Annotated in this window: 49 protein-coding genes and 1 riboswitch (1 of these 50 only partly in view); of the genes, 38 read left to right on the top strand and 11 right to left on the bottom strand. The window is 63.5% G+C overall.

Annotation, left to right across the window (positions count from 1 at the left end; genetic code table 11):
• Positions 1 to 867: 867 nt before the first annotated feature.
• Complete coding sequence (gene glpK / locus QOL82_RS17700) at positions 868 to 2,364, bottom strand: glycerol kinase GlpK (RefSeq protein WP_283443618.1); 1,497 nt, start codon at positions 2,362 to 2,364, stop codon at positions 868 to 870.
• 25 nt (positions 2,365 to 2,389) lie between these two features.
• Complete coding sequence (locus tag QOL82_RS17695; protein ID WP_283443617.1) at positions 2,390 to 3,280, bottom strand: SMP-30/gluconolactonase/LRE family protein; 891 nt, start codon at positions 3,278 to 3,280, stop codon at positions 2,390 to 2,392.
• Positions 3,281 to 3,457: 177 nt separating this feature from the next.
• Between QOL82_RS17695 and QOL82_RS17690 the strand changes: the two genes are divergently transcribed.
• Together QOL82_RS17690 and QOL82_RS17685 are read left to right on the top strand one after the other, a co-directional pair.
• Positions 3,458 to 4,450: a tripartite tricarboxylate transporter substrate binding protein gene (locus QOL82_RS17690; RefSeq protein WP_430438503.1), complete on the top strand. Its 993-nt coding sequence runs from the start codon at positions 3,458 to 3,460 to the stop codon at positions 4,448 to 4,450.
• Between the two features lie 38 nt (positions 4,451 to 4,488).
• The gene (locus tag QOL82_RS17685; protein ID WP_283443616.1) at positions 4,489 to 6,294 is read left to right on the top strand and encodes an ABC transporter ATP-binding protein/permease; all 1,806 of its coding nucleotides are present in this window, start codon (positions 4,489 to 4,491) and stop codon (positions 6,292 to 6,294) included.
• Here the strand turns inward: QOL82_RS17685 and QOL82_RS17680 are convergent.
• Positions 6,252 to 7,445, bottom strand: coding sequence for a M20 aminoacylase family protein (locus QOL82_RS17680; protein WP_283443615.1), 1,194 nt, complete (start codon positions 7,443 to 7,445; stop codon positions 6,252 to 6,254). The two genes, QOL82_RS17685 and QOL82_RS17680, sit on opposite strands and share 43 nt — an antisense overlap.
• A gap of 203 nt (positions 7,446 to 7,648) precedes the next feature.
• Between QOL82_RS17680 and QOL82_RS17675 the strand changes: the two genes are divergently transcribed.
• From QOL82_RS17675 to QOL82_RS17665, 3 genes are all read left to right on the top strand, one after another.
• Positions 7,649 to 9,736 (top strand): molybdopterin-containing oxidoreductase family protein, encoded by a 2,088-nt coding sequence (locus QOL82_RS17675; RefSeq protein ID WP_283443614.1) that lies wholly within the window; start codon positions 7,649 to 7,651, stop codon positions 9,734 to 9,736.
• Complete coding sequence (locus tag QOL82_RS17670) at positions 9,733 to 10,836, top strand: aminopeptidase (RefSeq protein WP_283443613.1); 1,104 nt, start codon at positions 9,733 to 9,735, stop codon at positions 10,834 to 10,836. Before QOL82_RS17675 ends, QOL82_RS17670 begins: the two co-directional genes overlap by 4 nt.
• Positions 10,837 to 11,010: 174 nt before the next feature.
• Positions 11,011 to 12,693 (top strand): long-chain fatty acid--CoA ligase, encoded by a 1,683-nt coding sequence (locus QOL82_RS17665; protein ID WP_283443612.1) that lies wholly within the window; start codon positions 11,011 to 11,013, stop codon positions 12,691 to 12,693.
• Positions 12,694 to 12,740: 47 nt separating this feature from the next.
• Here the strand turns inward: QOL82_RS17665 and QOL82_RS17660 are convergent, their stop codons facing one another.
• Positions 12,741 to 14,333: an alkaline phosphatase D family protein gene (locus tag QOL82_RS17660; RefSeq protein ID WP_283443611.1), complete on the bottom strand. Its 1,593-nt coding sequence runs from the start codon at positions 14,331 to 14,333 to the stop codon at positions 12,741 to 12,743.
• A gap of 11 nt (positions 14,334 to 14,344) precedes the next feature.
• Complete coding sequence (locus QOL82_RS17655; RefSeq protein ID WP_283443610.1) at positions 14,345 to 14,758, bottom strand: acyl-CoA thioesterase; 414 nt, start codon at positions 14,756 to 14,758, stop codon at positions 14,345 to 14,347.
• A gap of 76 nt (positions 14,759 to 14,834) precedes the next feature.
• Between QOL82_RS17655 and QOL82_RS17650 the strand changes: the two genes are divergently transcribed.
• From QOL82_RS17650 to QOL82_RS17605, 10 genes are all read left to right on the top strand, one after another.
• Positions 14,835 to 16,682, top strand: coding sequence for an ABCB family ABC transporter ATP-binding protein/permease (locus QOL82_RS17650; RefSeq protein WP_283443609.1), 1,848 nt, complete (start codon positions 14,835 to 14,837; stop codon positions 16,680 to 16,682).
• Positions 16,683 to 16,736: 54 nt separating this feature from the next.
• Positions 16,737 to 17,690 carry a LysR family transcriptional regulator gene (locus tag QOL82_RS17645; RefSeq protein ID WP_283443608.1) on the top strand — a complete coding sequence of 318 codons (954 nt, stop codon included), beginning with the start codon at positions 16,737 to 16,739 and terminating at the stop codon, positions 17,688 to 17,690.
• A gap of 160 nt (positions 17,691 to 17,850) precedes the next feature.
• On the top strand, positions 17,851 to 19,137 hold the full coding sequence (locus QOL82_RS17640; protein ID WP_283443607.1) for a Glu/Leu/Phe/Val family dehydrogenase: 1,287 nt from the start codon (positions 17,851 to 17,853) through the stop codon (positions 19,135 to 19,137).
• Between the two features lie 183 nt (positions 19,138 to 19,320).
• Positions 19,321 to 20,268, top strand: coding sequence for a transporter substrate-binding domain-containing protein (locus QOL82_RS17635; protein ID WP_283443606.1), 948 nt, complete (start codon positions 19,321 to 19,323; stop codon positions 20,266 to 20,268).
• 178 nt (positions 20,269 to 20,446) lie between these two features.
• Entirely contained in the window at positions 20,447 to 21,196 is a 750-nt protein-coding gene (locus tag QOL82_RS17630; RefSeq protein WP_283443605.1) for an amino acid ABC transporter permease, read from the top strand.
• Position 21,197: 1 nt separating this feature from the next.
• The gene (locus QOL82_RS17625) at positions 21,198 to 21,890 is read left to right on the top strand and encodes an amino acid ABC transporter permease (protein WP_283443604.1); all 693 of its coding nucleotides are present in this window, start codon (positions 21,198 to 21,200) and stop codon (positions 21,888 to 21,890) included.
• Between the two features lie 29 nt (positions 21,891 to 21,919).
• Positions 21,920 to 22,645 carry an amino acid ABC transporter ATP-binding protein gene (locus QOL82_RS17620; RefSeq protein ID WP_283443603.1) on the top strand — a complete coding sequence of 242 codons (726 nt, stop codon included), beginning with the start codon at positions 21,920 to 21,922 and terminating at the stop codon, positions 22,643 to 22,645.
• A 96-nt stretch (positions 22,646 to 22,741) separates the two neighbouring features.
• Entirely contained in the window at positions 22,742 to 24,013 is a 1,272-nt protein-coding gene (locus tag QOL82_RS17615; protein ID WP_283443602.1) for a glycerate kinase type-2 family protein, read from the top strand.
• A gap of 29 nt (positions 24,014 to 24,042) precedes the next feature.
• Positions 24,043 to 25,086 (top strand): dihydroorotase, encoded by a 1,044-nt coding sequence (gene pyrC, locus QOL82_RS17610; protein WP_283443629.1) that lies wholly within the window; start codon positions 24,043 to 24,045, stop codon positions 25,084 to 25,086.
• A gap of 22 nt (positions 25,087 to 25,108) precedes the next feature.
• Positions 25,109 to 25,894, top strand: a complete 786-nt coding sequence (locus QOL82_RS17605; RefSeq protein ID WP_283443601.1) for a DUF3025 domain-containing protein — start codon at positions 25,109 to 25,111, stop codon at positions 25,892 to 25,894.
• Positions 25,895 to 26,115: 221 nt separating this feature from the next.
• On the opposite strand, the gene QOL82_RS17600 is transcribed toward QOL82_RS17605, so the two are convergent.
• Positions 26,116 to 27,243 carry a porin gene (locus tag QOL82_RS17600; protein WP_283443600.1) on the bottom strand — a complete coding sequence of 376 codons (1,128 nt, stop codon included), beginning with the start codon at positions 27,241 to 27,243 and terminating at the stop codon, positions 26,116 to 26,118.
• A 247-nt stretch (positions 27,244 to 27,490) separates the two neighbouring features.
• Between QOL82_RS17600 and coq7 the strand changes: the two genes are divergently transcribed.
• Positions 27,491 to 28,108 (top strand): 2-polyprenyl-3-methyl-6-methoxy-1,4-benzoquinone monooxygenase, encoded by a 618-nt coding sequence (coq7, locus tag QOL82_RS17595; RefSeq protein WP_283443599.1) that lies wholly within the window; start codon positions 27,491 to 27,493, stop codon positions 28,106 to 28,108.
• A gap of 18 nt (positions 28,109 to 28,126) precedes the next feature.
• On the opposite strand, the gene QOL82_RS17590 is transcribed toward coq7, so the two are convergent.
• Positions 28,127 to 28,570, bottom strand: a complete 444-nt coding sequence (locus QOL82_RS17590) for an OsmC family protein (protein WP_283443598.1) — start codon at positions 28,568 to 28,570, stop codon at positions 28,127 to 28,129.
• 204 nt (positions 28,571 to 28,774) lie between these two features.
• On the opposite strand from QOL82_RS17590, the gene rplM reads away from it, so the two are divergent.
• From rplM to erpA, 6 genes are all read left to right on the top strand, one after another.
• The gene (gene rplM / locus QOL82_RS17585; RefSeq protein ID WP_283443597.1) at positions 28,775 to 29,203 is read left to right on the top strand and encodes a 50S ribosomal protein L13; all 429 of its coding nucleotides are present in this window, start codon (positions 28,775 to 28,777) and stop codon (positions 29,201 to 29,203) included.
• Positions 29,204 to 29,212: 9 nt separating this feature from the next.
• The gene (rpsI, locus tag QOL82_RS17580; protein WP_194715047.1) at positions 29,213 to 29,605 is read left to right on the top strand and encodes a 30S ribosomal protein S9; all 393 of its coding nucleotides are present in this window, start codon (positions 29,213 to 29,215) and stop codon (positions 29,603 to 29,605) included.
• Between the two features lie 143 nt (positions 29,606 to 29,748).
• Entirely contained in the window at positions 29,749 to 30,792 is a 1,044-nt protein-coding gene (gene argC, locus QOL82_RS17575) for an N-acetyl-gamma-glutamyl-phosphate reductase (protein ID WP_283443596.1), read from the top strand.
• Between the two features lie 13 nt (positions 30,793 to 30,805).
• The gene (locus tag QOL82_RS17570; RefSeq protein WP_283443595.1) at positions 30,806 to 31,537 is read left to right on the top strand and encodes a DUF6776 family protein; all 732 of its coding nucleotides are present in this window, start codon (positions 30,806 to 30,808) and stop codon (positions 31,535 to 31,537) included.
• 11 nt (positions 31,538 to 31,548) lie between these two features.
• Complete coding sequence (locus QOL82_RS17565; protein WP_283443594.1) at positions 31,549 to 31,947, top strand: bactofilin family protein; 399 nt, start codon at positions 31,549 to 31,551, stop codon at positions 31,945 to 31,947.
• 74 nt (positions 31,948 to 32,021) lie between these two features.
• Positions 32,022 to 32,372: an iron-sulfur cluster insertion protein ErpA gene (gene erpA / locus QOL82_RS17560; RefSeq protein WP_283443593.1), complete on the top strand. Its 351-nt coding sequence runs from the start codon at positions 32,022 to 32,024 to the stop codon at positions 32,370 to 32,372.
• A 96-nt stretch (positions 32,373 to 32,468) separates the two neighbouring features.
• On the opposite strand, the gene QOL82_RS17555 is transcribed toward erpA, so the two are convergent.
• Positions 32,469 to 33,614, bottom strand: coding sequence for an anhydro-N-acetylmuramic acid kinase (locus QOL82_RS17555; protein ID WP_283443592.1), 1,146 nt, complete (start codon positions 33,612 to 33,614; stop codon positions 32,469 to 32,471).
• Positions 33,615 to 33,706: 92 nt separating this feature from the next.
• Entirely contained in the window at positions 33,707 to 35,071 is a 1,365-nt protein-coding gene (locus QOL82_RS17550) for a M23 family metallopeptidase (protein ID WP_283443591.1), read from the bottom strand.
• Between the two features lie 139 nt (positions 35,072 to 35,210).
• On the opposite strand from QOL82_RS17550, the gene tyrS reads away from it, so the two are divergent.
• The 7 genes from tyrS (at position 35,211) to ruvC (ending at position 41,142) form a co-directional block, all read left to right on the top strand.
• Positions 35,211 to 36,473 carry a tyrosine--tRNA ligase gene (gene tyrS / locus QOL82_RS17545; protein WP_283443590.1) on the top strand — a complete coding sequence of 421 codons (1,263 nt, stop codon included), beginning with the start codon at positions 35,211 to 35,213 and terminating at the stop codon, positions 36,471 to 36,473.
• On the top strand, positions 36,470 to 36,937 hold the full coding sequence (gene dtd / locus QOL82_RS17540) for a D-aminoacyl-tRNA deacylase (RefSeq protein WP_430438502.1): 468 nt from the start codon (positions 36,470 to 36,472) through the stop codon (positions 36,935 to 36,937). Before tyrS ends, dtd begins: the two co-directional genes overlap by 4 nt.
• Before the next feature lie 10 nt (positions 36,938 to 36,947).
• On the top strand, positions 36,948 to 37,589 hold the full coding sequence (locus QOL82_RS17535) for a histidine phosphatase family protein (RefSeq protein ID WP_283443589.1): 642 nt from the start codon (positions 36,948 to 36,950) through the stop codon (positions 37,587 to 37,589).
• 114 nt (positions 37,590 to 37,703) lie between these two features.
• Positions 37,704 to 38,720, top strand: coding sequence for a tRNA dihydrouridine synthase DusB (dusB, locus tag QOL82_RS17530; protein ID WP_283443588.1), 1,017 nt, complete (start codon positions 37,704 to 37,706; stop codon positions 38,718 to 38,720).
• 31 nt (positions 38,721 to 38,751) lie between these two features.
• Complete coding sequence (locus QOL82_RS17525; RefSeq protein ID WP_283443587.1) at positions 38,752 to 38,985, top strand: Fis family transcriptional regulator; 234 nt, start codon at positions 38,752 to 38,754, stop codon at positions 38,983 to 38,985.
• Positions 38,986 to 39,012: 27 nt separating this feature from the next.
• The gene (gene purH / locus QOL82_RS17520; RefSeq protein ID WP_283443586.1) at positions 39,013 to 40,578 is read left to right on the top strand and encodes a bifunctional phosphoribosylaminoimidazolecarboxamide formyltransferase/IMP cyclohydrolase; all 1,566 of its coding nucleotides are present in this window, start codon (positions 39,013 to 39,015) and stop codon (positions 40,576 to 40,578) included.
• A gap of 21 nt (positions 40,579 to 40,599) precedes the next feature.
• Positions 40,600 to 41,142: a crossover junction endodeoxyribonuclease RuvC gene (ruvC, locus tag QOL82_RS17515; protein ID WP_283443585.1), complete on the top strand. Its 543-nt coding sequence runs from the start codon at positions 40,600 to 40,602 to the stop codon at positions 41,140 to 41,142.
• An 18-nt stretch (positions 41,143 to 41,160) separates the two neighbouring features.
• Here ruvC and QOL82_RS17510 read toward each other — a convergent pair whose 3' ends face one another.
• Positions 41,161 to 41,637: a hypothetical protein gene (locus QOL82_RS17510; protein WP_283443584.1), complete on the bottom strand. Its 477-nt coding sequence runs from the start codon at positions 41,635 to 41,637 to the stop codon at positions 41,161 to 41,163.
• 56 nt (positions 41,638 to 41,693) lie between these two features.
• On the opposite strand from QOL82_RS17510, the gene ruvA reads away from it, so the two are divergent.
• The 3 genes from ruvA to QOL82_RS17495 all read left to right on the top strand — a co-directional run bounded on the left by ruvA (position 41,694) and on the right by QOL82_RS17495 (position 44,387).
• A complete protein-coding gene (gene ruvA / locus QOL82_RS17505) occupies positions 41,694 to 42,272 on the top strand; it encodes a Holliday junction branch migration protein RuvA (protein WP_283443583.1) in 579 nt (192 codons plus the stop codon).
• 22 nt (positions 42,273 to 42,294) lie between these two features.
• On the top strand, positions 42,295 to 43,362 hold the full coding sequence (gene ruvB / locus QOL82_RS17500) for a Holliday junction branch migration DNA helicase RuvB (protein WP_283443582.1): 1,068 nt from the start codon (positions 42,295 to 42,297) through the stop codon (positions 43,360 to 43,362).
• A gap of 194 nt (positions 43,363 to 43,556) precedes the next feature.
• Entirely contained in the window at positions 43,557 to 44,387 is an 831-nt protein-coding gene (locus QOL82_RS17495) for a 2-keto-4-pentenoate hydratase (RefSeq protein ID WP_283443581.1), read from the top strand.
• A gap of 144 nt (positions 44,388 to 44,531) precedes the next feature.
• On the opposite strand, the gene QOL82_RS17490 is transcribed toward QOL82_RS17495, so the two are convergent.
• Positions 44,532 to 47,321, bottom strand: coding sequence for a valine--tRNA ligase (locus QOL82_RS17490; protein ID WP_283443580.1), 2,790 nt, complete (start codon positions 47,319 to 47,321; stop codon positions 44,532 to 44,534).
• A gap of 110 nt (positions 47,322 to 47,431) precedes the next feature.
• Between QOL82_RS17490 and ybiA the strand changes: the two genes are divergently transcribed.
• The 6 genes from ybiA to QOL82_RS17460 all read left to right on the top strand — a co-directional run.
• Entirely contained in the window at positions 47,432 to 48,799 is a 1,368-nt protein-coding gene (gene ybiA, locus QOL82_RS17485; RefSeq protein ID WP_283443579.1) for a riboflavin biosynthesis intermediates N-glycosidase, read from the top strand.
• Positions 48,800 to 48,894: 95 nt separating this feature from the next.
• A riboswitch (TPP riboswitch) is annotated at positions 48,895 to 49,000 on the top strand.
• 39 nt (positions 49,001 to 49,039) lie between these two features.
• The gene (gene thiC, locus QOL82_RS17480) at positions 49,040 to 50,953 is read left to right on the top strand and encodes a phosphomethylpyrimidine synthase ThiC (RefSeq protein WP_283443578.1); all 1,914 of its coding nucleotides are present in this window, start codon (positions 49,040 to 49,042) and stop codon (positions 50,951 to 50,953) included.
• 3 nt (positions 50,954 to 50,956) lie between these two features.
• Positions 50,957 to 51,160, top strand: coding sequence for a sulfur carrier protein ThiS (gene thiS, locus QOL82_RS17475; RefSeq protein ID WP_283443577.1), 204 nt, complete (start codon positions 50,957 to 50,959; stop codon positions 51,158 to 51,160).
• Between the two features lie 27 nt (positions 51,161 to 51,187).
• Positions 51,188 to 51,970, top strand: a complete 783-nt coding sequence (locus QOL82_RS17470; RefSeq protein WP_430438506.1) for a thiazole synthase — start codon at positions 51,188 to 51,190, stop codon at positions 51,968 to 51,970.
• Complete coding sequence (gene thiE, locus QOL82_RS17465; RefSeq protein ID WP_430438505.1) at positions 51,970 to 52,599, top strand: thiamine phosphate synthase; 630 nt, start codon at positions 51,970 to 51,972, stop codon at positions 52,597 to 52,599. The genes QOL82_RS17470 and thiE overlap by 1 nt, the downstream gene beginning before the upstream one ends.
• A 119-nt stretch (positions 52,600 to 52,718) precedes the next feature.
• Positions 52,719 to 54,499: the 5' portion of a UvrD-helicase domain-containing protein gene (locus QOL82_RS17460; protein ID WP_283443574.1), read on the top strand. Its footprint extends 487 nt past the window's final position; 1,781 of the gene's 2,268 nt are visible here — the first part of the coding sequence; its start codon is at positions 52,719 to 52,721; the stop codon falls past the right edge of the window.

Raw genomic sequence — 54,499 nt, 5'->3', positions numbered from 1 at the left:
CTTAGCGCCGATGATAGTGCTGCAACCAGTGTGAAAGTAGGTCATCGTCAGGCTGTTACACCAGAAGACCCCCGTCGCCATCAGGCGCCGGGGGTTTTCGCTTTGGGGCGGCGGTTTGTGGTGCTTGAGGGATCCTGACTGCAAAGTTGGATGAAGTTTGGCTTAGCCTCGGGGCTGCAAAGCTCGAAGCCCAATGGCAAAAGCTCGAAGCCCGAAGCTCAAGCTCGAAGCTCGAAGCTCGAAGCTCGAAGCTCGAAGCACCTAAGTCCCAAGTCCCAAGTCCCAAGTCCCAAGTCCCAAGTCCCAAGTCCCAAGTCCCAAGTCCCAAGTCCCAAGTCCCAAGTCCCAAGTCCCAAGTCCCAAGTCCCAAGTCCCAAGTCCCAAGTCCCGAGCCCAAAGCCCAGAGCCCAGAGCCCAGAGCCCAGAGCCCAGAGCCCAGAGCCCAGAGCCCAGAGCCCAGAGCCCAGAGCCCAGAGCCCAGAGTCCGAAGCCCAGAGCCCAAAACTCGAAGCTCGAAGCTCGAAGTCGGAAAGCCCAATTCGGCACTCCCAATTCCGAAGCACCGAAGCACCGAAGCACCGAAGCACCGAAGCACCGAAGCACCGAAGCACCGAAACACCGAAACACCGAAACACCGAAACACCGAAACACCGAAACACCGAAACACCGAAACACCGAAACACCGAAACACCGAAACACTAAAGAATTAAAGTGCCAAATCGCTGAAGTTCCGCGACTCCGCAACTTGCACCATCTTGGAAAAACCGATCGCGAGCGTCAGGCAAGCATCAGGTCCCTGTAAGCGCCCCGATGCCTGGTAATGATGTCTTTTGGCTTATGCCCATGCCAAGGGTTTGCACGCCCGATTTACTCAACCCAGGCGCGTGACCGTTCCACTGCGCGGTGCCATTGCCTCAGTCGTTGTGCGCGTTCGTCGTTGCCCATATTGGGTTCGAAGCGGCGTTCCATCCGCCACTGGGCGGCGACTTCCTGCTGGGAACGCCAGAATCCGACGGCGATTCCCGCCAGGTAGGCGGCGCCCAGCGCAGTCGTTTCGGTGACGACTGGCCGTATCACCGGCACGCCCAGCACATCCGCCTGGAATTGCATCAGCAGATCGTTTCGCGATGCGCCGCCGTCCACGCGTAATTCCTCCAGCTGGATCGCGGAATCGTTCTGCATCGCCGAGAGGATGTCCACCGTCTGGTAGGCGATGCTGGCAAGGGCTGCGCGGGCTATGTGCGCCTTGGTCGTGCCGCGCGTCATGCCGACAATCGTGCCGCGGGCGTAGGCATCCCAGTGCGGCGCGCCCAGGCCGGCGAATGCGGGAACGAACACCACGCCGTCCGTGTCGGGCACGCTGGCTGCCAGCGCCTCCACCTCGGCGGAACTCTGGATGATGCCCAGCCCGTCACGCAGCCACTGCACGATGGCGCCCGCCATGAACACGCTGCCTTCGAGCATGTAGGTCGTGTCGGCTCGGCCGCCATTGCCAGATGTCCACCCGACGGTGGTCACAAGGTTGTTATGCGACGTGATTGCGTCGGCGCCGGTGTTCATCAGCATGAAGCAGCCGGTGCCGTAGGTGTTTTTCGCCATGCCGGAACGCATGCAGGCCTGCCCGAACGTGGCCGCCTGCTGGTCGCCGGCGATGCCGGCAATCGGCAGCGGCTGGCCGAACAGTGCGGCATGAGTATGCCCGACCACCTCGCTGCTGGCCACGACCCGCGGCAGCATCGAACGCGGGATATCGAGCAGCGCGAGCAGTTCATCGTCCCAGGCCAGCGTGTGGATGTTGAACATCAGGGTGCGCGACGCATTGCTGGTGTCGGTCACGTGCTCGCCGCACAGCTTGCTGATCAGCCAGCTGTCCACGGTGCCGAAGGCCAGTTCGCCGCGCTCGGCGCGCGCACGGGCGCCGGGGACGTTGTCCAGCAGCCATTTGACCTTGGTCCCGGAAAAATAGGCGTCGAGCACAAGGCCGGTCTTGCGCTGGAAGAGTTCGGCATGGCCGGCTTCGCGCAGCGCGTCGCAGATGCCGGCGGTGCGCCGGTCCTGCCAGACGATCGCGTTGCCGATCGCGGCGCCGGTGGCGCGGTCCCAGACCACGGTGGTCTCGCGCTGGTTCGTGATCCCGATGGCGGCGACATCGCTCGCGGCGGCGCCGCATTCCTGCATGACCTGCCGGGCGACGTCGATCTGCGATTGCCAGATGTCGTCCGGATCGTGCTCCACCCAGCCCGGGTGGGAAAAAATTTGCCGGAATTCCTGTTGTGCGCAGCCGTGCACGTGTCCTTCGTGATTGAACAGGATCGCACGCGAACTGGTTGTCCCCTGGTCGAGTGCAAGTATGTATTTGCTCATTTGCCTGTTGTCGCTATTCTGATTGTTATGGGATATACGGATGTTCAGCCTGTCCGGGCACGTCGACCCGCAGCGACAGCAGGCAGCCGGAGAGCGGGCACGCAGCCAGTTCCTCCGGGCTGCGCTTGCCGCTGACCGTGGTGATGTACAGGGTGCGCAGATCGCTTCCACCGAATGCCATCATGGTGGGGCAGCGCACCGGCAAAAGTATCTCACGCAGGATTGCGCCCGTGGGGGCCAGTTGCAGCAGGCGTCCGCCTTCATACATCGCGCACCAGTAGTTGCCCTGGCTGTCGACCGCGGCGCCATCGGGGCGGCCGCCATAGTCCGGGCCGCGTTCGCTCGAAAACTTGTGCAGCAGACGGCCGTCTCCTGTCGCGCCGGTGGCCACGTCGTAGTCGTAGGTGTGGATCGCGTGGCTGGTCGTGTCGCTGTGATACAGCGTGCGCCCATCCGGGCTGAAGGCGACGCCGTTGGAAACGGTTGCGCGTTTTCCGCTATCGCGCAGCACGCCGCGTTCCAGTGCATACAGCACGGCGTCGGGCCGGTCACGCGGTTCATAGATCGTGCCGACCCAGAAGCGGCCGGCCGCATCGCAGCGGCCGTCGTTGAAGCGCTCGCGGGCCGGGTCGTAAGGCGGATCGGCGAACATGCTCAGTGCGCCGTTATTGGTGTCGAGCGTGGCCAGGCCGGAGCGCATCGCCACCACCAGTCCGCCGGCCGCCGACCAGGCGATGGCGCCGGGTTCCGATGGCATCGGCCAGGCCAGGTGCATATTGTTTTGCGGATCAAGCCGGTGGACTGCGCGGCCATCGATGTCGATCCAGTACAGCCGGTTTTCCTCCGGATGCCATAATGGGCATTCCCCGAGTTGCATGGGCATGTTGAAGGCAAGCTGGACGCCAGGCGTTTGCATGGATGGATTCCTGTTGGCAGAAAGACCTTATTATGCAGCCAAGGCCGGCAGGGCTTCTGTAGCGCGCGCAAGCCGGGCCAGCCGCAATCATCGTACTATTCGGGACCGGCCGGCGGTCAGCGGCCGTAAACCAGGCGATGACCCTGGTATTTTTTGTTCAAAAAAGGGGAAGAGACAATGAAACTGAATTATTTGTTTGCCGCAATCGGCATGACCGCACTGGCGCTGGCCGCGTCTCCCGCAAGCGCGGAAACCTATCCGACCAAGCCGATCAGGATCGTGGTCCCGTTTGCGGCCGGCGGCACGACCGATCTGCTGGCGCGCGCGGTTGGCGCGGAACTGCAGAAATCGCTGGGACAGTCGGTGATCGTGGACAACCGGCCCGGCGCCGGCGGCAATATCGGCGCGGACCTGGTGGCCAAGTCGGCGCCGGACGGCTACACGCTGCTGATGGGAACCGTCGGCACGCATGCGATCAACCAGTCGCTTTATCCGAAGATGCCATTCGACCCGATCAAGGACTTTGCGCCGATCACGCTGGTGGCCGCAGTGCCCAATGTGCTGGTGCTGAACAAGGATTTTGCCGCCAATAACAAGATCACCGACGTCAAGAGCTTCACCGCCTACGTGAAATCGCATCCGGGCAAGCTGAACATGGCGTCATCCGGGAACGGCACGTCGATCCACCTGGCCGGCGAGCTGTACAAGACCACCACCAAGACCTTCATGGTGCACGTGCCTTACCGCGGTTCGGGTCCGGCGCTGACCGACCTGATCGCCGGCCAGGCGGACCTGATGTTCGACAACCTGCCGTCCGCGCTGCCCTTCATCAAGTCGGGCCGGCTGATGGCGCTTGCCGTGACCAGCAGCAAACCGTCGCCGGCCCTGCCTGGCGTGATGCCGCTGGCGAATGCGGGCGGCGAGCTTGCCGGCTTTGAGGCAAGTTCATGGTTCGGCATGCTGGCCCCGGCCGGGACGCCGAAGGAAATCGTCACCAAGCTCCAGCAGGAAATCTCCCAATCGCTGTCCAGCCCGGCGGTGAAGGAAAAGCTGATCGGCCAGGGCGCGGACCCGGTTGGCAATACGCCCGAGCAGTTTGCCGCACACATCCAGGCTGAAACGAAGAAGTGGGAAAAAGTCGTGAAAGCCTCGGGCGCCAAGGTCGACTGACCGTTCTTCATTTTCCAACCGCAGGAAACCCCCAGTCCATGACAGCAGCGCGCCAGTCCGATCGAACCACCAACTGGCGCGCAGTCTGGCGCCTGATCAAACCGTACTGGGTATCCGAGGAAAAATGGAAGGCGCGCGGGCTGCTGGCCACCGTCGTGGTGCTGGCGCTGGGGATGGTTTATCTCAACGTGCTGTTCAACGAGTGGAACCGGGTTTTCTACAACGCGCTGGAGAGCAAGGATTTCGTCACCTTCAAGGCGCAGCTGTGGCGGTTTTCCTACCTCGCCTTCATCTATATTGCGGTGGCGATCTACAAGGTCTACCTGACGCAGGCGCTCGAAATACGCTGGCGCGGCTGGATGACGCGGCAATATATGGACGGGTGGCTGTCGCGCCAGGTGTACTACCGGATCGAACAGGCCTCCGCGGCCGATAATCCCGACCAGCGGATTGCCGAAGACCTCAAGTTCCTGACCAGCGGTTCGCTGACGCTGTCGCTGGGCCTGCTGTCGAGCGTGGTCACGCTGGTGTCGTTCGTCGGCATCCTGTGGTCGGTCAGCGGTCCGCTGGCGTTCATGCTGGGCGGGCGCGACTGGGTCATTCCCGGCTACATGGTCTGGTTTGCGCTGGCTTACGCCGGCATCGGCTCGTTCCTGGTCGCGCGTATCGGCAAGCCGCTGGTGCAGCAAAATTTCCTGCAGCAGCGCTTCGAGGCGGATTTCCGTTTCGGCCTGATCCGGATCCGGGAAAACGCCGAATCGGTGGCGCTGTACCGCGGCGAAGCGCAGGAGCATGCGCAGCTCGACAGCCGGTTCGAGCGCATCCGCGAAAACTGGTGGCAGATCATGCGCACGACCAAGCGCCTGAACGTTGCGTCGACCTTCTATGCGCAGTTCGCGATCATCTTTCCTTTCCTGGTCGGCGCGCCGCGCTACTTCAGCGGCGCAATCACGCTGGGCGGCCTGATGCAGATATCGTCCGCGTTCGGGCAGGTGCAGTCGGCGCTCTCCTGGTTCATCGATGCATTTACCTCGCTGGCCGAGTGGAAGGCCAGCGTCAACCGCCTGGCCGGATTCAACCTGGCCATCGACACCGCCTCCCATGCATCGTCCGGCATTGCCGTTGCGCGCAATGGCGTGCAGGACCTGACGCTGTCCGACGTGGCGCTGCAGCTGCCTTCCGGCGTGCCGCTGACCGGGCCGCTGTCGGCTGCGATCGGCGCGGGCCAGCGGATACTGGTGGCCGGTCCTTCGGGCTGCGGCAAGTCGACGCTGTTCCGGGCCATTGCCGGCATCTGGCCTTACGGCAGCGGCGACATCGCGATACCGGCCGCCGCCACCATGCTGTTCCTGCCGCAACGCGGCTACCTGCCGATCGGCAGCTTGCGGGCCGCGGTCAGCTATCCGCTGGCGGCCGGCAGTTATGGGGACGAGGACATCGTGCGCTACTTCGGCCTGTGCCGCCTCGACCATCTGGCCACGCGGCTGGACGATGCAGACAACTGGAGCCAGCGGCTGTCGCCCGGCGAGCAGCAGCGGCTGGCGTTCGTGCGGGTGCTGCTGATCCGGCCGGACATCGTGTTCCTGGACGAAGCCACCAGCGCGATGGATGGCGACACCGAAGCGGCGCTGTATTCGCTACTGGCCAATCAGCTGGCCGGTTCGACCATCGTCAGCATCGCGCACCGCGAAACGGTCGTCCAGTATCACGACCTGCGCTGGCAATTCGTCGCGGACGGCGTCCAGGCGTCGGACGGCGGCTGGCTCTACCGCATCGACGCATCCGTGCTGCCCGCGCGGCGTCAGGATTTCGCCAGCCACGCCTCGGCCAGCCGCACCCAGTAAGTGCCGCCGATGGGCAGCAGCGCGTCGTTGAAATCGTAGCTCGGGTTGTGCAGGTTGCACGGACCCAGCCCGTGGCCGCCGCTGCGATGGTCGCCGTCGCCATTGCCGATGAAGACATAGCAGCCCGGTTTTTTCAGCAGGAAAAACGCGAAGTCTTCCGCGCCCATGGTCGGCTCCACCTTGTCGTCGACCTTGTCGGCGCCGACCATGGACTTCAGCACGTCGGCCGCAAACGCGGTTTCCTTTTCATGATTGATCAGCGGCGGGTAATTGCGCTTGAACTCGAATTTCACGGTCGCGTCGAATGCGGCCGCCGTGTGTTCGGCGATGCTGCGCATGCGGCTTTCGATCAGGTCCAGCACCGGCAGGTCGAAGGTGCGCACGGTGCCGATCAGCGTGGCCTGGTCGGGAATCACGTTGGTCGCGCTGCCGGCATGGATCTGGGTGATCGACAGCACGGCCGCGTCGATCGGGCTCTTGTTGCGGGTGACGACGGTCTGCCAGCTCTGCGCGATCTGGATCGCGACCATGATCGGGTCGATGCCCTTGTGCGGCTGCGCCGCATGTGCGCCCTTGCCGGTGACCGTGACTTCAAACTCGTTGGATGAGGCCATCATCGGGCCGGGCGTCACGCCGAAGGTGCCGGTCGCAACGCCGGGCCAGTTGTGCATGCCGAAGATGGCGTCCATCGGGCACTGCTCGAACAGGCCGTCGTCCATCATCCGGCTGGCGCCGCCGCCGCCTTCCTCGGCCGGCTGGAAGATCACATACACGGTGCCGTCGAAATTGCGGTGCCGCGACAGGTAGTGGGCTGCGCCAAGCAGCATCGCGACGTGGCCGTCATGGCCGCAGGCATGCATTTTCCCCGGGTGGCGCGACGCATGGGGGAAGGTGTTGACCTCCTGCACCGGCAGCGCGTCCATGTCGGCGCGCAGGCCGATGGCCCGCTGGCTGTCGCCGTTGCGGATGACGCCGACCACGCCGGTCTCGCCCAGGCCGCGTATGACCGGGATGCCCCATTCGGTCAGCTTCTGCGCAATCACGTCGGCTGTGCGCTGCTCTTCATAGCAAAGTTCGGGATGGGCATGGATGTCGCGCCGGATCTGCGCCAGCTCCGACTGGAATTCAACGATAGGGTCGATCAGTTGCATGTTTGTACTCCTGTGTTCTGAACCGACAGGATAGCGCATTTGCCAGGTCGACAATATCGGGCCGTCAAGGAATTGACTCCCGTCTATTTTCAAAATGAAAACGCCAGCAAAAACAGGTATTTACCCAGGTAATTTCATGCATTAAAAAAAGCTTTTGCAGTACGATTGAAACCAATTCCAGCAATGCCGAGAAAGTAAGACCGATGACGACGACCGTAGTCCGCGCCGCCTGCCCCCACGATTGCCCCGACACCTGCGCGATGCTGGTCACCGTGGAAAATGGGGTGGCGACCAAAGTACGCGGCGACCCGGACCATCCGACCACGGCCGGGGTGCTGTGCACCAAGGTCGCGCGCTATACCGAGCGCACCTATCATCCGGAGCGCCTGCTGTACCCGATGCGCCGGACCGGGCCCAAGGGCCTGGGCCGCTTCGAGCGCATCAGCTGGGACGAGGCGCTGGACACCATCGCCGAACGCCTGAAGGCGGTCGCCGCGCGCGAGCCGCAGGCCATCCTGCCGTACAGCTATGCCGGCACCATGGGCCTGGTGCAGGGCGACTCGATGTCGGCGCGGTTTTTCCACAAGCTCGGCGCGTCGCGGCTGGAGCGCACGATCTGCGCGTCGGCCGGCGCGGCCGGCATCACCTATACGCTGGGCGGCAAGGTCGGCATGGATGTCGAGCAGTTCCAGGATGCGAAGGTCATCCTGATCTGGGGCGGCAACCCGATCGCGTCGAACGTGCATTTCTGGATGCGCGCGGTCGAGGCAAAGCGGCGCGGCGCGCTCCTGGTGGCGATCGACCCCTACCGCTCGCTGACCGCGGAGAAATGCCAGATCCATATCGCGCCCCTGCCGGGCACCGATGCGGCGCTGGCGCTGGGGATGATGCACATCCTGATCCGCGACGACCTGCTGGACCATGACTACATCGCCCGCCACACGCTGGGCTTCGACGACCTGAAGGCGCGGGCGCTGGAATGGACGCCGCAGCGCACCGCGGAAATCTGCGGCATCCCGGTCGAGCAGGTCGAGCAGCTGGCCCACCTCTACGGCGGCGCCGCGCGCGGCGGCGACCCGGTGGCCATCCGCCTGAACTACGGGCTGCAGCGCGTGCGCGGCGGCGGCATGGCGGTGCGCAATGTCTGCTGCCTGCCGGCGCTGGTGGGCGCCTGGCGGCATGCGGCCGGGGGCGTGCAGCTTTCGGCGACCGACAGCTTTCCAAAGAACACGCCGGCGCTGCAGCGGCCCGACCTGCTGCCGGGGCCGCTGCCGCGCAGCATCAACATGAGCACGATAGGCGACGACCTGCTGCGGCTTGCCTCGCCGGAATTCGGGCCGAGGATCGACGCGGTCATTGTCTACAATTCCAACCCGGTCGCGGTCGCGCCCGAGTCGCCCAAGGTGGCCCGCGGTTTTGCGCGCGAGGACCTGTTTACCGTGGTGCTTGAGCATTTCCAGACCGATACCGCCGACTATGCCGACATCCTGCTGCCGGCCACGACCCAGCTGGAGCATGCCGACGTCCACCTCGCGTACGGCCACCTGTACATGGTCGCCAACAACCCGGCGATCGCGCCGATGGGGGAGGCGAAGCCGAACACCGAGATCTTCCGCCTGCTGGCCGCGCGCATGGGCCTGGACGACGCCTGCTTTGCCGACACCGACGACGATATCGCCGCCGAGGCTTTCAACAAGGCCGACCCGCGGGCCGCGCATTTCGACTGGCAGGCGCTGAAGCAGCGCGGCTGGAGCAAGCTGGCGATACCGGACGTGCCCTATGCGGAAGGCGGCTTCCCGACGCCATCGGGCAAGTGCGAGTTCTACTCGGCGCGCATGCTGGCCGACGGGCTCGACCCCTTGCCCGCTTACATCCCGCCATACGAGTCGGCGGCCAGCAATCCGGAGCTGGCGCGGCGTTACCCGCTGGCGATGATCTCGCCGCCGGCCCGCAATTTCCTCAACTCCACCTTCGTGAACGTCCAGAGCCTGCGCAGCACCGAGGGCGAGCCGCACCTGGACCTGCATCCGCAGGATGCCGCGGCGCGCGGCATAGCAGACGGCGACCGGGTGCGCATCCGCAACGACCGCGGCGTCTTCAGCGCCCGCGCCCGGGTCACCGCCAATACCCGTCCCGGACTGGTGGTCGGGCTGTCGATCTGGTGGAAGAAGCTGGCGTCGGACGGCCGGAACGCGAATGAACTGACCAGCCAGCGCCTGACCGACATGGGCCGGGCGCCCACCTTTTACGACGTGCTGGTCGAAGTCGAGAAAACAGGAAGCGACGAATGAAGATCAGATACCGGACCCTGCTGCTGGGCACGGCCGCCGCGGCGGCGGCGGCGCTTGCCGGCGGCTGCGCCCAGATGGGCTATTACATGCAGGCGGCGCAGGGCCAGTATGCGCTGATGGCCGAGGCGCGGCCGATCGACGATTGGCTGGCCGACCCGTCCACCGCCGACAAGCTCAGGACCAAGCTGTCGCGGGTCAAGGAAATCCGCGGCTTCGCCGCCGCCGAGCTCGGGCTGCCGGACAATGGCAGCTACAAGAACTACGCCGACATCAAGCGTCCGTTCGTGCTGTGGAATGTCGTGGCCGCGCCGGCGCTGTCGCTGGACCCGGTCAAATGGTGTTTCCCGATCGCCGGCTGCGTCAATTACCGCGGCTACTACAGCAAGGCGGCGGCGCAGGAATTCGCCGGCGAACTGCGGCAGCAGGGGCTGGACGTGCAGATCGGCGGCGTGCCGGCGTATTCGACGCTGGGCTGGTTCGACGACCCGGTGCTGTCGACCTTCATCCAGTATCCCGACGGCGAGCTGGCGCGGCTGATGTTCCACGAACTGGCGCACCAGGTCGCCTATGCGAAGGACGACAGCCAGTTCAACGAGTCCTTCGCCGTCGCGGTCGAGGAGATCGGCGTCGAACGCTGGATGACCCGCTTCGGCGACGAGAAGATGCGCCGCGCCTACCGCGAATACGAAGGCCGCAAGCAGGGTTTCCTGGACCTGCTGCTCAAGCACCGCAAGGCGCTGAAAGAGGTGTATGCAAGCGAGGCGACGGATGCGGAAAAGCTGCAGGCCAAGGCCGCGCTGTTCCAGTCGCTCAAGGACGATTACCAGGTCCTGAAGGCGGGGTGGGGCGGCTATGCCGGCTATGACCGCTGGTTCGCGGAGCCGCTTTCCAACGCGCACCTGGCCTCGATTGCGACCTATCATGATTTCGTGCCCGGCTTCCGGGCGCTGCTCCGGCAGGAAAAGAACATGGCCGCCTTCTACCAGGCGGTGAAGCGGATGGCGGGACAGAGCCGCGACCTGCGGCACCAGGAACTGGCCGTGCTGGGCGATCCGCCGAAGCTCGCCGCGCAGCAGCCGGCTGCCAGCGACACGAACTGACGCCGCGGCGACCCTGGCGCGGCGATCGCATGCCATCGCGGCCATCGCAAAATGCCGGGCTAGAATAATTGTTCAAAAGCGGTGCAAAATGCTTGCGGCGCTGGGAGGCGCCGAATAGCATCTCGGGTTGACCGGCTTGCCGGTTCCATAAATAACAACATTACGAGGCGGACGATGGACAAGATTTGGCTCAAGTCGTACCCGGCAGGCGTACCGGTGGATGTCGACTACACCCGTTACCGTTCGCTGGTTCACCTGCTGGAAGAATCGTTCCAGAACTATGCGAAGCGCGACGCCTATGTCTGCATGGGCAAGTCGCTGAGCTATGCCGAGGTCGACACGCTGTCGCAGCGCCTCGGCGCCTGGCTGCAGAGCCGCGGGCTGGAAAAGGGCGCGCGGGTCGCGCTGATGATGCCCAACGTGCTGCAGTACCCGGTGGCGCTGGCAGCGGTGCTGCGCGCCGGCTACACGGTCGTCAACGTCAATCCGCTCTACACCTCGCGCGAGCTTGCGCACCAGCTCAACGATTCCGGCGCCGAAGCCATCATCATCCTGGAAAATTTTGCGACGACGCTGGAGCATGCGGTCGCCGGCACCAAAGTGCGCCACGTCGTGGTCGCGTCGATGGGCGACCTGCTCGGCGGCGCCAAGGGCATGATCGTCAATTTCGTCGTGCGCAACGTGAAGAAAATGGTCCCGGCCTACAGCGTCGAGAATGCCGTGTCGTTCAAGCGTGCGCTGGCCGAAGGCAGCCGCATGACCTTCAAGCCGGCGCAGCTCACGCATGACGATGTCGCCTTCCTGCAGTACACCGGCGGCACCACCGGCGTTTCCAAGGGCGCGACGCTGACCCATCGCAATGTGCTGGCCAACGTGCTGCAGAGCGAGGCGTGGGCGCAACCGGCGCTGGACCGCGAGCCGCACATAGAGCAGCTGATCTACGTCTGTGCGCTGCCGCTGTATCACATCTTCGCGTTGACCGCATGCTGCCTGATGGGCACGCGCATGGGCGCGACCAACATCCTGATCCCGAATCCGCGCGACATCCCGGGCCTGGTCAAGGAGCTGTCCCGTTACCGGATCAATATCTTCCCGGCGGTAAACACGCTCTATAACGGCCTTCTCAACAATCCCGACTTCGCCAAGCTGGATTTTTCCGGCCTCAAGGTCTGCAACGGCGGCGGCATGGCCGTGCAGCGCGCGGTGGCGGAAAAATGGCTGGCGGTCACGGGCTGCCCGATCATCGAAGGCTACGGATTGTCGGAAACCTCGCCGGTCGCCACCTGCAACCCGTCGGACAGCAAGACGTTCAGCGGCACCATCGGCCTGCCGATGCCGTCGACCGAAGTGTCCATCCTGGATGACGCCGGCAATCAGCTGCCGATCGGGCAGGTCGGCGAAATCGCGATACGCGGGCCGCAGGTCATGACCGGCTACTGGAACCGTCCCGACGAGACCGCCAAGGTCATGACGCCCGACGGCTTCTTCAAGACCGGCGACGTCGGCATCATGGACGAACGCGGCTTCGTGCGCATCGTCGACCGCAAGAAGGACATGATCCTGGTGTCCGGCTTCAACGTGTATCCGAACGAGATCGAGGACGTGCTGGCGTCGCATCCGGGCGTGCTGGAATCGGCCTGCGTCGGCGTTCCCGACGGGAATTCGGGCGAGGCGGTGAAGGTGTTCGTGGTGCGCAAGGACCCGGCGCTGACCTCGGCCCAGCTGATGGATTACTGCCGGGACCAGCTGACCGGCTACAAGCGGCCGAAATACATCGAGTTCCGCAACGAACTGCCCAAGACCAATGTGGGCAAGATCCTGCGGCGCGAGCTGCGCGACGAGAAGAAGGCCGCGTAGCCAGCAAGCCTGAAAGGTTCGGGAGGCCTGTCAGGCGCAGCAGCGCATCAGGCGCCGGGCATGACGCCCGGCCGTCCGTTCGGCACCGTGAATGCCGCCGCCGTGGCGATGCCCGAAGCGGCGTCGCGCACATCGTCCAGCGCCTGGAACAGCACCGTGGCCGCCTGCGGCGTCAGGTCCATCGTCACGAAGCCGCGGCGGTCGCTGCGGCCATAGCGGATATGCGGATTCATCGCCAGGTACTGTTCGGTGCGCGACTGCGGCCGCGAATTGGACGTCACCGACGTGCCGCAGAACTCGGTCGCGAGCACCGGGTTGTCGGCGGATGGGGCACGGTTGAAATCGCGCTGCAGGTCGCTGGCGAAAAAGCTGTGCACGTCGCCTGAAATGACCAGCGGATTGGCTGGCCGGTGACGCCTTATCATGTCCAGCAGCCGGTTGCGCGCCGCCGGATAGCCGTCCCAGCCATCGGTCCAGAAACGCCCGCCATCCCTGGCCACCGGCGTCTGGCTGCACTGCGCCATCAGCGTCTGCTGGGCCAGGATGTTCCACCTCGCCGGCGATGCGGCCATGCCCTGCGCCAGCCAGGCTTCCTGCGTCGCGCCCAGCAGCGTGCGCCCGGGCTGCAGCCGGTCGCTGCAGGCCCGTTCGACCGACGTGCTGCCGCCGCGCCCGGGGCGCGCGCAGGCCTGGTGCGAGCGGTACTGGCGGTCATCGAGGACGTGGAAGCGGGCCAGCCGGCCCCAGTCATAGCGCTCGTAGATGCGCATATGCGCGTAGCCGTCCGGCAGCGCCTGCAGCCTGACCGGCATGTGCTCGTAGAACGCCTGGTAGGCCGCCGCCCGCCGCAGCATGAATGCCGGGTCGAGCGCGCCGTCGCGGTCGTTCGCATAGTCGTTGGCCACTTCGTGGTCGTCCCAGGTGACGATCCACGGCGCCGCGTGGTGGGCGGCCTGGAGCTGCAGGTCGGCCTTGTACTGCGCATAACGGGCGCGGTAGTCCGCCAGCGTCACCGACTCGCTGGTGCGCCGCGCGGACGACGGGTGCGCGGCGTCGTACGGCCCCCATTCGTAGATATAGTCGCCGAGGAAGGCGACCAGGTCGGGCGCCGCCGCGGCGATGTGCCGGTGCGCCGCATACTCCCCGAATTCCCAGTGCTGGCAGGACGCGTAGGCGAGCCGCATGCGGCCCGGCATCGCGTCGCGCGCCGGGGCGGTGCGGGTGCGGGCGACCGGGCTCACCGCGTCGCCCAGCATGAAGCGGTACCAGTACCAGCGGTCCGGGCGCAGCCCGGTCACATCGACATGCACGCTGTGCGCAAGCTCGGGCAGGGCGCTGGCGTTGCCGCTGGCGACGATGCGCCGGAAGGCCTGGTCGTCGGCAAGCTCCCAGCGCACCGTGACCGGGCCCGGCGCCGGGGCTTCCGGGTTGCCCGGTTCGGACAGGATGCGTGTCCACAGCACGATGGCGTCGGGCAATGGCGAGCCGGATGCCACGCCGAGGCGAAACGGGTACCAGCCGCTGCGGGCAAGGCCCGCTGCCGGCAGCGGCGCGGCGCCCGTTGCTCCCGTTGCACCCATTGCTCCGATTGCGGCGAGGCGGGCGGCGCGCTGCAGGAACAGCCGGCGCTGGCGATCCATCGCGTCCAGGCTCAGTTCGCGACTTCCGACTCGGGGGGCAGCGGGCGCGGCTTGCCGTCCTCGCCGGTGGCGACATAGGTCAGCGTGGCTTCGGTCACCTTGACCACTTCCCACTTGAGGCGGCTGCGCTCCGAATAGACTTCGACGTTGACGGTCACCGAGGTCTTGCCGGACTTGACCACGCTTGCGTAGAAGGACAGCAGGTCGCCGACGTAGACGCGCTGCTTGAACACGAAGGAATTGACCGCGATGGTCGCGACGCGGCCATTGGCGCGGCGCGCCGCCGGCAGCGCGCCGGCGATGTCCACCTGTGCCATGATCCAGCCGCCGAAGACGTCGCCATGGGCATTCGAATCGGCTGGCATCGGCATCACGCGCAGGGCGGGCATGCCGGGCGGCAGGCAGGTGAGGTTACTTTCGGTCATTGGGGATTCCTGCTTTATATGGATAAGGACGTTACAATCGAAGGCCAAGCATAAACCAAGTTCCAGTCCCCCCTCAATGCGCCGCACCTTGCCCCCGACTTCCGATGCACCCGCCAACCAGGGAACCCGCAATGACTGGGCCACCCTGAAAACCCTGCTGCCTTACCTGTGGGCCTACAAATGGCGGATGTCGCTTGCGCTGGTCTTCCTGATCAGCGCCAAGATGGCCAATGTCGGCGTGCCGCTGGTGCTGAAAAAAATCATCGACAGCCTGACGGCAACCGCCACGCAGCCGCAAGCCGTCGTCGCGTTGCCGCTGGCCCTGCTGGTCGCCTATGGCGCGTTGCGGCTTTCCACCACGCTATTTACCGAGCTCCGCGAATTCGTGTTTGCGCGGGTCACCCAGCGCGCCGTGCGCACCGTGGCCCTGCAGGTCTTCAAGCACCTGCATTCGCTGTCCCTGCGTTTCCACCTGAACCGGCAAACCGGCGGCATGACGCGCGACATCGAGCGCGGCACCCGCGGCATTTCCTCGCTGGTGTCGTACACCCTGTTCAGCATCCTGCCGACCCTGGTCGAGATCACGCTGGTGCTGGGCTACCTGGTGCTGCACTACGACATCTGGTTCTCGGTCATCACGGCCGGCGCGCTCGTCACCTATATCGTGTTCACGGTCCTCGTCACCGAATGGCGCACCCATTTCCGCCGCACGATGAACGACCTCGATTCCAAGGCCAGCACCCGCGCGATCGACTCGCTGATCAATTATGAGACCGTCAAGTATTTCGGCAACGAGGAATACGAGGCCAGGCGCTACGACGAGGGCCTGCAGCGCTACGAAGCTGCGGCGGTCAAGTCGCAGACCTCGCTGTCGCTGCTCAACACCGGGCAGTCCGTCATCATCGCCATCGCGGTCACGCTGATCCTGTGGCGCGCAACGCAGGGCGTGATCGACGGCACCATGACGCTGGGCGACCTGGTGCTGGTGAATGCCTTCATGATCCAGCTGTACGTGCCGCTCAACTTTCTCGGCGTGCTCTACCGCGAGATCAAGCAGAGCCTGGCCGACATGGAGCGCCTGTTCGCGCTGCTCGACCAGCATCGCGAGGTCGCCGACCAGCCGGACGCGCTGCCGCTGCAGCCGCATGGCGGGGAAGTCCGTTTTTCCCATGTCGACTTCAGCTACGAGAAAAACCGGCAGATCCTGTTCGACGTCGACTTCACCATCGCGGCCGGCAGCACCACCGCCGTCGTCGGCCATAGCGGCTCGGGCAAGTCGACGCTGTCGCGGCTGCTGTTCCGGTTCTACGATGTCGACGCCGGCAGCATCTCGATCGACGGCCGCGACCTGCGCCAGGTCACGCAGTCGACGCTGCGCAGCGCGATCGGCATCGTGCCGCAGGACACGGTGCTGTTCAACGACACCATTGAATACAACATCGCCTACGGCCGCCCCGGCGCCAGCCGCGAGGAAATGATCGCCGCCGCCCGCGCCGCGTCCATCCACGACTTCATCGAATCGCTGCCGGCCGGCTACCAGACCATGGTCGGCGAGCGCGGGCTGAAGCTGTCGGGCGGCGAAAAGCAGCGGGTGGCCATTGCCCGCGCCCTGCTCAAGGACCCGGCCATCCTGATCTTCGATGAAGCCACGTCCGCGCTGGACTCGCGCGCCGAGCAGGCGATACAGGCCGAACTGAAGGCGATCGCGCGCACCCGCACCACGCTGGTCATCGCCCATCGGCTGTCCACCATCGCCGACGCCGCGCAGATCCTGGTGATGGACCACGGCCGCATCGTCGAGCGCGGCACGCATGCGCAGCTGCTCGCCGCCAATGGCGCGTATGCGCAGATGTGGGAGCGGCAGCAGGCGCGGCCCGACGAGGCGCTCGCCTCGCCGCGGTCCGACGCCAGCGAGGCCGCATGACAGCATGAACAACCGGGCTTTGCCTGACGGGGCAACGCCCATTACGATGGCGTCATGGATACCAAGTGGCTTGAAGATTTCGTTTCCCTGGCTGAGACCGGCAGCTTCAGCCGCTCGGCCGAACTGCGCCATGTCACCCAGCCCGCGTTCTCTCGGCGCATCCAGTCGCTGGAAGCATGGCTGGGCGCCGACCTGATCGACCGGACCTCGTATCCGACCCGGCTCACGCCCGGAGGCGAAGTGTTCTACGAGCAGGCGCTGGAAATGCTGGGGCAGGTCAACAATGCCCGCGCGCTGCTGCGCGGCAAGGGCCCGGCCACGCAGGGCATGATCGATTTCGCGGTGCCCCACACGCTGTCGCTGACCTTCGTGCCCAAGTGGGTGAAGGCGCTCGAGGCCGGTTTCGGCCCCATCGTCGCCCGGCTGATGGCGCTCAACGTCCACGACGCGGTGATGACCATCGTCGAAGGCGGCTGCGACCTGCTGCTGTGCTACCACCATCCCCGCCAGCCGGTGCAGCTCGACGCCAGCCGCTACGACATGCTGGTGCTCGGCCAGGAAACCCTGCGTCCCTACGCCCGCTGCGACCGCGCCGGCACCCCGGACTTCATGCTGCCGGGCGACATCCGGGCGCCGCTGCCTTTTCTTTCCTACACGAGCAATGCCTACCTGGGCCGGATGGTGGACCTGATCCTGGCCGACGCCGGCCGCGCGCCTTACCTCGTCAAGCGCTATGAGACCGACATGGCCGAGGGCCTGAAGATGATGGCGCTCGAAGGCCATGGCGTGGCCTTCCTGCCGGAGTCGGCGGTGTCCCGCGAAACAAGGAATCGCCAGCTGGCGCGGGCCGACAGCGGCGGGACGGAATGGGAAGTGCAAATGGAAATCAGGTTGTACCGTGAACGGCCGTCCGCGCAGCGTCCGGGCAAGGCGGTCGTTACCCGGCTGTGGGACTATCTGCTGCAATCGGCGCTGGCTAAACCGGCAGGAAAGCGAACGCCGGCCTGAAATCCGGCACTAGACATCCGATGTAACTATGCTTTGTACGCATAGTTACATGCATACAAGGCATTGGATACGCAGCCGCGTGCGGTCCTACTATGTGGCCTTGTGCAGCACTAGCCTGTCGCGGACCGTCTAATGCGCCGTTTACCTAGGAGTCCACCAAATGTCCAGCCAGCATGAAATTCCTTCCTACCTGACGCCTCAGGGCATAGGGCCCTGGGCCGTCTACCTGGAGCAGATCGACCGCGTGACGCCTTATCTCGGCAGCCTCGCGCGCTGGGTGGAAACGCTGAAGCGGCCCAAGCGCATCCTGATCGTCGACGTGCCCATCGAGCGCGATGACGGCACCATCGCGCACTTCGAGGGTTACCGCGTGCAGCACAACACGTCGCGCGGGCCGGGCAAGGGCGGCGTGCGCTTCCACCAGGATGTCACCCTGTCCGAAGTCATGGCGCTGTCGGCCTGGATGACGGTCAAGAATGCGGCGGTCAATGTGCCGTACGGCGGCGCCAAGGGCGGCATCCGGCTCGATCCGCGGCTGTTGTCGCAGGCCGAGCTGCAACGGGTGACGCGCCGCTACACCAGCGAGATCGGCATCATCATCGGCCCCAACAAGGACATCCCGGCGCCGGACGTCAACACCAACGAACAGGTGATGGCATGGATGATGGACACCTATTCGATGAACGAGGGCAGCACCTCGTCCGGCGTCGTCACCGGCAAGCCGATCTCGCTGGGCGGCAGCCTGGGACGGCGCGAAGCCACCGGCCGCGGCGTCTTCGTCGTGGGCTGCGAGGCGGCAACCCGGATCGGCATGGAGATCAAGGGCGCGCGCATCGCGGTCCAGGGTTTCGGCAATGTCGGCAGCATCTCGGCCCGGCTGTTCGTCGAGGCCGGCGCCCGCGTCGTCGCGGTGCAGGATCACCAGTCCACCGTGTATGCGGAAGCGGGGCTGGACGTGCTGGCGCTGCAGGAGCATGTCAGGGAGCATGGCGGCGTCGGCGGATTCCCGGGCGGCGAGCATATCAGCGACCGCAGCCGGTTCTGGAGCGTCGATTGCGACATCCTGATCCCTGCCGCGCTGGAGCAGCAGATCACCGAACAGAACGCCGGCCAGATCACCGCCAAGATCGTCATCGAAGGCGCCAACGGACCGACGATGCCCGCCGCCGACGACATCCTGCATGACAAGGGCGTGCTGGTGGTGCCCGACGTTATCGCCAATGCCGGCGGCGTGACGGTCAGTTACTTTGAATGGGTGCAGGACTTCTCGAGCTTTTTCTGGACCGAGGACGAGATCAACCTGCGCCTGACCCGCATCATGCGGGAAGCCTTCGCGGGCGTCTGGCAGCTGGCCACCGAAAAGAAGGTGTCGCTGCGCACCGCGGCATTTATCGTCGGCTGCACCCGGGTGCTGCAGGCGCGCGAAATGCGCGGGCTTTACCCCTGATCCGACCCGCAGCCTGGCCTGCCGGCCCGCTTTTCGGGCCGGGCTGCGGGAGGCGGATCGGGGAAAATAAAAATCGGTGAAAATTATTAAAAAAATAGGGCGTTTGATACACTGAGGCAGCATTTAGACAATTACAAACAATTGTATGATTTGCAGCCTTTTATCTTGTGTCCAGGAGATGCTATGAAATTGACTTCCCTACTTACCGTTATGATCGGTGCCAGTGTGATCACCGGCGCAGTGCAAGCGCAGGAACTGACGGGCACGCTGAAAAAAATCAAGGATACCGGCACCATCACGCTGGGTGTGCGCGATTCCTCCATCCCGTTTTCCTATCTGGACGACAAGCAGTCTTATCAGGGTTATTCAATTGACCTGTGCATGAAGATTGTGACTTCGGTGCAGAAACAGCTTGGCCTCACGTCCCTGAACGTGAAGATGAACCCGGTGACGTCCGCCACGCGTATCCCGCTGATGGCCAACGGCACCGTCGACCTCGAATGCGGCTCCACCACGAACAACCTCGAGCGCCAGAAGCAGGTCGCTTTCGCGCCGACGACCTTCGTGACCGCAAACCGCCTGCTGTCCAAGAAAGCATCCAACATCAACACCCTGGATGACATGAAGGGCAAGAACCTGGTCTCGACCTCGGGCACGTCCAACCTGAAGCAGGTCACCCAGCTCAACGGCGAGCGCAACCTCGGCATGAACATCATGGCCGCCAAGGACCATGCGGAAGCCTTCCTGATGGTGGAGACCGGCCGCGCAACCGCGTTCGCGATGGATGACATCCTGCTCGCGTCGCTGGCGGCAAGCTCGAAATCCCCGACCGACTACACGATCACCAAGGAAGCCCTGTCGGTGGAGCCGTACGGCATCATGCTGCGCCGCGAAGATCCGCAATTCAAGAAAGCCGTCGACACGGCAATCGAGAATGTGATGAAGTCCGGCGAGATCACCAAGATCTACGCCAAATGGTTCCAGTCGCCGATCCCGCCAAAGAACATCAACCTGAATATCCCGATGAGCGATCAGCTCAAGATGGTGGTTGCCAAGCCGACCGACTCCGGCGATCCGGCTGCTTACGCCGACGTCCCGGACGCACAGAAGCCAGGCGCGAAGAAGAAATAAACGCAGGATAGTCAATGAACGGGAGGCCATGCCTCCCGTTTTTAGTTTAAGGCACGAAAATTGCTCGCGTGAATCATTGATTTTGTTGTAAGCTGCGCGGTTTTCCGGATATCGGCCATCCGATTGTCCACTTGCCTGACAACAAAATCGGCTTTCTGAACGCAGACTAGGGAACCCTATGAACTATAACTGGAACTGGCGCATCTTCTGGGAAGCTTCCCCGGATGGCGTCGGCACTTATATGGACACGCTGCTGTCCGGGCTGGTATGGACGCTGGCCACAGCCTTGATTGCCTGGGTGATGGCTCTGATACTCGGTGCGGTCATCGGCACAATCCGCACGATGCCCAACAAGATCGCGGTGCGCCTGGCCAATGGCTATGTCGAACTTTTCCGGAATATCCCCCTGTTGGTGCAGATGTTCCTCTGGTACTTCGTCATGCCCGAATTGGTGCCGGCGAGCGTCGGCAACTGGCTGAAGTCGCTGCCGAACGCGCCCTTCGTCACCGCCGTGCTCTGCCTGGGTTTCTTCACGTCGTCGCGCGTTGCCGTGCAGGTTTCCGCCGGCATCAATTCGCTGCCGCGTGGCCAGAAACTGGCGGGCACCGCGCTCGGCCTGACCTTGCCGCAGACATACCGCTATGTGCTGCTGCCGATGGCGTTCCGCATCATCGTCCCGCCGATGACCAGTGAATTCCTCAACATCATCAAGAACAGCGCAGTGGCGCTGACCATCGGCCTGATGGAACTGACTGCCCGCGCCCGCTCGATGCAGGAATTCTCGTTCCAGGTATTCGAGGCATTCACCGCGGCCACCATCATCTACATCCTGGTGAACGTCGTGGTCGTGTTCCTGATGCGCTGGATCGAAAAGCGGGTGGCCGTGCCCGGCTTCATCAGCAGCGCCACCGGCGGCGGAGGACACTGACATGTTTGCCAATTTCGACTTCGACGTCATCGAGCGCTCCTGGGTCTACCTGTTCAAGACCGGCATGGCGTTTACGCTGGAACTGACCGGGCTGGCGATGGTGGGCGGCATCCTCATCGGCACGCTGCTGGCCATGATGCGGCTGTCCAAGTTCAAGACGCTGTCCATGGTGGCGACGGGCTACGTCAACCTGATCCGCTCGATCCCGCTGGTGCTGGTGATCTTCTGGTTCTACTTCCTAGTGCCATATATCGGTGCATGGATCATCGGCGCCAAGGAGCCGATCATGGTCGGCGCGTTTTCATCGTCGCTGATCACCTTCATCCTGTTCGAGGCGGCCTACTACTGCGAGATCATGCGCGCCGGCATACAGTCGATCCCGCGCGGCCAGGTGGCCGCCGGTTACGCGCTGGGCATGAACTACTGGCAGACCATGGGCAACGTCGTGCTGCCGCAGGCTTTCCGCAACATGATCCCGGTGCTGCTGACGCAGACCATCGTCCTGTTCCAGGACGTGTCGCTGGTCTACGTCCTGTCCATTACCGACTTTGTCGGCGCCGCTTCCAAGGTCGCGCAGCGCGATGGACGACTGGTAGAAATGTACCTGTTCGTCGCGGTCGTCTATTTCGTGCTCTGCTACGCGCTGTCCATGCTGGTGAAAAGGCTGCAGCTTCGGGTGGCGATCATACGCTGAGCCGCCGAATTCAGAATCCAGGAGAAAACATGATAGAACTGAAACACGTCAGCAAATGGTATGGCCAGTTCCAGGTGCTTACCGACTGCACCACCAGCGTCGCCAAGGGCGACGTGGTGGTGGTATGCGGACCATCCGGCTCCGGCAAATCGACCCTGATCAAGACCGTCAATGGCCTCGAGCCATTCCAGAAGGGTGAGATCATGGTCGACGGCGTATCGGTCGGCGATCCCAAGACCAACCTGTCGAAGCTGCGCGCCCGCATCGGCATGGTGTTCCAGAACTTCGAGCTGTTCCCGCACCTGTCGATCCGCGAGAACCTGACCATAGGCCAGGTCAAGGTGCTCGGCCGCAGCGTGTCCGATGCGACAGAGCGCGGCCTGAAGTACCTGGACCGCGTCGGCCTGATCGCGCAGAAGGACAAGTTTCCCGGACAATTGTCCGGTGGACAGCAGCAGCGCGTGGCGATCGCCCGCGCGCTGTCGATGGACCCGATTGCGATGCTGTTCGACGAGCCGACGTCGGCGCTGGATCCGGAAATGATCAACGAGGTGCTGGACGTCATGGTCGGCCTGGCTCAGGAAGGCATGACGATGATGGTGGTGACCCACGAGATGGGCTTTGCCCGCAAGGTCGCCAACCGCGTCATTTTCATGGACAAGGGCCTGATCGTCGAAGACTGCACCAAGGATGAATTCTTCGGAACGCCGCGTTCCGATCGCGCGCGCGACTTCCTCGCAAAAATCATCCATTAATTTATTGTTCACGATTGACCGCAAGCCGCTTCAGCGACAAACTGGGGCGGCTTTTTTTTGCGTCATTTCTCGTAATGGTTGGGAACAAGGATTTCCATGGATTACCGAACACTCCTGATAGACAGTTTCAATGCGGCAGTCGCGGCCGCCGACCCGCTGAAAATCATCGCCGCCCACCTGCCGCAGCCGCCGAAGGGACGCACGCTGGTCGTCGGCGCGGGCAAGGCCGCGGCCAGCATGGCGCGGGCGGTCGAGCTTGCATGGCCGGCGGATGCGGCGCTGGAAGGCATCGTGGTCACGCGCTATGCGCATGCGCTGCCAACCGAACGCATCACCGTGGTCGAAGCCAGCCATCCCGTCCCGGACGATGAGGGCGAAAAAGCGGCGGCGGATATCCTGGCGCGCGTCGCTTCCCTCGGTCCCGACGACAGGCTCATTGCGCTGGTTTCCGGCGGCGGCTCCAGCCTGCTGTCGCTGCCGGTGGCAGCGGTGCCGATGGCGGACCTGAAAGCAGTCACGAAATCCCTGCTGAAGTCGGGTGCGCCGATCACGGACATGAACATCGTGCGCAAGCACTTGTCGCGCATCCAGGGCGGACGCCTGGCCGCGGCCTGCAAGGCGCCGATCACGACGCTGATCATCAGCGACGTTACCGGCGACGACCCGAGCGCCATTGCGTCCGGCCCCACCTGCCCGGACGCCAGCACGTATGCCGATGCGCTGGCCATCCTGCGGCGCTTCGAAGTGAAGGCGCCGGACAGCATCCTGGCGCACCTGGAAAAGGGCGCGGCAGGCAATGTGGATGAGACGCCCAAGCCGGGCGACCGCTTGTTCGAGCGCGTCGACAATACCGTGATCGCAACCGCCCGCCAGAGCCTGCAGGCAGGCTCGGACTTCTTCGCCGCACATGGGCTGACGCCGGTGATCCTGGGCGACACGGTGACCGGCGAGGCCTCCGAGGTGGCCAAGGTCTATGCAGCGATCGTCAAGGAGATCCGGGGCTATCAGCAGCCGTTCAAGGCGCCGGTCGCCCTGATCTCGGGCGGCGAATGTACGGTGACGGTCCGCGGCAATGGGCGGGGAGGGCGGTGCGCCGAATTCCTCGCATCGCTCGCGGTCGAGCTCGATGGCATGCCGGACGTCTACGCGATTGCGGCGGACACCGACGGCATCGACGGGACTGAAGACAATGCAGGCGCGGTGCTTCTGCCGGACAGCCGTTCGCGCGCCGACGCATTGGACATCAATGCGCGCAAGATGCTGGCAAACAACGACGGCTACAGTTACTTTTCCGCGCTCGGCGATCTGGTCATCACGGGGCCGACCCTGACCAACGTGAACGATTACCGGGTAATTCTCGTCCTGTAAAATTGGCGGACTTATCTTCTGCCGACATCATGCAAACAACACCGAACAGCATCACGATCATCCGCCCCGACGACTGGCATCTGCACCTGCGTGACGGCGCGACGATGGCCAGCGTCTTGCCCCACACCGCCCGCCAATTCGCCCGCGCGATCGTGATGCCCAACCTTAAGCCGCCTGTCACCACGACTGCCCAGGCCTTGGCCTATCGTGAACGGATACTGTCGGCGCTTCCGGCCGGCATGCGGTTCGAACCGCTGATGACCCTTTATCTGACCGACAACACGCCGGCCGACGAGATCCTGCGGGCAAAGGAGAGCGGCTTTGTGCACGCCGTGAAACTGTATCCGGCGGGCGCCACGACGAATTCGGATGCCGGCGTCACGGACGTTCGAAAATGTTATGCGGCACTGGACACCATGCAGCGCGTCGGCATGCCATTGCTGGTGCATGGCGAGGTGACCGATCCTGAGATCGACATATTCGACCGGGAGGCGGTGTTCATCGACCGGATCATGAAACCGCTGCGGCATGACATGCCGGAATTGAAAGTCGTCTTCGAACATATTACGACCAGGGAAGCGGCGCAGTATGTCAGTGAGAGCGGCCCAGCCACGGCAGCAACGATTACCGCGCATCACCTGCTTTACAACCGGAACGAGATTTTCAAGGGCGGCATACGCCCGCATTACTATTGCCTGCCGGTCCTGAAGCGTGAGACGCACAGGCAGGCGCTGGTTCAGGCGGCTGTATCGGGAAGCGGCAGGTTTTTCCTCGGCACCGATTCGGCGCCGCATGCGCGCGACACCAAGGAAAATGCCTGCGGCTGCGCCGGCTGCTACACCGCATTGCATGCGATGGAACTGTATGCGCAGGCTTTCGACCAGGCTGGCGCCCTCGACAAGCTCGAAGGTTTCGCCAGCATCCACGGCCCGGATTTTTACGGAATGCCGCGCAACGAAGGCACCATTACCCTTACAAGGGAGCGGTGGACCTTGCCAGCGGAATTGCCTATGGGTAGCGCAACGGTCGTGCCCTTGAACGGCGGTGAAGTCATCGATTGGGCGATGGCCTGATCTTTTGCCTGCCCACGACTGCATGTCCGATGCATTTCTGGCGCAAATAGACTGGCGCCAGCCCTGGCTCGCGCCGGTCAAGCCCATCGCGGAAAGGGTGTTGCAGTTTTCGCCCTGGCAGGATGGACTCAATGCGCTGGCCAGCGACCTCGACCTCAGGAATCATCGCTCCTTGCCTCTGTGCTTCGTTCCGCAGGCTGACCTGCCTGCGGGCGTCGCCTACGAAACCTTCATCAGCGAAAGCGGCGGGGTGCCGACGCGGGCCAATCTGCATGATTTTTTCAATGCACTGGTCTGGCTGACCTATCCAAGGATCAAGGTTGCGTTGAACGCGATGCAGGCGAAGGAAATTGAACAGCGCAGGCATGCACCTGCTGTCACCCGGGGCAGGACCAGGGATGCGGCAACCATTTTCGATGAAAATGCCGTGCTACTGTTGAGTTCCAGTCCGGCAATCGGCGACATGCTGCGCCAGCATGCCTGGCGGCCATTGTTCATCGAGCAAAGGGAATTGCTTCTGCAGGAGTGCCGGATCCAGTTGTTCGGCCATGCGTTGATGGAAAAACTGGTAAAGCCCTATAAAGCGATCACCGGACACACGTGGGTCGTGACGGCAGCACCGGCGGTGCTGGATCTGCCCGCGTCGGAAATGCGCGCCTGGCTGGATGCTACGGTGGCTATGCAATTGCAGGATGGGCTGAACACATCCCACTTTACCCACTTGCCTGTACTGGGCGTTCCTGGCTGGTGGCCGATGCAGGACGAAGCGTTTTATGCCGATGCCGCGGTATTTCGGCCACTGCGATAGTCGTTCAGCTGTGTAAACGATCTGCTGCGAAAGTAGAACATGAGGCATAGCCAGCCAGTCCCGGCAAGTCACGCCATGTAATGCCAAACTGTAATGCAAAACTAAACGGACAAAAAAACAGGCCCACCGAAGTGGGCCTGAAATTATTGCTGTTTGCAGGCTATTGCTAACCTGCTTTTGCCGAAACTGGCCCGGAAGCCAGTGTCGAGCAAGCTGTTTTATCAGAACAGGTGGTTGATACCAACCGACACGCCAACTTGCTTGTCTTGGCCAGGAGCCGAAGCCAGGCCCAGTTGCGAACCGCTGCTACCATTCAGGCCAGCCGTGTTAGCAACGCCGGTCGAAGCACTAGCCAGGCCATCTTTGTACTTGGTGTAGTCCACGTCAGCGTAGAAGTTGGTACGCTTCGACAGTGCGTAGGTCGCACCGACGATGAACAGACCACGCTTGCCGCTGTTGTTAGCACCGACGCCGAAGCCGTCAGCCTTGGTGTGGTAGTAAGCTGCGGTCAGGCCCAGGGCTGGGGTGATGTCGTAGCTACCGCCAACCCATGCATTCTTCTGGGTCGTTTCGCCACCGGCTACACGGTCTTGCTCTTCACGAGCGTAACCAGCAGCGATACGGCCTGGGCCGAAGGTGAACGCGCCGCCAACGGTGTAGTGACGATTGTCTTGGTCTTGACCAGCGATGGCAGGAGCCGCGCCAACTGCAGCGACTGCGTCAACCGTAGGCTTACGCTTGGTGTAAGCAGCGCCGACCGAGAACGGGCCAGTTGCGAACGTTGCGCCAACTGCAGCAGCCGAACCGCCGCTGCCGCCGCCAACGCGCTCGCCCAGAGCGTATTCAGCACGTGCGGTCAGAGGACCAAAGGTGCCGGTGTACTGGATGTCGTTGTCGTTACGGGTACCAGCGGAGATGCTTGCCAGTGCGGTCGGGATGATGCCGGTGTACTTGTAGTTGAACGGATCGTATGCGCCGACGGTTTTAAATGCGACCGTGTATTGACGACCCAGATCGATCGAACCCCATTGACCGCCGAGGCCAACGAATGCCGAACGGCCGAAGAAACGGTTTGCATCAGCTGCGCCGTTGCCGGTGTTAAATGCGCTTTCCAGGGTGAAGTGAGCATTCAGACCGCCGCCCAGATCTTCAACGCCTTTGAAACCCAGACGGTTGGAGTTGTAGGTACCCGTCGAGCTCATCGTGGTCTTGCTGCGGCCGTTGACGTCCTGGTCGGACTGGTAACGCACACCGCCGTCAAACGAACCATAAATCGTCACGCTGGTTTGTGCTTGTGCAACGCCTGCAAATGCACCCAGGACTGCCAGTGCGAGAAGCGATTTTTTCATTGAGTAATCTCCAGAAGTTGTAGTGCTAAAATTTTTCGCTGCATTCAGTTCAGCAAGGCTACCGGTAAGGAGCCCCCCTGCCAGACTTCCAAACCAGTTGATCAAGAAGCTAGTAGTCATTTCATCAAATTACAGGGTGAAGGGCAAAGGGAATTTGGCTTTTGTGTGCAATCATGCGGTTTTATGTGGCTTTGAAACAACGGATTTTTGTCGTATACACAATATTTTTATTGTAGAAAGGTAACTAATGGATGGCCTTATCGTGGGGTTCGACCGTGCGCTCAGAGTAGTAAGCGGTGTTGCATCCGCAGCACGTCCAACGCCGGGAACGCGCTTGCCGGATGGTGACCTGACAGAGGCGGAACGCCGGAAAAGCGCGGGTTTGATGCGGGTGAATCATGTTGGGGAAGTGTGCGCGCAGGCTCTCTATGCGGCGCAGGGACAGTTTTCCGGCAACCCGGGCACCGGTGCGCAATTCAGCGCCGCCGCCCGGGAAGAAGAGGATCACCTGGCATGGACGGCCCAGCGCCTGGAGGAATTGAATTCCCATACCAGTTTGCTCAATCCGCTCTGGTATGCCGGCGCCTATGCGATGGGCGCCGTCGCTGCGCGGCTTGGTGATGCGCACAGCCTGGGGTTCGTTGTGGAAACCGAGCGCCAGGTCGAAGCGCACCTTGCGAGCCATCTCGAACGTCTGCCCGCCACCGATTTCAAATCGCGTGCGGTGGTGGAGCAGATGCGGCAGGATGAAGTCGCGCACGGCGCGGCAGCCCAGGCGCTTGGCGCCGCCGAACTGCCGGTGGTTGCGCGCACGGCAATGCGCGCGATGTCGAAAGTGATGACCGGACTCGCTTACTATATATAGATTAGCGAGCAGCGGAGGCTAGGGGGCAGGCGGTTCGCCCAGGTCGTCGACGATTTCGAAGGTATGGGTCATTGCCGCCGTTTTTTCCAGCATGATGGAAGCGGAGCAATACTTTTCATGCGACAGCTTGATCGCGCGTTCGACCAGGTTCGGCTTCAGGTTGCGTCCCCGCACGGTGAAATGGAAATGGATGCTGGTGAAAACCTTGGGATCCTTTTCCGCACGTTCGGACTTCAGCGTCACGTCGCATCCGCGCACGTCCTGGCCGCTCTTTCGCAGGATGAGCACGACGTCGTAGGCGGTGCAGCCGCCGGTGCCGGCCAGCACCACTTCCATCGGCCTCGGCGCAAGATTGCGTCCGCCGCCTTCGGGCGCGCCGTCCATCGTGACCAGGTGGCCGGAACCGGTTTCGGCCGTAAACGTCATGCCGGACAAGCCCGTCCAGCGCACTGTGCATTCCATCGCATCCTCGTAATTATTGAAGGTGGCTTATTGTAACTGCTGCGTATTGGGTTTTCTGTTTGACGGCAAGTCGTTGAAAAGGCTATACTTTCCGATTCCCCGTTTGCTCAGGGGAAGATACAAGGCCGAGTCCGCGGCAACGGGTAGCATCTTCATACAGCGCGGAACCACCATTTTGAGCGAATCAATTATCAGGAAGTCATCATGAAAACCTTTTCCGCTAAAGGACACGAAGTCCAGCGCGACTGGTTCGTGATTGACGCGACGGACAAAGTCCTCGGACGTGTTGCCAGCGAAGTGGCACTCCGGTTGCGCGGCAAGCACAAGCCAGAATTTACCCCTCACGTCGATACCGGCGATTTCATCATCGTCGTCAACGCAGACAAGCTGCGTGTCACGGGCACCAAGGCCACCGAGAAGAAGTACTACCGCCACAGCGGTTACCCGGGCGGCATCTACGAAACCAATTTCCTGAAAATGCAACAGCGTTTTCCGGGCCGTGCGCTTGAGAAGGCAGTCAAGGGCATGCTGCCCAAGGGTCCTCTCGGCTACGCGATGATCAAAAAGCTGAAGGTTTATGCGGAAGGCAGCCATCCGCATAGCGCCCAGCAGCCGCAGCCACTCGAACTGTAAGGAACAGACATGATCGGTAACTACAACTACGGAACCGGCCGTCGCAAAAGTGCAGTGGCGCGCGTGTTCATTAAGTCTGGCTCGGGCCAGATCGTTGTCAACGGCAAGCCGGCGAACGAGTACTTTTCTCGCGAAACCGGCCTGATGGTGATTCGTCAACCGCTGGAACTGACCAACAATGTCGAGCGTTTCGACATCATGGTCAATGTCAACGGCGGCGGCGAGTCGGGCCAGGCAGGCGCCGTTCGTCACGGCATCACCCGCGCACTGATCGACTACGATGCAACGCTGAAGCCGGAACTGTCGAAGGCAGGCTTCGTTACCCGCGATGCACGTGAAGTCGAGCGTAAGAAAGTCGGTCTGCGCAAGGCACGTCGCGCAAAGCAGTTCTCGAAGCGTTAATCGCGCTACTGCAGGAAGTTTTCTGCGGCAAAAGCCGCCCGGTTCGCCGGGCGGCTTTTCTCATTCTGGGCAGGCGCCGGCAAAACACCGGCGTCTTGTCGCTGATAGAATTCCGGGACGTATAACGTCCGCTCAGGAAAATCATGATCAAAGTAGGCATTGTTGGCGGCACCGGCTATACCGGCGTCGAACTGTTGCGTTTGCTGGCCGCGCATCCGCAGGCGGAATTGACCGCCATCACCTCGCGCAAGGAAGACGGCATGCCGGTGGCGGACATGTTTCCATCGCTGCGCGGATTCGTGAAGCTGGCATTTTCAGCGCCGGAAAAAGCCAGGCTGACCGACTGCGACGTGGTCTTCTTCGCCACGCCGCATGGCGTCGCGATGGCGCAAGCACCGGAGCTGCTGGAAGCCGGCGTCAAGGTGATCGACCTGGCCGCGGATTTCCGCCTGAAGGACACCGCCGTCTTCGAAAAATGGTACGGCATGCCGCATTCCTGCCCGGAAATTTTGGAGGAAGCGGTGTACGGACTGGCCGAGGTCAATCGCGAGGAAATACGCAAGGCGCGCGTCGTCGGCCTCGCAGGCTGCTATCCGACATCGATGCAACTCGGCTTTGCGCCCTTGCTGTCGCAGGGAAAGCCGCTGGTAAACGAGATGGCGCTGATCGCCGATTGCAAGTCCGGCGTGTCCGGCGCGGGCCGCAAGGCCGAGGTCGGCACCCTGCTCGCGGAGGCCTCGGACAACTTCAAGGCCTATGGCGTCAAGGGTCACCGCCATCTGCCCGAAACCCGGCAGGGCCTGGAAGCGATTTCCGGCCGTCCGGCGGCGCTCACCTTCGTGCCGCACCTGGTGCCGATGATACGCGGCATCCATTCGACGCTGTATGCGACGATCTTGCCGGAAGCGCGGGACACCGATTTCCAGGCGCTGTACGAAGCGCATTACCGCGACGAGCCGTTCATCGATGTGATGCCGGCAGGCAGCCACCCGGAAACCCGCTCGGTGCGGGCATCCAACATGCTCAGGATTGCCGTGCATCGCCCCGACAACGGCGACCAGCTGGTGATCCTCGTCGTCGAGGATAACCTGGTCAAGGGCGCTGCCGGGCAGGGCGTGCAGTGCATGAACATCATGTTCGGCCTGGAAGAAACGATGGGGCTGATGCAGGTGCCCGTACTTCCCTGACCGGGCATAGGAAATGAAACTCGGTCGTTGGCCGCGACGACGCCGGCCGGCAGCAGCGCCCAGGCTGACGGTCAACCAGGCGCAGTCATGGCCGATGCGTCTCGGGCGGCTGCTGGTGCTGCTGCTGGTGGTCGGCGGCCTGGCATTCTGGACCTACGGGCTGGGCCGCGGCACCAATGCGCTTGGGGACGGCATCAGCGCCGAGGAAGCCGACCGGCTGAAAGTGCAGGCTGCCACGGCCAGGGCCGAAAGCGAGAAGGCCGCCAGTGTGCTCAGTACGGCTGAAAACCAGTTGGCGATGGAGAAAGCGGCGCACCAGCAGCTCGCCGCGCAAGTGCAGTCGCTGACCGCGGAAAATGCGCGGCTGGAGGAAGACCTGGCTTTCTTCGACAGCCTGCTGCCATCGGGCCCGGCCTCGGAAGGCTTGTCGATTAGACGACTGAAAATCGAGCTGCTGCCGCCCAACCAGCTACGCTACCGGCTGCTGGTCATGCGGCGCGGCAACAACGCGCAGGATTTCAAGGGCAGCCTGTCGTTTTCGCTGGCTGTCACGCAGTCGGGCAAGCCGGCGGTGCTGTCATTCCCCGGCAAGGAAGACAAGGCCGAGCCATTTCAGCTGGAATTCAGGCGGTACCAGAGGATCGAAGGCATACTGACGCTGCCCGATGGCGTGCAGGTGAAAAATGCGCAGGCCCGGGTGCTGGAAAATGGAAAGGTGCGTGTGCAGCAGTCGGCCACCATGTAAAGGAGAAACGGATGTTCGGGCAAAAAGCGAAGAACACGATAGACAGCCTGATAGGCACGTCGACCACGATCGAGGGAAATCTCCGGTTCAAGGGCGGCCTGCGGGTGGATGGCCACGTCAAGGGCAACCTGATTGCCGAACCGATGGAAAACAGCATGCTGGTCATTTCCGAGCAGGCCACTGTCGAAGGCGAGGTCAGGGCCGAGCATGTCGTCGTCGACGGCGCGATCACCGGACCGGTTTATTGCTCGGAACTGCTTGAATTGCAGCCCAAGGCCCGCATAACTGGGGATGTACATTACAAGGCGCTGGAAATGCATGGCGGTGCGCTGGTGTCGGGGAAGCTGACCCACCAGGATGCCGAGCAGGTGCTGAAGCTTGCGTCGCCCAAGCTGGCGTCCAATGTGTGAGCGCGGTAGGAAAGCGTCTTTAGACCATTAGGTCTATAATCGAACATTAATTTGCTTAGCCAGCAGGAGTCAGAATGAATGCCATAGCCGAAATGCCAGCCCCGATCGTTTTCACCGACAGCGCCGCTTCCAAGGTCGCGCAGCTCATCGACGAAGAAGGAAACCCGGATCTCAAACTGCGCGTCTTCGTCCAGGGCGGCGGGTGCTCGGGTTTCCAGTACGGTTTCACCTTCGATGAAATCGTCAATGAAGACGACACCACGATGACCAAGAACGGTGTGCAGTTGCTGATCGATTCGATGAGCTACCAATACCTGGTCGGCGCGGAAATCGACTACAAGGATGACCTGGAAGGCGCGCAATTCGTGATCAAGAATCCGAATGCGACCACGACCTGCGGCTGCGGTTCGTCGTTCTCCGCCTGAGTCGTCGCAGTCCTGAAAAAAGCGCAACCGAGGTTGCGCTTTTTTTGTGTCTGGCGTCAGGGGAACCTGCCCGGATGCATCAGCTTCTTATCCCGTTCATGCCGGGTAAAGCGCTCCCAGCACCCGGAGCCCAGACGCGCCGGTGACCGCCGGCAGGTTGCCGGACACGCGGTCGCAGAAGCGGTGCGCGAGCCAGGCGAAGGCCAGCGCCTCCACGTGCTGAGCGGCGATGCCCAGCGCATCGGTCGCCTGCACCGTCGCCGCCTGTCCGCAAGCGGCGAGCGCGTCGCCCGTCAAATCCATCAAATGCCGGTTGGCGGCCCCGCCGCCACAGATATAAACCGCGTCCGCCGCCGGCGCATGGCGGTGAATCGCCTCTGCCAGCGTGATCGCGGTGTAGCGGGCCAGCGTCGCCTGCACGTCGGCCGGTGCGAGATGTTCGAAGCCGGACAGGCGGGCGGCCAGCCAGTCGGCATGGAACAGGTCCCGTCCGGTGCTCTTGGGCGGCGGCAGCGACAGGTAGGGTTCCTCCATCAATGTCCGCAGCAATGGCGCGCTGGACTGTCCGCCGGCTGCCCATGCGCCGCCGTCATCGTAACGCTGGCCGCGGTGCCGCATGATCCACAGGTCCATCAGCACATTGCCCGGCCCGGTATCGAAGCCGATCACGGCGTTGGACTGCGGGTCGAGGATGCTGATATTGGCAATGCCGCCGATGTTGGCGACGACCCGCGGCCGCGCCGGATCGGCAAACACTGCCTGGTGAAAGGCCGGCACCAGCGGCGCGCCCTGGCCGCCGGCGGCGATATCGCGGCTGCGGAAATCGGCGATCACGTCGATTCCGGCAAGCTCGGCCAGCAGCGCCGGATTGCTGGCCTGCCGGGTGTAGCCGAGGCCGGGCTGATGCCGGATCGTCTGGCCGTGCGCGCCGATGGCGGCGATGTCCCCTGCGGCCAGCCCGGCGTTTTCCAGCAGGCTTGCGACGCATTGCGCATAGAGCCGCGCCAGAGCATTTGCCGCCAGCGCTTCCCTGTGGATTTCATTGTCGCCGGGCGCCTGCAGGGCCATGAATTCATTGCGCAGCGCGTCGGGAAAGGACAGGCTAGCCGCGGCCAGGGTCGCAATCCGGCCGCCGTCCGAAAACGACGCCAGCACGCCGTCGATGCCGTCCATGCTGGTGCCCGACATCAGGCCGATGTAAAGGGAAGGGGAAAGAGAGGGGGAGGTGAGATGGCTGGACATAAAAAAAGACCGTTTTCGATGCCCGATTGTACTAGCGGCATGCTGAAAACGGTCCTTGCCCGGCCGGGCGGGGTAAGCCTGGTTCGATAAGCCTAGTTCGACGCGACCTTGGCCGTGTCTTCCTGCGGCAGCATCAGCGCAAAGCGATGGGTCATGTCGCCGGCCACCTTGCGGAAGCGCTGCAGTTCGGCGCCAGCCAGCGGCTGGACATTGGGCATGTCGACGGTCAGCGGGTCGCGCGGCTCGTTATTGACGCGGAACTCATAGTGCAGGTGGGGTCCGGTCGACCAGCCCGTCGTGCCGACATAGCCGATCACGTCGCCCTGGTTCACCTTCTGGCCAGGCCGCAGGTTGCTGGCGAAACGGCTCATGTGGGCATACGCGGTCGAATAATTCGACCAGTGCTTGATGACCACGACATTGCCGTAGCCATTCTGGCTGCCGGCGAAATCCACGACGCCGTCGCCGGAGGCACGGATCGGCGTGCCGGTCGCCGCTGCAAAGTCGACGCCCTTGTGCGCGCGCCATTTGCCGGAGATCGGATGCATGCGCATCGAAAATCCGGAGGAAACCCGGGAAAACTCCAGCGGCGATTTCAGGAAGGCTTTCTTGAGCGATCTGCCGTCGAAGCCGAAATAGCCGCCGGATTTGCCAGGTTCCTCGAACCAGACTGTCTCGTAGGTCGAGTTGCCGTTGCGGAATTCCGCCGCGAGGATGCGGCCCGGCCGGACATATTCGCCATCCTGCCAGAAGGTTTCATAGACGACGTTGAAACGGTCGCCGCGACGCAGGTCGGTGGCGAAGTCTATGCTGGTGGAAAACATGTCGACGATCTGGCTGGCCACCGCATCCGGGATCTGCGCAACGTCGGTTGCCGCAAACAGCGAGGAGCGGATTTCGCCGGAACGCATTTCCACGCGCTTTTCGAGCGCCGCCGCAGCCAGCGATGCCTTGAAGCCCGTGCCGTCCCGCCGGATCACGAGATTGCGGACCGGGCTGGAATCGCGGATGTCATTGTCGGCTGCGCTCATCCATACCAGACGGCCTTCGGTATTGGTCTGCGCCTGGATGCGCTTGCCAACCTTGAGCTGCATGATGCCGCGGGCAATCGGGTCGGACTTGATGAAAGCCGCGGCTTCGTCGTCGGCGATGCCCAGCCGCTGCATCAGCGCTGCCAGCGTGTCGCCGGAGCGGACGCGCTCCTCGTTGATAAAGGTCTGGGTGGAAGGGGTGACCCGCGCAATCTGTTCCGCCAGGGTTGGCAGCGCCAGTTCCTCGACAATCGATTGCACCGGCAGGTCGGATGCGTCGGGCGCCATCGGCGCGACACCGGCCGCACCGAATGCGCATAGGGCCATGAAAAGTGCCGACGCAGAGATGATGCGATGTTTGCGGGTGGAACCGACAAACCGCACGCTGCGGGCACCCAGGCTGAGTAATTTATCTATTGCGACCATTCGATCAGTTAAAATTCACCGTTTTGTCGTCAACGTCGGCGATAAGTTTCCGTGTTGACAATACGCAAGGTTTAAGAAAGCCGGAATTATAACAACGTAACTATGCGGATTCCCTCAAAAATGTCTTTTTAACCAGCTTATGACCGATCATTCTCAAGAGAAACAAAGCGTTACGTTGCCAGTTTCCGGTGCATTGCCCATCACTTCTTCAGTGCAAAATGCGCTCGATATCGTCAAGCGCGGCGCTGAAGAACTGCTCGTTGAGTCAGAACTGACGCAAAAGTTGCTGCGTTCCGAAAAAAATGGAAAGCCGCTGCGTATAAAGCTGGGCCTGGACCCGACCGCCCCGGACCTGCATCTGGGCCACACGGTCGTATTGAACAAGATGCGGCAACTGCAAGATCTGGGCCACACGGTGATTTTCCTGATCGGCGATTTCACGTCGATGATCGGCGACCCGTCCGGCCGGAACGTGACCCGGCCGCCGCTGACCCGGGAACAGATCGAGGAAAACGCGAAGACCTATTTTGCGCAGGCCAGCATGGTGCTGGATGCGGCGAAGACCGAGATCCGCTACAACTCGGAATGGTGCGACCAGCTCGGCGCGCGCGGCATGATCCAGCTGTCTTCCCGTTATACCGTGGCGCGCATCCTGGAGCGCGAGGACTTCACGAAGCGCTTCAAGGACGGTACGCCGATTTCCGTGCACGAGCTGCTGTATCCGCTGATGCAGGGCTACGACTCGGTGGCGCTGCAGTCCGATCTCGAACTCGGCGGCACCGACCAGAAATTCAACCTGCTGGTGGGACGCGAACTGCAGAAGGATTACGGCCAGGAACCGCAGTGCGTGCTGACCATGCCCTTGCTGGAAGGCCTGGACGGCGTCGAGAAGATGTCCAAGTCCAAGGGCAATTACATCGCGATCACCGAGCCCCCCAACACGATGTTCGCGAAGCTGATGAGCATCTCTGACCCGATGATGTGGCGTTACCTGGAACTGCTGTCCTTCCGGCCGCTGGCCGAGATCGCGCAGTTTCGCGCCGCAGTGGAGCAGGGCCGCAATCCGCGCGACATCAAGGTGCTGCTGGCGCAGGAAATCGTCGAGCGCTTCCATTCCCGCGAGGCAGCCGAAGGCGCACTGGCGGATTTCGATAATCGCGCCCGTGGCGGCATACCGGACGACATCGCCGAGGTCGAGGTCGCTGGCGCGCCGCTGGGCATCGGCCAGCTGCTGAAACAGGCCGGGCTGTGCCCGTCCACGTCGGAGGCGCTGCGCATGGTGGAGCAGGGCGGCGTGCGCATCGATGGCGCCGTGGTTTCCGACAAGGCGCTGAAAGTCGAGGCCGGCAGCTTCGTGCTGCAGGTCGGCAAGCGCAAGTTCGCCCGGGTCAGCCTGGCGTGATCGCGCTGCTGCAACGGGCCAGCGGCGCCAGCGTGGCGGTCGACGGCGAGGTGGTGGGCGCGATCGGCGCCGGGCTGATGGTGCTGGTGTGCGCCGAGCGCAATGACAGCGAACGCGAAGCCGACGCGCTGCTGACCAAGCTGCTTGCCTACCGGGTCTTTTCGGACGACGCGGGCAAGATGAACCGCAGCCTCGCCGATGTCGGCGGCGGCCTGCTGCTGGTGCCGCAGTTCACGCTGGCGGCCGACACCCGTTCCGGCACCCGGCCGTCCTTCACGCCGGCCGCCCCGCCCGAAGAAGGCCGGCGGCTGTTCGATTATTTTGTCGAGCGGGCGCGGCGGCTGCACGGCCCGGTCGAAACCGGCCGTTTCGGCGCGGACATGAAAGTCAGCCTGACCAATGACGGCCCGGTCACCTTCTGGCTGCAGGTCAGGCCGAAAATTCCCGCTACCGATCCTTCCTGAAAGATGTGCAATGACTGAGATATTCCTGATTAGGCACGGCGAAACCGCGTGGAACGCCGAACGCAGGCTGCAGGGCCACCTCGATATCCCGCTGAATGACGAAGGCAGGCGCCAGGCGGCGGCACTGGCCCGCGCGCTGGCCGGTGAAACCGTGGACATGATCATCAGTTCCGACCTCAGCCGTGCCGCCAGCACCGCGCAGGCGGTGGCCGAACTTCATGACTTGCCATTGCAGACGGACGCATCGCTGCGGGAGCGCTGCTTCGGCGCTTTCGAGGGCTTGCTGTATGACGAACTGGAAACGCATTTTCCGGAAGCCTATGCGCAGTGGCGCGCCCGCGACCCGGACGCCCGCTATCCGGACGGCGAGCGCCGCGCCGAAACCTTTGCCGAATTTGCGCAGCGCGCCGTCGGCGCGGTATGCCGGATTGCCGAAATGCATCGCGGCAAGCGCATCATCATGGTCAGCCATGGCGGCGTGCTGGACGCCGTCTATCGCGCCGCGCACGGCATCGACATCACCGCGCCCCGTAATTTCGACGTGCTGAATGCATCGATCAACCATATCCGCTGGGACGGCGAGCGCCTGGAGGTGTTGCGCTGGTCCGACAACAGCCATCTGACCGCGGCGCTGGACGAGCTGGGCAATTAAAGCCCCTGCCGGGGCAAACTTTCCGGATCGCAGCAAAACAGCGTATCCATTCCGGAACGCCGGCGGATTGAGGCTAAAATAGCGCTTTTCGTTTTTCCGCCAGCGACCCTCTCCGTGCACATCGGCCCCTTTCAACTGCGAAACAATGTATTTGTCGCTCCGATGGCTGGCGTGACGGACCGGCCGTTCCGCCAGCTGTGCAAGCAGCTGGGCGCCGGCTATGCGGTGTCCGAGATGGCGGCGTCCGACCCGCGGCTGTGGGCCAGCGAAAAGACCTCCCGCCGCATCAACCACGACGGCGAAATGGCGCCGCGGGCGGTGCAGATCGCCGGCGCCGACCCGCAGATGCTGGCCAATTGCGCCCGCTTCAATGTCGAGCGCGGCGCGCAGATCATCGACATCAACATGGGCTGCCCGGTCAAAAAGGTCTGCAACAGCTGGTGCGGTTCGGCGCTGCTGCAGGACGAGAACCTGGTGCAGGCGATACTGGAAGCGGTGGTCGGCGCGGTCGACGTCCCGGTCACGCTGAAATTCCGCACCGGCTGGGACCGGCAGCACAAGAATGCGCTGCGCATCGCCGCGCTGGCCGAGGCCAGCGGCATCGCGATGCTGACCCTGCACGGACGCACCCGCGCCGACGGCTATGCCGGCTGCGCGGAGTACGAAACCATTGCCGCGGTCAAGGCCAGCGTCGGCATCCCGGTGGTGGCGAACGGCGACATCGACTCGCCCGAGAAGGCGAAGGCGGTGCTGGCGGCGACCGGCGCGGACGCGGTGATGATAGGGCGGGCCGCCCAGGGCCGGCCCTGGATCTTCCGCGAGATCGACCATTTCCTGCGCACCGGCGAGTACCTGCCGGCGCCGCTGGTGACCGAAGTCGCTGCGCTGATGGAGGAGCACCTGCTGGCGCACTATGCGTTCTACGGCGATTACCTGGGCGTGCGCACCGCGCGCAAGCACATCGGCTGGTATGTCAGGTCGCTGCCCGGCGGCGAGCCGTTCCGCCAGGCAATGAACCGCCTGGAAGACTGCGATGCCCAACTGGCCGCCGTGCGGCATTTCTTCGATGCCCAGCTGGGCTACGGCGAGCGCCTGCAGTACGGCGCGGCGTGCGACCGGCTGGCGGCCTGAGATCCATAATAAAAATTATTCGATAACCGACATGAGCAAAGACAGCATCCAGGACGTCGTCAAGAAGAGCCTGGAAAAATATTTCAAGGACCTGGGCGAGCAGCAGCCTTCCAATGTGTATGAAATGGTGGTCTTCACCGTTGAAAAGCCGATACTCGAAGCCGTGATGGCGCGTGCCGAGGGCAACCAGTCGCATGCGGCCGAAATGCTGGGCATCAACCGCAATACCCTGCGCAAGAAGTTGCAGCAGCACGGCCTGATCTAACCTTCCTTCCTACCGGCGTTTCCTACCATGATCAAACAAGCCCTGATTTCCGTTTCCGATAAAACCGGCGTGCTCGACCTCGCCCGGGTGCTGTCCGCGATGGGTGTCAACATCCTGTCGACCGGGGGCACCGCGAAGCTGCTGGCCGACAACGGCGTCGCAGTGACCGAAGTCGCCGACTACACCGGTTTCCCGGAAATGCTGGATGGCCGGGTCAAGACGCTGCATCCGAAGGTGCACGGCGGCATCCTGGCCCGCCGCGACTTCCCCGAGCATGCGGCGGCGCTGGAACAGCATGGCATCCCGACCATCGACATGGTCGTGGTCAATCTTTACCCGTTCGTGCAGACCGTGTCCCGCGAGGAATGCTCGCTGGAGGACGCGATCGAGAACATCGACATCGGCGGACCGGCGATGCTGCGTTCGTCGGCCAAGAATCACAAGGACGTAGTGGTGCTGTGCGATCCCGCCGACTATGCGCCGGTGCTGGCGCAGCTGCAGTCCGGCGCCGGCGACGTCAGCTACGCCACGCGGTTTGCGCTGGCCAAGAAGGTGTTTGCCCATACCGCGCAATATGACAGCGCGATCACCAATTACTTCACGTCGCTGGGCGACGACCTCGCGCACCAGAACCGCAGCGCCTACCCGGACACGCTGAACCTGCATTTCGAGAAGGTGCAGGAAATGCGGTATGGCGAGAACCCGCACCAGTCGGCCGCGTTCTACCGCGACCTCGCCGTGCCGGACGGCGCGCTGGCAAATTACCGCCAGCTGCAGGGCAAGGAACTGTCGTACAACAACATCGCCGACGCCGACGCCGCCTGGGAATGCGTGAAAACCTTCGAGGGCAGCGCCTGCGTGATCATCAAGCATGCGAATCCGTGCGGCGTGGCGGTTGGCGCGTCGGCGCTGGAGGCGTATTCGAAGGCGCTGCAGACCGACCCGACCTCGGCGTTCGGCGGCATCATCGCCTTCAACCAGCCGGTGGACGGCGCGGCCGCCGAGGCGGTGGCGAAGCAGTTCGTCGAAGTGCTGATCGCGCCGTCGTTCGACGATGCCGCGCGCAAGGTGTTCGCCGCCAAGCAGAACGTGCGGCTGCTGGAAATCCCGCTGGGCCGCGGCATCAACCCGCATGACTTCAAGCGGGTCGGCGGCGGGCTGCTGGTGCAGTCGCCGGACGCGAAGAATGTCCAGGTGGCCGAACTGAGAGTGGTCAGCAAGCGCCAGCCGACGCAGCAGCAGCTGCAGGACCTGATGTTCGCGTGGCGGGTCGCCAAGTTCGTCAAGTCGAATGCGATCGTGTTCTGCGGCAACGGCATGACGCTGGGCGTCGGCGCCGGGCAGATGAGCCGGGTCGATTCGGCCCGCATCGCGTCGATCAAGGCGCAGAACGCCGGCCTGTCGCTGGCCGGCTCGGCGGTCGCGTCCGACGCATTTTTCCCGTTCCGCGACGGCCTCGACGTGGTGGTCGCCGCGGGCGCCACCGCGGTGATACAGCCTGGCGGCTCGATGCGCGACCAGGAAGTCATCGACGCCGCCGACGAGCAGGACGTGGTGATGGTGCTGACCGGCACCCGGCATTTCCGCCACTAGGACAGGCCGCCTGCGACCGTCATGAGAATCCTCGGCATCGACCCGGGCTTGCGCATCACCGGCTTCGGCGTGATCCACAAGCAGGGCAACAAGCTCAGCTACATCGCCTCGGGCACCATCAAGACCGCGGACGCCGACCTGCCGTCGCGGCTCAAGACCATCCTGGCCGGCGTGTCGGAGGTGGTGCGCACCTACCAGCCGGACTGCGCGGCGATCGAAAAGGTGTTCGTCAACGTCAATCCGCAGTCGACGCTGCTGCTGGGGCAGGCCCGCGGCGCGGCGATCTGCGCGCTGGTGCACAACGATCTGCTGGTGTCGGAATACACGGCGCTGCAGGTCAAGCAGGCGGTGGTCGGCCATGGCAAGGCGGCCAAGCAGCAGGTGCAGGACATGGTGCAGCGCCTGCTGCTGCTGCCGGGCGTGCCGGGCAGCGACGCCGCCGACGCGCTCGGCGTGGCGATCTGCCATGCGCATAGCGGCGAGGCGCTGGCCCTGCTCGACAGCCTGGCGCCGGGCCTCACGCGCCGCGGCCTGCGGATGCGCGGCGGACGGCTGGTGGGCTGAAAGCCCGGGCTGACAACCTCAGGCGTGCCGCTCGGCCTTGCGGGCGGAAATTTCAAACACGTTGTTCCAGTAGGCGTCCTCGCCGCGCATCAGCGCCCAGGCGCTGGCCGCCAGGTACACCACCGGAAACAGGACGCCCCAGCATGCCGCCTGGCGCACGTGCGCCAGTTCGTGCGCCAGGATGCGGCGGGTCAGGCTGCTGCGGTCGGCGATCACGACATGGCCGATCGCCATTGCGCACATCGCGCCGAACGGGTGGCGCTCCAGCAGGTAGTCGGCCATCGGGCCGTTGAACAGCAGCGCCGGCGCGCGCGCGGAGCGCACCAGGTGGACCTGGCCGCGCCATAGCATGACCGGCAGCGCGAGCAGCAATCCGACGGCCGTCAGCGGCAGCGCCCACACGATGCCGGCCAGCAAAGCCAGGTGGCGCAGCAGGCGTATCGGCGCCGGCGGCATGGGCGGAATTACGATGAGATCGTCACCAGCGTCAACCATGGCGGTGTCCTGTAGTCCTGTATGATTCCAACACTTACTATGAAAGCCAACTCCAGATGATAGGCCGTCTTTCCGGAATCCTGCTTGAGAAAAATCCGCCGCAACTGCTCATCGACTGCAATGGCGTCGGCTACGAAGTCAGCGTCCCGATGAGCACCTTCTACAACCTGCCCGGCCTGGGCGAAAAAGTATCCCTGCTCACGCATTTCGTCGTACGGGAAGATGCACAATTATTGTACGGGTTCGGCAATGCGGGCGAACGCGAAGTGTTCCGTCAGTTGATCCGGATCGCTGGCGTGGGCGCCCGCACCGCCTTGTCCATCCTGTCGGGCATGTCGGTGGCCGAACTGGGCAGCGCCATCACGCTGCAGGAATCGGGGCGCCTGACGAAGATTCCGGGCATAGGCAAGAAGACCGCCGAGCGGCTGCTGCTGGAATTGAAGGGCAAGCTCGGCGCGGACCTGGGCCATGCCGGCGGCGTGGTCCATACCGACGCCAGCGCCGACGTGCTCAATGCGCTGCTGGCGCTGGGCTATTCCGACAAGGAAGCCGCCCTGGCGATGAAGCAGGTGCCGGCCGGCGCCGGCGTATCCGAAGGCATCAAGCTGGCGCTCAAAGCCCTGTCCAAGGGCTGAAAGACGCCGCGGGACATCCATCATGAGCATACAGACCGATAATTTTTCAGAACAACGCATCATCGCCGCCACCCCGGCCTCGCCGAACGAAGAGGCGATCGAACGGGCGCTGCGGCCCAAGCACCTTGACGAATACGTCGGCCAGGAAAAGATCCGCGACCAGCTCGAGATCTTCATCACCGCCGCCCGCAACCGCAGCGAGGCGCTCGACCATACGCTGCTGTTCGGGCCGCCGGGACTGGGCAAGACCACGCTGGCCCACATCATCGCGCGTGAAATGGGCGTGAACCTGCGCCAGACTTCCGGCCCGGTGCTGGAGCGCGCCGGCGACCTGGCGGCGCTGCTCACCAATCTCGAAGCCAACGACGTGCTGTTCATCGACGAGATCCACCGGCTGTCGCCGGTGGTGGAAGAGATCCTGTATCCGGCGCTCGAGGATTACCAGATCGACATCATGATCGGCGAGGGGCCGGCGGCGCGCTCGGTGCGGCTGGACCTGCAGCCGTTCACGCTGGTCGGCGCGACCACCCGGGCCGGCATGCTGACCAATCCGCTGCGCGACCGCTTCGGCATCGTCGCCCGGCTGGAGTTCTATACGCCGTCGCAGCTGGCGCGCATCGTCACCCGCAGCTCGTCGCTGCTCGAAGCGCCGATCGACGATGACGGCGCGCTGGAAATCGCCCGCCGCAGCCGCGGCACGCCGCGCATCGCCAACCGGCTGCTGCGCCGGGTGCGCGACTATGCGCAGGTCAAGGGCGACGGCACCATCACCAAGGCCATGGCCGACGCCGCGCTGGTGATGCTGGACGTCGACCCGGTCGGCTTCGACCTGATGGACCGCAAGCTGCTGGAGGCGGTGCTGTTCAAGTTCGCCGGCGGCCCGGTCGGGCTGGACAACCTGGCCGCCGCGATCGGCGAGGAGCGCGACACCATCGAGGACGTGCTGGAGCCTTACCTGATCCAGCAGGGCTTCCTGCAGCGCACGCCGCGCGGACGGATCGCGACGCCGGCCGCCTACAACCACTTCGGCGTGACTGCGCCGAGGACCAGCCCGAACGGCGACCTGTGGGACCCGACCAGCCTGGGCTGAGCGCGGGCGGGCCAATCGCGGCCCGGCCCTAGGGTCGATTCGCCGCGCGGGGAATCCGGCGCCGGCAGGCCCGCGCCCCGGGATGGCTTGCGTGGACGCAATCGGCGCCGGGGGCGCTTGTGCAAATATTGTGCGTCGCAGACAATCCGGTCTCTGGCCGCACCTGTCCATTACTTTCCCCTCGTGAGTTCCCTATGCTTTTGTCCGCCCAAGCTGCCCGCCATGCGCATCGCCTGCTTGCAGCCCGTGCCGAGTCCTCGCTGATCCCCACCCTGTCCTCGCAGGGGCCGCTGTCCATGGAAGACGGCTACGATGTCGCCAAGAACATCATGGACATCCGCATCGCGCAGGGCGAGGTGATGGTCGGCCGCAAGATCGGCTGGACCAATCGCAGCGCCTGGCCGAGGCTGGGCGTCAGCGAGCCGATGTGGGCGCCGCTGTTCGACAGCACCGTGCGGTATGCGCCTGGCAACCATGGCATCCAGAGCCTGGCCGGCGCGCTGCAGCCGCGGCTGGAGCCGGAAGTGGTGTTTATGCTGGGCAAGACACCGGCGCCTGGCGCCAGCATCGAGGCGCTGGCGGGCTGCATCGAATGGATGGCGCACGGGTTCGAGATCGTCACCTGCCCGTACCCGGACTGGAAGCTGGAGCCGGCCGATGCGGTGGCCGCGTTCGGCATGCATGGCGCGCTGATCGTCGGCGAAACCCGGCCGCTTTCGGCCACCAGCCGGCCGAATCTCGGCTCGGTGCTGGCAATGGCCAGCGTCTCGATGTCCTGGGGCAGGGATGGCGTGATGACGCTGCGCGGCGCAGGTTTCGGCGGGGAAGTGCTGGACAACCCGGTGCATGCACTGTGGGAACTGCACCGGCTGCTGCAGAAGCAGCCGCAGTTTCCGCCGCTGGCCGCGGGCGAGATCATCACCACCGGCACCTGGACCGAAGCCTACCCGGTGGAAGCCGGCCAGACCTGGACCAGCGCGTTTTCCGGCATCACGCTGCCGGGCCTGAATATTTCCTTCGTGTAGCCGCTTGCTGGCGGGCTAGCCGCCTTCGGCCTGCGGCCTGTTCGCACAAATGGATAGACTGGGGAAAACCCGTATTTCAGGCACGTATTTCAAGCAATAAGCGACGGGCAAGGGAATGCGTATTCCCTTGCCCGCCTGCCCGATTCAACCCAGCTTCGCCAGCTGCTCGCGCAGCTTTTCCAGCGTGCCGGAGAAGTTTGCCAGTCTTTCCTTCTCCATTGCCACCACCTGGGCCGGCGCGCGGGCGACGAAGCTCTCGTTGGACAGCTTGCCGTTGGCCTTGACGATCTCGCCTTCCAGCCGGGCAATTTCCTTTCCCAGCCGCTCGCGCTCGGCGGCGATGTCGATCTCCACCTTCAGCATCAGCTTCGCGTTGCCCACCACCGACACCGGCGCCGGCGAGTCGTCGGGCAACGCGTCCAGCACCTGCACCTCGGACAGCTTGGCCAGCGCCTGCAGGTAGGGCGCGAACGATTCCAGCAAGGCCCGTTCGCCTTCCATCAGCAGCGGCACTTTCTGCGCTGGCGACAACTGCATCTCGCCGCGCAGGTTGCGGCAGGCATCGGTCATCGCCTTGAGTTGCGCCATCCACTGCTCGGCCTGTTCGTCGATCTTTTCCGGCTGCGCGACCGGGTAGGGCTGCAGCATGATGGACGCGCCGCTTTCCAGCACCTTGCCCGACAGCGGCGCCACCGTCTGCCACAGTTCCTCGGTGATGAACGGAATCACCGGGTGCGCCAGCCGCAGCACCGCTTCCAGCACCTTCAGCAGCGTGCGGCGGGTGGCGCGCTGCTGCGCCTCGGTGCCGGTCTGGACCTGCACCTTGGCCACTTCCAGGTACCAGTCGCAGTATTCATCCCAGATGAACTTGTAGATGGCAGACGACAGGTTGTCGAAGCGGTAGTCGGCAAAGCCCTTTTCCACCTCGGCTTCGGTGCGCTGCAGCAGCGACACGATCCAGCGGTCGGCCGGCGAATAGTCGAGTTCGCTGTCGGCGGCGTCGACGCCGCAGTCCTTGCCCTCGGTATTCATCAGCACGAAGCGGGTCGCATTCCACAGCTTGTTGCAGAAGTTGCGATAGCCCTCGCAGCGGCCGAGGTCGAAATTGATATTGCGCCCCAGCGACGCATAGCTGGCCATGGTGAAGCGCAGCGCGTCGGTGCCGTAGGCCGGGATGCCGTTCGGGAATTCCTTGCGGGTGGCACGGGCAATGCTGTCGGCCTGCTTCGGGTTCATCAGGCCGACCGTGCGCTTGGCCACCAGGTCTTCGAGCGCAATGCCGTCGATCAGGTCGATCGGATCCAGCGTGTTGCCCTTGGACTTGGACATCTTCTGGCCGGACGCGTCCCGCACCAGGCCATGCACGTAAACGTCCCGGAACGGCACCTTGCCGGTGAAGTGCGTGGTCATCATCACCATCCGCGCGACCCAGAAGAAGATGATGTCGAAACCGGTCACCAGCACCGACGACGGCAGGAAGGTCTTGTAGTCCGGGGTCTCTTCCGGCCAGCCGAGCGAGGAGAAGGGCACCAGCGCCGACGAGAACCAGGTGTCGAGCACGTCTTCATCCCGGCGCAGCGCGCGGCCGCCGGCCTTGGCGCGGGCCTCTTCCTCGTTGCGGGCGACGTAGACATTGCCCTCGTCGTCATACCAGGCCGGGATCTGGTGGCCCCACCAGAGCTGGCGGGAAATGCACCAGTCCTGGATGTTGGTGAGCCACTGATTATAGGTCGTGGTCCAATTTTCCGGGATGAAGCGCACTTCGCCGCCGGCCACCTTGTCCAGCGCGACTTCGGCGATGGACTTGCCGGGAAAGAACGTGCCTTCCGGCGCGGGCTTGCTCATCGCGACGAACCACTGGTCGGTCAGCATCGGCTCGATGACCACGCCGGTACGATCGCCGCGCGGCACCATCAGCTTATGCGGCTTGACGGACTCCAGCAGGCCCTGCGCGTCGAGGTCGGCGACGATCTGCTTGCGCGCGGCGAAGCGGTCCATGCCGCGGTAGGCTGCCGCGCCGTTGTCGTTGATCTTCGCGTCCAGCGTCATGATGGAGATCGGCGCCAGGTCGTGGCGCTGGCCGACCGCATAGTCGTTGAAGTCATGCGCCGGCGTGATCTTCACGCAGCCAGTGCCGAATTCCTTGTCGACGTACGAATCGGCGATCAGCGGGATCTCGCGGCCGGCCAGCGGCAGCGTCAGCATCTTGCCGATCAGGTGCGCATAGCGTTCGTCGGTCGGGTCCACCGCCACCGCGACGTCGCCCAGCATGGTTTCCGGCCGCGTGGTTGCCACCGTGATGTGGCCGCTGCCGTCGGCGAACGGGTAGCGGATGTGCCACATGCTGCCGTCTTCCTCCTCCGACACCACTTCCAGGTCCGACACCGCGGTGCCCAGCACCGGGTCCCAGTTGACCAGCCGCTTGCCGCGGTAGATCAGGCCCTGCTCCGACAGCCGCACGAACACTTCGGTCACGGCCTTGGACATCTTGTCGTCCATCGTGAAGTATTCGCGGCTCCAGTCGGTGGACGCGCCCAGGCGGCGCATCTGGCCGGTGATGGTGGAGCCGGATTTTTCCTTCCATTCCCAGACTTTTTCCAGGAAGGCCGGGCGGCCGAGGTCGTGGCGGGTGACTTTCTGCGCGTCGAGCTGGCGTTCCACGACGATCTGCGTGGCGATGCCGGCATGGTCGGTGCCCGGTATCCACGCGGTGTTGTAGCCGCGCATCCGGTAATAGCGGGTCAGGCCGTCCATGATGGTCTGGTTGAAGCCATGTCCCATGTGGAGCGTGCCGGTGACGTTGGGCGGCGGCAGCTGGATGCTGAAGGAGGGCCGGTTCTGGTCGGTGGTGGCGGTGTAGTAACCGCGGCTTTCCCACTCTGTGCGCCAGTGTTTTTCTATATCGGCGGGCTCGAAAGACTTGGCTAATTCCATGATTTGGCTGGGTATGGGCGAAACCGAAGATTATAAGGGAGGATAGGGATAGGCCCTGTGGCATGGGGACTGCCTTTGTCGATATCGCCGCGGCCGGTTAAGCGCCTCGAATGAACCTGATGACGGAAACGGGAACCCAGACGCCTGGTTTTCAAGCCATCAACCATTCAGGGAAATATATGAGCACAAGAGCAGAGAATTCTTCCTCCAGCAAGCGACTGTCCGGGCCTCCGTCGGGAAATGCATCGTCAAGCGGTGGTGACGCCAAAGCGGCGCGCAAGGTGAAAAAGCCTGTCGTGAAAGTATTGAGGGACGACGACGAAGACACGGCGCTTCCCGAGAAAAAGAAGAAATCCGCCAAGACAAGTAGTTCTACAAAGCCGGAATTCCAGCCAGAAAAAGCAAAGGATGCGAAGCCGGCAAGGAAGGCAAAGCAGCCAGTGAAAGAGGACCCGAGCACGTCGAGCGAGGAATCGGGCTCGTCCAGCGCCGTGACGACGCGGCGCGGACATAAGCAAGCCGAGAAGTCTGCCAGTACGCGCGCAACAAGCAGCGTAACGTCTCCCAGGTCCGATCCGCTCGGCCGCGCGATCCTGGCGATCAAGCAAGGAAATCTGGATGACTTCCGGCGGCTGGTTCCCAAACAGGTTCCCGTGGATTCGGTCTCGTCCGAGGGCCGTTCGCTGCTGGACATTGCGAGGTTCGAGAAGCAGCCCGAGATCCTCCGGTATATCAACCAGCAACTAAACAGCCAGCAAGACACCGGCAGGGCGATAAAGGCGATCGAGACCATAGACATCGACGCGCTCAAAAAGTTGGTGCCCGCATATGTCCAGCCGGATGCCGTTTCGCGATATGGGCGGTCGCTGTTGAAGATCGCCAGGTTCAAGCAGCAACAGTTGGAGGAAATCATCAAATACCTTGAATCCCAGACGGGCGAGGACGTCTTGCCTTCTCGTGGCTGGATTGAAGAAGATTTCGGCAAAGATGCCTATGCCGTAGGTACAAAGGCCGTAGGTACAAAGGTGCGCACCATCGAGTTCTACGATAAGCACAGCGACTACTACGAATTCACCAACTTCTACGAGGGCAAGCTAATCGAGATCGACGGCAAGTACTGGAAGACTGCGGAACATTATTTCCAGACGCAAAAGTTTGGCGCGCATTTACGTTCCAGCATGCATGAAATATGTGAGAACCGCACGGCCAGGGAAGTCTATGATTTGTCAGTAGCGGATAAGGCATATTGGCGACCCGATTGGCACCAGGTCAAACTCGATGTCATGCGCAAAGTCCTCGCAGCAAAATTCGGGCAGGATGAAAATTTGCGCAAGTCTTTGTGCGGGACAGGCAACGCGCAACTTGTCGAGGCGTCGCCCAAGGACGCGTTCTGGGGATATGGCCCTGATGGCAAAGGTAAAAACATGTTGGGCAAGCTGTTGATGGAATTGCGTACTGAATTGCAGGAGGAGATGTAATGGCGAAGTACCTGAAACGCCGCCCGCATGCCCGTCATCAAATTTCGCACATCCTTATTTGATCGGTCTATAATCGCCCGACCGCCAGAACACCGGCGGCATGCTAGGGGTCCTGTTTGCAGGCAACATCGCAAGCGGGTGAGAAATACCCTCCAACCTGATCTGGATAATGCCAGCGAAGGGAAGCAGCCGGCGCATGCTCCCACCGGACTTCCTTCGCAACTCAACGCCAAGGACGCCATGAACGCCAATCCCCAATTCCTCGCCGCCACCGCCCAGGTGGACGAAGCCGCGGTCCACCCGCTGCCCAACTCCAAGAAAGTCTATGTCCAAGGTTCGCGCCCGGACATCCGCGTGCCGATGCGCCAGGTCAGCCAGAGCGACACGCCGGCGTCCTTCGGCGCCGAGCCGAATCCGCCCATCTACGTCTACGACTGCTCCGGTCCGTACAGCGACCCGGAGGTCAAGATCGACATCCGTTCCGGCCTGCCTGCGCTGCGCGCGGCCTGGATCGCCGAGCGCGGCGACACCGAGGAACTGCCGGGACCGACCTCGCAATACGGCATCGAGCGGCTGAACGACCCGAAGCTGGCCGAGCTGCGTTTCAACCTGCACCGCAAGCCGCGCCAGGCGATCGAAGGCAAGAACGTCACGCAGATGCACTATGCGCGCCAGGGCATCATCACGCCGGAGATGGAATACATCGCCATTCGCGAGAACCTGCAGCGCAAGGAATACCTGGAAAGCCTGAAACAGACCGGGCCGATGGGCCAGAAGCTGGCCGACCTGATGGGCCGCCAGCATCCGGGCCAGTCCTTCGGCGCGGCTATTCCGGCTGAGATCACGCCGGAATTCGTGCGCAGCGAAGTGGCCCGCGGCCGTGCGATCATCCCGAACAACATCAATCACCCGGAAAGCGAGCCGATGATCATCGGCCGCAACTTCCTGGTGAAGATCAACGCCAACATCGGCAACTCGGCGGTGACCTCGTCCATCGGCGAGGAAGTCGAGAAGATGACCTGGTCGATCCGCTGGGGCGGCGACACCGTGATGGACCTGTCCACCGGCAAGCACATCCATGAAACCCGCGAGTGGATCATCCGCAATTCGCCGGTGCCCATCGGCACCGTGCCGATCTACCAGGCGCTGGAAAAGGTCAACGGCAAGGCCGAGGACCTGACCTGGGAAATCTTCCGCGACACATTGATCGAGCAGGCGGAGCAGGGCGTGGACTATTTCACCATCCACGCCGGCGTGCTGCTGCGCTACGTGCCGCTGACGGCCAAGCGCATGACCGGCATCGTCTCCCGCGGCGGCTCCATCATGGCGAAATGGTGCCTCGCGCATCACCGCGAGTCCTTCCTGTACGAGCATTTCGAGGACATCTGCGAGATCATGAAGCGCTACGACGTCGCGTTCTCGCTGGGCGACGGCCTGCGTCCCGGCTCGATCTACGATGCCAACGACGAAGCGCAGCTGGGCGAGCTGAAGACCCTGGGCGAACTGACGCAGATCGCCTGGAAGCATGACGTGCAGGTGATGATCGAAGGCCCCGGCCACGTGCCGATGCAGCTGATCAAGGAAAACATGGACCTGCAACTGGAGCAGTGCCACGAGGCGCCGTTCTACACGCTGGGACCGCTGACGACCGACATCGCGCCGGGCTACGACCACATCACCTCCGGCATCGGCGCGGCGCAGATCGGCTGGTACGGCACCGCGATGCTGTGCTACGTGACGCCGAAGGAGCATCTGGGCCTGCCCAACAAGGTGGACGTGAAGGACGGCATCATCACCTACAAGATCGCCGCCCATGCGGCCGATCTCGCCAAGGGCCATCCGGGCGCGCAGATCCGCGACAACGCGCTGTCGAAAGCCCGTTTCGAGTTCCGCTGGGAAGACCAGTTCAACATCGGCCTGGACCCGGACAAGGCGCGTGAATTCCATGACGAGACCCTGCCCAAGGATTCGGCCAAGGTCGCCCATTTCTGCTCGATGTGCGGACCGCATTTCTGCTCGATGAAGATCACGCAGGAAGTACGCGAGTATGCGGCGAAGGAAGGCATCTCGGACATCGCCGCGCTGAAGAAGGGCATGGAAGTCAAGGCGGTCGAGTTCGTGAAGAACGGCGCCGAGATCTACCGGAAGCAGTAAGCCATGGTGGAGATCGAACTCAACGGCGCGCCGCACGCGGCGCCCGAGAACGGCAGCCTTGCCGACCTGGTCGCCGCGCTGGACCTGGCCGGGAAGGGGCTGGCGATCGCTGTCAACCGCGAAGTCGTGCCGCGCCAGGCCTGGGACACGCGGCGGCTGCAGCCGCGCGACCGGGTCGACATCGTCCGGGCCATCGGCGGCGGCTGAAACCACATTCGAAAGGAAAGCATGAGCATGACTACCGAAGGGCTGACCATCGCCGGCAAGACCTACAATTCGCGGCTGCTGGTGGGCAGCGGCAAGTACCGCGACCTGGAACAGACCAGGCTCGCGACCGAAGCCAGCGGCGCCGACATCATCACGGTCGCCATCCGCCGGGTCAATATCGGGCAGGACCCGAACGCGCCCAGCCTGCTGGACGTGGTGCCGCCGTCGCGCTACACCATCCTGCCCAATACCGCCGGCTGCTACAACGCCGAGGACGCGGTCTACACGCTGCAATTGGCGCGCGAACTGCTCAACGGCCACAAGCTGGTCAAGCTCGAGGTGCTGGGCGACGAGAAGACGCTGTTCCCCAACATGCCCGAGACGCTGAAGGCGGCCGAGCGGCTGGTGAAGGACGGCTTCGACGTGATGGTCTATTGCAGCGACGACCCGATACAGGCGCGCATGCTGGAAGACCTGGGCTGCGTGGCGGTGATGCCGCTGGCCTCGCTGATCGGCTCCGGCATGGGCATCCTGAACCCGTGGAACCTGTCGCTGATCATCGAGCAGGCGAAGGTGCCGGTGCTGGTGGATGCCGGCGTCGGCACGGCGTCGGATGCGGCCATCGCGATGGAGCTGGGCTGCGACGGCGTGCTGATGAATACCGCGATTGCCGGCGCGCAGGACCCGGTGCGCATGGCGCGCGCAATGCGGCTGGCGGTGGAGGCCGGGCGCGAGGCCTACCTGGCCGGCCGGGTGCCGAAGCGCTTCGCCGCGCAACCGTCGTCGCCGATGGCGGGGCGGGTCGCATGATGGGAGCGAACATGCAGGCGGCATTGAAAGGGCTATACCTGGTCACGCCGGACTGGGACGACACCGACAGGCTGGTTTCCATCAGCGAGGCCGGGCTGAAGGGCGGCGCGGCGCTGCTGCAGTACCGCCACAAGACCGCGAGCCCGTCGCTGCGGCGCGAGCAGGCGACGGCCCTGCTGGCGCTGTGCCGCCGCCAGGGCAAGCCCTTCATCATCAACGACTATCCCGAACTGTGCGTCGAACTCGACGCGGACGGCATCCATGTCGGCGGCACCGACGCCTCGGTGGCGGAGGTGCGCCGGCAGGTCGGGCCGGATCGCATCGTCGGTTCATCGTGCTACGGCAGCCTGGAGCTGGCGCAGTCCGCGCAGGCGGCAGGCGCGAGCTATGTCGCGTTCGGCGGCTTCTATCCGTCGCGGATCAAGAAATATGAAGTCAGCACGCCGGTCGACATCGTCACCCGCGCCAGGCAGGCGGTGGCGCTGCCCAACGTCGTCATCGGCGGCATGACGCGCGAAAATGCCGTGCCGCTGATCGCCGCCGGCGCGGACATGGTGGCGGTGATCAGCAGCGTGTATTTCGCGGATGACCCGGAAGGCGCGGCGCGGGCGCTGGCAGGCCTGTTCTGATCCGCATATTCGTCGGGTGTAATGCGCTGGCGCTTATTACACCCGACGACATTGGGGGTATCCCGAAATCCCGGTTAGTCGATGCCGGTTGAAACCCCCGCAGGCTTATAATCTTGCGGATGCAAAATCTACTCCATAATCTTAATCCGGAGCAACTCGCCGCCGTCACTTTACCCGCGCAGTCCGCGCTGATCCTGGCCGGCGCCGGTTCCGGCAAGACCCGGGTGCTGACCACCCGCATCGCCTGGCTGGTCCAGACCGGGCAGATTTCTCCCGGCGGCCTGCTGGCGGTCACCTTCACCAACAAGGCGGCCAAGGAAATGATGACGCGGCTGTCCGCGATGCTGCCGATCAACACGCGTGGCATGTGGATAGGCACCTTCCACGGCCTGTGCAACCGGCTGCTGCGCGCGCATTACCGCGACGCCGCGCTGCCCCAGTCCTTCCAGATCCTCGACACCCAGGACCAGCTCTCGATGATCAAGCGCATGCTCAAGGCGCTCAACATCGACGATGAAAAGTATCCGCCGCGCAGCCTGATGTATTTCATCAATGGCGCGAAGGACCAGGGCCTGCGCGCGAAGGATGTCGAGGTGCATGACGACTTCCACCGCAAGTTCGTCGAGCTCTACGATTTCTACGACAACCAGTGCCAGCGCGAAGGCGTGGTCGACTTTGCCGAACTGCTGCTGCGCAGCTACGAGCTGCTGTCTCGCAGCCAGCCGCTGCGCGAGCATTACCAGGGGCGCTTCCGCCACATCCTGGTCGACGAGTTCCAGGACACCAACAACCTGCAGTACAGCTGGCTGAAGCTGCTGGCCGGCCGCGACAATGCGGTGTTCGCGGTCGGCGACGACGACCAGAGCATCTACGCGTTCCGCGGCGCCAATGTCGGCAACATGTCCTCGTTCGAGCGCGAATTCCAGGTGCAGAACCTGATCCGGCTGGAGCAGAACTACCGGTCGCACGGCCACATCCTGGACGCCGCCAACACGCTCATTGCGCACAATACCAAGCGGCTGGGCAAGAACCTGCGCACCGACGCCGGCCACGGCGAGCAGATCCGCATCTATGAAGCCAGCAGCGACCTGCAGGAAGCCACCTGGATCATCGAGGAAAGCAAGAGCCTGATCGCCGAGGGCGCGCTGCGCAGCGAGATCGCGGTGCTCTACCGTTCCAATGCGCAGTCGCGGGTGATCGAGCATGCGCTGTTCACCGCCGGCATACCGTACCGGGTCTATGGCGGCCAGCGCTTCTTCGAACGCGCGGAGATCAAGCACGCGATTGCCTACCTGCAGCTGATCGACAATCCGAACAACGACTCGGCCTTCCTGCGCGCCGTCAATTTCCCGACGCGCGGCATCGGTGCGCGCTCGCTGGAGCAGCTGCAGGACGCCGCGCGGCAGCACGGGCTGTCGCTGCATGACGCGGTCGCGCAGGTGCCGGGCAAGCCGGGCGTGCTGCTGGGCCGCTTCGTCGAGATGCTGGACAACGTGCGGCGCGACACCAGCGTTTTGCCGCTGCCGGACATGGTGCAGGCGGTGCTGGAGGCGAGCGGGCTGCTGGTCCATTACCAGAACGAGAAGGAAGGCGCGGACCGCATCGAAAACCTCGAGCAGCTGGTCAGCGCGGCGACGCTGTTCATCGCCGAGGAAGGCTTCGGCCGCGCCGCGCCGGCGCTGCAGGGACCGTCGTCGGAAGCGATGGCGGGCGCGGCCATCGTCAACGGCGACGGCGTGGAAATCATCGACGCCGACGCGCCGCTCAATGTCGTGATGTCGCCGCTGTCGGCCTTCCTGTCGCATGCGTCGCTGGAAGCGGGCGACAACCAGGCGCAGGCCGGGCAGGATGCGATGCAGCTGATGACCGTGCATTCGGCCAAGGGCCTGGAGTTCGACGC

It is taken from the genome of Noviherbaspirillum suwonense, assembly GCF_900182955.1.
Lineage (GTDB): Bacteria > Pseudomonadota > Gammaproteobacteria > Burkholderiales > Burkholderiaceae_D > Noviherbaspirillum_A > Noviherbaspirillum_A suwonense.
Note: the sequence above shows the minus strand (reverse complement) of the source record. Positions and strands in the feature narration are given on the sequence as shown.

Coding starts and splice junctions, on each gene's coding strand:
- QOL82_RS17650 (WP_283443609.1), top strand. CDS start 14,835: ATGCGCCGCACCTTGCCCCCGACTTCCGATGCACCCGCCAACCAGGGA.
- QOL82_RS17525 (WP_283443587.1), top strand. CDS start 38,752: ATGAGCAAAGACAGCATCCAGGACGTCGTCAAGAAGAGCCTGGAAAAA.
- QOL82_RS17590 (WP_283443598.1), bottom strand. CDS start 28,570: ATGGAATGCACAGTGCGCTGGACGGGCTTGTCCGGCATGACGTTTACG.
- QOL82_RS17565 (WP_283443594.1), top strand. CDS start 31,549: ATGTTCGGGCAAAAAGCGAAGAACACGATAGACAGCCTGATAGGCACG.
- ruvA (WP_283443583.1), top strand. CDS start 41,694: ATGATAGGCCGTCTTTCCGGAATCCTGCTTGAGAAAAATCCGCCGCAA.
- QOL82_RS17665 (WP_283443612.1), top strand. CDS start 11,011: ATGGACAAGATTTGGCTCAAGTCGTACCCGGCAGGCGTACCGGTGGAT.
- QOL82_RS17685 (WP_283443616.1), top strand. CDS start 4,489: ATGACAGCAGCGCGCCAGTCCGATCGAACCACCAACTGGCGCGCAGTC.
- QOL82_RS17535 (WP_283443589.1), top strand. CDS start 36,948: ATGACTGAGATATTCCTGATTAGGCACGGCGAAACCGCGTGGAACGCC.
- QOL82_RS17645 (WP_283443608.1), top strand. CDS start 16,737: ATGGATACCAAGTGGCTTGAAGATTTCGTTTCCCTGGCTGAGACCGGC.
- QOL82_RS17490 (WP_283443580.1), bottom strand. CDS start 47,321: ATGGAATTAGCCAAGTCTTTCGAGCCCGCCGATATAGAAAAACACTGG.
- thiE (WP_430438505.1), top strand. CDS start 51,970: ATGGGAGCGAACATGCAGGCGGCATTGAAAGGGCTATACCTGGTCACG.
- QOL82_RS17600 (WP_283443600.1), bottom strand. CDS start 27,243: ATGAAAAAATCGCTTCTCGCACTGGCAGTCCTGGGTGCATTTGCAGGC.
- QOL82_RS17570 (WP_283443595.1), top strand. CDS start 30,806: ATGAAACTCGGTCGTTGGCCGCGACGACGCCGGCCGGCAGCAGCGCCC.
- purH (WP_283443586.1), top strand. CDS start 39,013: ATGATCAAACAAGCCCTGATTTCCGTTTCCGATAAAACCGGCGTGCTC.
- QOL82_RS17680 (WP_283443615.1), bottom strand. CDS start 7,445: ATGCAACTGATCGACCCTATCGTTGAATTCCAGTCGGAGCTGGCGCAG.
- QOL82_RS17555 (WP_283443592.1), bottom strand. CDS start 33,614: ATGTCCAGCCATCTCACCTCCCCCTCTCTTTCCCCTTCCCTTTACATC.
- ruvC (WP_283443585.1), top strand. CDS start 40,600: ATGAGAATCCTCGGCATCGACCCGGGCTTGCGCATCACCGGCTTCGGC.
- QOL82_RS17615 (WP_283443602.1), top strand. CDS start 22,742: ATGGATTACCGAACACTCCTGATAGACAGTTTCAATGCGGCAGTCGCG.
- QOL82_RS17470 (WP_430438506.1), top strand. CDS start 51,188: ATGACTACCGAAGGGCTGACCATCGCCGGCAAGACCTACAATTCGCGG.
- argC (WP_283443596.1), top strand. CDS start 29,749: ATGATCAAAGTAGGCATTGTTGGCGGCACCGGCTATACCGGCGTCGAA.
- QOL82_RS17690 (WP_430438503.1), top strand. CDS start 3,458: ATGAAACTGAATTATTTGTTTGCCGCAATCGGCATGACCGCACTGGCG.
- glpK (WP_283443618.1), bottom strand. CDS start 2,364: ATGAGCAAATACATACTTGCACTCGACCAGGGGACAACCAGTTCGCGT.
- tyrS (WP_283443590.1), top strand. CDS start 35,211: ATGACCGATCATTCTCAAGAGAAACAAAGCGTTACGTTGCCAGTTTCC.
- thiS (WP_283443577.1), top strand. CDS start 50,957: ATGGTGGAGATCGAACTCAACGGCGCGCCGCACGCGGCGCCCGAGAAC.
- QOL82_RS17670 (WP_283443613.1), top strand. CDS start 9,733: ATGAAGATCAGATACCGGACCCTGCTGCTGGGCACGGCCGCCGCGGCG.
- thiC (WP_283443578.1), top strand. CDS start 49,040: ATGAACGCCAATCCCCAATTCCTCGCCGCCACCGCCCAGGTGGACGAA.
- QOL82_RS17635 (WP_283443606.1), top strand. CDS start 19,321: ATGAAATTGACTTCCCTACTTACCGTTATGATCGGTGCCAGTGTGATC.
- coq7 (WP_283443599.1), top strand. CDS start 27,491: ATGGATGGCCTTATCGTGGGGTTCGACCGTGCGCTCAGAGTAGTAAGC.
- ybiA (WP_283443579.1), top strand. CDS start 47,432: ATGAACCTGATGACGGAAACGGGAACCCAGACGCCTGGTTTTCAAGCC.
- QOL82_RS17675 (WP_283443614.1), top strand. CDS start 7,649: ATGACGACGACCGTAGTCCGCGCCGCCTGCCCCCACGATTGCCCCGAC.
- QOL82_RS17655 (WP_283443610.1), bottom strand. CDS start 14,758: ATGACCGAAAGTAACCTCACCTGCCTGCCGCCCGGCATGCCCGCCCTG.
- QOL82_RS17630 (WP_283443605.1), top strand. CDS start 20,447: ATGAACTATAACTGGAACTGGCGCATCTTCTGGGAAGCTTCCCCGGAT.
- erpA (WP_283443593.1), top strand. CDS start 32,022: ATGAATGCCATAGCCGAAATGCCAGCCCCGATCGTTTTCACCGACAGC.
- QOL82_RS17620 (WP_283443603.1), top strand. CDS start 21,920: ATGATAGAACTGAAACACGTCAGCAAATGGTATGGCCAGTTCCAGGTG.
- QOL82_RS17625 (WP_283443604.1), top strand. CDS start 21,198: ATGTTTGCCAATTTCGACTTCGACGTCATCGAGCGCTCCTGGGTCTAC.
- QOL82_RS17605 (WP_283443601.1), top strand. CDS start 25,109: ATGTCCGATGCATTTCTGGCGCAAATAGACTGGCGCCAGCCCTGGCTC.
- rpsI (WP_194715047.1), top strand. CDS start 29,213: ATGATCGGTAACTACAACTACGGAACCGGCCGTCGCAAAAGTGCAGTG.
- QOL82_RS17660 (WP_283443611.1), bottom strand. CDS start 14,333: ATGGATCGCCAGCGCCGGCTGTTCCTGCAGCGCGCCGCCCGCCTCGCC.
- QOL82_RS17510 (WP_283443584.1), bottom strand. CDS start 41,637: ATGGTTGACGCTGGTGACGATCTCATCGTAATTCCGCCCATGCCGCCG.
- ruvB (WP_283443582.1), top strand. CDS start 42,295: ATGAGCATACAGACCGATAATTTTTCAGAACAACGCATCATCGCCGCC.
- QOL82_RS17640 (WP_283443607.1), top strand. CDS start 17,851: ATGTCCAGCCAGCATGAAATTCCTTCCTACCTGACGCCTCAGGGCATA.
- QOL82_RS17495 (WP_283443581.1), top strand. CDS start 43,557: ATGCTTTTGTCCGCCCAAGCTGCCCGCCATGCGCATCGCCTGCTTGCA.
- QOL82_RS17695 (WP_283443617.1), bottom strand. CDS start 3,280: ATGCAAACGCCTGGCGTCCAGCTTGCCTTCAACATGCCCATGCAACTC.
- rplM (WP_283443597.1), top strand. CDS start 28,775: ATGAAAACCTTTTCCGCTAAAGGACACGAAGTCCAGCGCGACTGGTTC.
- pyrC (WP_283443629.1), top strand. CDS start 24,043: ATGCAAACAACACCGAACAGCATCACGATCATCCGCCCCGACGACTGG.
- QOL82_RS17550 (WP_283443591.1), bottom strand. CDS start 35,071: ATGGTCGCAATAGATAAATTACTCAGCCTGGGTGCCCGCAGCGTGCGG.